The following is a 54,647-nucleotide window of genomic DNA, read 5'->3' on the forward strand; positions in this document are numbered from 1 at the left end:
GCTGGAGGAGGTGCTGGCTGGACGCGGCCGCAACGGCGACGGCATCCCGAGCCCCTGAGCCGCGGAGGCTTCCCCGCAACCGAACCTGGCTCTAGAGTGCGATTCTAGAACTAGAGTGGGGAGGCCCATGAAACCGGCACCGAAGCCAACGCCCGAGACCCAGCCGTTCTGGGACGGCACGGCCGCGGGAGAGCTCAGGATCCAGCGCTGCCAGACGTGCGCGCGGCACTACTTCTACCCCCGGCCGAGCTGCCCCCACTGCGGCGGCGGCGACGTGGAGTGGGTGCGCGCGACGGGCCGCGCGACCCTGTACTCGTACGTGATCAACCATCGCCCCGCGCCCGGCTTCGAGGCCGGCGGGCCCTACGCCATCGCCGTCGTGGAGCTGGAGGAGGGCGTGCGGATGATGACCAACATCGTCGGCGTGCCCAACACCCCCGAGGACCTGCCGCTGGACATGGAGCTGCGGGTGGTGTTCGAGCGGCGCGGCGACGTGCACGTGCCGCTCTTCGAGCCCGCGGAGGGCGGCCGATGAACATCGTGATCGCCGGGGCGGCCGAGACCGACGAGATCGGCCGCCTGCCGGACCGCTCCACCTTCCAGCTCCACCTGGAGGCCGCGCGCAACGCCCTCGCCGACGCGGGCATGACGAAACACGACATCGACGGCATCGCCACGGTCGGCACGCCCGGCCCGATCCAGGTCGCGCACGCCCTCGGCATCACGCCCTCCTGGCTCGACGGCACGGGCGTGGGCGGGTCGTCGTTTTTGTTCCACGTGCGCCACGCCGCCGCCGCCATCAGGGCCGGGCTGTGCCGTACCGTGCTGATCACGCACGGCGAGTCGGGACGGTCGCGGGTCGGCGCCGGCCGGTGGGGGCTGGGCGCGGACTCGCTGCTCGGGCAGTTCGAGCTGCCGTACGGGGTGGTCGGGCCGCCGACGTCGTTCACCGTCACGGCGCTGCGCTACATGAAGGAGACCGGCCTCACCCACGAGCAACTGGCCGAGGTGGCGGTCGCGCAGCGCCGCTGGGCGGCCCGGAACCCGAGGGCCATGTACCGCGAGCTCGTCACGGTCGCGGACGTGCTCGCGTCGAAGCTCGTTGCCTACCCCTTCCACCTGCTGGAATGCTGCCTGGTGACGGACGGCGGCGGCGCGCTGGTGGTCACCTCCGAGGAGCTGTCGCGCCGCTCGCCGGTGTACCTGCTCGGCTCCGGCGAGGCCATGGACGCGCCGATGGTCTCGCAGATGGAGGACTTCACCACCTCCAAGGGCTTCCGCCTGTCCGGCCGGGCCGCCTTCGCCGAGGCCGGGATCGCCCACGACGACGTCGACCACCTGATGGTGTACGACGCCTTCGCCCACGTGCCCCTCTACGGCCTGGAGGACCTGGGCTTCGTCGGCCGGGGCGAGGCCGGGGCGTTCGTCGCCGAGGGGCACACCTCGCCCGGCGGCCGGCTGCCGATGAACACCAACGGCGGCGGCCTGTCCTACACGCACACCGGCATGTACGGCATGTTCGCCATCCAGGAGTCGGTGCGGCAGCTCAGGGGCGAGGCCGCGGCCCAGGTGCCGGACGCGGAGGTGAGCGTGGTGCTGGGCAACGGCGGCATGTTCGCCTCCGCCGCGACCCTCGTCCTGGCCTCCCGGTTGCCCTAGGTTCCGCGCACGGCCCTCCGGGCAGGCGAGCCCGGACGGGCCGATGGAACGGGATGGAACGGAATGGAACGCCTCTCCATCGGAAGCGGAAGATCCTGAGAAGAGGAGACGGCGATGCCGAAGTTCATGGACGTGCACAGTGGTTTCGTCGGCGTCACCGAGGAGCAGTTGCGCGAGGCCCACGAGCGGGACCTGGCGGTCGAGGGGGCCGAGGGCGTGCACTTCGAGCGGGCCTGGCTCGACCCGGACTCGGGCAAGGTGTTCTGCCTGTCGTCGGGGCCGTCGAAGGAGGCGGTGATGCGGGTGCACGAGAAGGCCGGCCACCCCACGACGGAGATCTACGAGCTGCCCATCGAGGTCGAGTAGCGACGACTCGGCCACCGGACCGGTGACGGCCGCCCGCGCTGCTGCGGACGCGGGCGGCCGCCACCGAGACGCCCCGAGCCACGAGGTCCAGGCGGGCGGGGGCGCGCGAAGCCGTACGGGCGGGCGGGGGCGTCAAGGGTTGCCAGGCGGGCGCGTCGGGCGCCCGGCCGCGCGTGCGGGCCGTACTAGATTCGTCGGGTGAGCACGGGGGCCGCGCGCGGGGTGGGGCGGTTCGTCAACGGCGAGTCGGTCTACGGGACCATCCTGACGGCCGGCGTCGTCTCCGGGCTCTCGCACTGGATCGCCGACCCGGCCGAGCTGCTGGCCACCGCGATCGGCACGGTCATCCGGCTCGGGCGCCCTGGGGGCCGTGATGATCCTGCTGAAGAGCCTTGGGCCTTGAGCGCGGCGCCCGAGCCGCCGGGGCAGGTCAGGAGGGCGGCGGGCGCCAGGTGATGAGGGCGTCCAGGGCCTCGACGCGGGAGCCGGTGACCAGGAGCGGGTTGATCTCCAGGGACTCCAGGTCGTCGCCCAGGCTCTCGGCGAACGCGGCGATCCCGGCCACCACGTCGGCCACCGCTTCCAGGTCGGCGGGCTCGGTGCCTCTGGCGCCGTCCAGCAGGGCCGCGCCGCGCAGCTCGGACAGGGCCCGGCGTACCTCGGCGGCGTCCACCGGCAGCACGCGCAGGGCCGCGTCCCGCAGCACCTCCACCCAGACGCCGCCGAGCCCGACCGCCAGGGTGAGCCCCCAGGCCGGGTCGCGCACCACGCCCGCCAGCAGCTCGATCCCGCCGCCGCGCTGCGGCTGGACCAGGACGCCCGCGTCGGGGGCGTGCGCCCGCGCCGCGGCCACCACCTCCCGGTACGCCTGCCGCACCTCCTCAGGTCCGGACAGCCCGAGCCGCACCCCGCCGATGTCGCTCTTGTGCCCGAGCCCTTCGGCGGCGGCCTTGAGCACCACCGGGTAGCCGAACCGCTCGGCCGCGGCCACCGCCGCCGCCTCGTCCGCCGCGGTCTCCGACGGCACGACGGGCAGCCCCGCGGCGGCCAGCAGGGCGGCGGCCCGGTGCTCGGCCCACACGCCGTGCGCGCCCTCCGGCGCGCCCCTGGATGCGCCGGCGACCGTCCGCCCGGCCGGGCCGCCGCCGGTCAGGGCCCTGCGGTGGGCCTCCGACCAGCGCACCGCCGCGCCGAGCGCGGTCAGGCCGTGCTCGATCCCGCCCATGACGTACGGGAACCCGGTCTCCCGCTGCACCCGCCGGCCGAACTCCGTGACGTCGGTCAGCACGTTGCTCACCACCACGACCGGAACCGGCGACTCGGCGATGCGCCGCGCGCTGGCCTCGTACATGGCCAGGACGGGCGCGGGGTCCGCGGGCGCGATCCTGGGCGGTTCGGACAGCAGCATGACCAGGTCGATGCCGGGGTCGGCGGTCACCGTCTCCAGGGCCCGGCCGAGCAGGGTGCGGTCGACGAGGACGTAGCCGGTGACGTCGAGCGGGTTCTGCACCGTGCCGAACGACGGCACGATCCCGGCCAGGCGCTCGACCGTCGCCGCGGAGAAGGGCGGCAGCTCCAGCCCCTCGTCCTCGGCCCGGTCCGCGATGATCTCCGACGCGCCGCCGGACGGGGTGACCACGCCCACCCGGCGGCCGGGCAGCGGGCCGGTGGCGGCCAGCAGCCCTGAGGTGATGATGAGGTCCTCCAGCGAGCGCACCCTGATCACGCCGAGCTGGCGCATCGCGGCGTCGATGACGTCGTCGTCGCCCACGAGCGCGCCCGTGTGGGCCTGCGCGGTGTGCGAGGCGAGGCGGCTGCGGCCGATCTTCAGCGCCACGATCGGCTTGCCCGCCGCCAGGGCCCGGCGGGCGACCCGGGAGAACTCGGCCGGGTTCCTGATCGTCTCCAGGAACAGGGCGATGACCCGGGTCGCCGGGTCGTCCACCAGGTAGTCGACGACGTCGGTGACCGTGACGACCGACTCGTTGCCCATCGAGGTCAGCAGGCTGATGCCGACGTTGCGGGCCTGGGCGAAGCCGAGCACCGAGCTGGCCAGCGCGCCGCTCTGCAGCACCACGCCGACCGACCCGCGCAGCAGCGGCTCGGGGATGGGCAGCCCGTACGGGGTCACGTCGGCGGCGGCGTTGATGTAGCCGTTGCCGTTCGGCCCGAGGATCGTCAGGCCGTTCTCGCGGGCGAACCCGGCGATCTCCGCCTCCATCCGCGCGCCCTCCGCGCCGGCCTCCCCGAACCCCGCCGTGAGGACGACGTAACAGCCGATGCCCAGCTTGGCGCCCTCCTTGAGCACGCCGAGCACGGCGGCCGTCGGCACCATGACGTAGGCCAGGTCGACGGGGGAGGGGATCTCGGTCAGGCTGCGGAAGGCCGGCGACCCGTGCACCACCCCGCCCCTGGGATTGACCAGGTGGACGGGCCCGGAGAAGCCGTGGGTGCGCAGGTTCAGCAGCGTGCTGACCGACCAGCCCGACTTGTCCGTGGCCCCCACCAGGGCGATCGAGCGCGGGTTGAACAGTGCCTCGACCGACATGGGCTACTCTCCGATCAGGCCGAGCCTGGCGTGGCCCTTGATGAGGTTGCGGGCGATCGTGCGGCGCTGGATCTCGTCGGTGCCCTCGAAGATGCGCAGCAGGCGCAGCTCCCGGTACCACCGCTCGACCGGCAGCTCCTTGGTGTATCCCATGCCGCCGTGGATCTGCAGCACCCGGTCCACGACCTGGTTGGCCATCACGGCGCCGTTGAGCTTGGCGATGGAGGAGGCGTGCCGGGCGTCCATGCCCTGCTGCACCTGCCAGGCGGCATGGAGGGTGAGCCACTTGGCCGCCTCGATCTCCACCTGGGAGTCGGCGATCATCCACTGGATGGCCTGGTACTCCGAGATGGTCTGTCCCATCGACTTGCGGATCTTGGCGTAGTCGATGGCCATCTGGAGCATGCGCTCGGCGGAGCCGATGGCACGGGCCGGGATCATGTACCGTCCTTGCCCGATCCACTGCATGGCAAGCTCGAAGCCCTTGCCGAGCTCGCCCAGGATGTTCTCCTCGGGCACCCGCACGTCCTGGAACACCAGCGCCGCCGGCCCCCACTCGCCCATGGTCGGGATGGGCTCGGACGTCCAGCCCATGTCCCGGTCGACCAGGAAGCACGTCACGCCGTGGCCCTCGGCCACCGCGAACACCATGACGAAGTCGGCCTCGCTGCCGCCGGTGATGAACGTCTTCTCGCCGTTGATCACCCACTCGGCGCCGTCGCGGGTGGCGCGGGTGCGGATGTTGCGGGCGTCGGAGCCGGCGCCCGGCTCGGTGATCGCGAAGCAGGACCGCCGCTCGCCCTCGATGGTGGGGACGAGGTAGCGCTGCTTCTGCTCGTCGGTGCCGGCGTAGAGGATGTTGTCGGCGCTGCCGCCGAAGGAGAAGGGCACGAACGTGCGGCCCATCTCCATGGCGATGATCGCGGACATGATCGGGCCGAGCGCCGCGCCGCCGTACTCCTCGGGGGTGTTGATGCCCCAGAAGCCCGACTTCCTGGCCTTGGCGCGCAGGTCGCGCACGACCTCGGGGTCGAGCCCCGGCCGCCCTTCGCGCTCGTTGCGCAGGACCTCCGGCTCCAGCGGCATGATCTCTTTCTCGATGAAGGCACGCACGGTGTCGCGGATCTGCCGTTCCTCCGGGCTGAGCGAGAAGTCCACGGCCGCCTCCTGAATTTCTAGAATCATTCTCTAGTACGTGATTCTAACCCGTGCGCGGCACTGGTCAAGAATCAGATTCTAGAATTCGGCGGGATAGAATGCCTGGCATGGCACGCAAGTCCTCGTGGGAGTGGAGCCGTACGGCTCAGACGCGCAAGAGCATGTTGCAGGCGGCCCGTGAGGTCTTCAGCGAGCACGGCTTCGCCGACGCCAACGTCTCGGAGGTCGTGGCCCGCGCCGGCTCCAGCGTCGGCAGCCTCTACCACCACTTCGGCGGCAAGACCGAGCTGTTCCTCGCCCTCTACGAGGACCACCAGGCGGCCCACGAGCAGGCGTCGGCCGCCAGCGTCGCCAAGGCCAAGAAGGAGGGCGTCAGCGACCCCGTCGAGCTGCTGATCGCCGGGGCCCGCGCCTACCTCGACGGCGCCTGGGACCGGCGCGACCTGGTCAGGCTCTTCATCGACGGCGACGGCCCGCCCGGCTTCGAGCTGATCCGCCGCACCCGCGGGCGCGAGTGGGTGCGCCAGAACGCCGTCCTGCTCGGCGCCGGGGGAGACCCCCTCGACCGGTTCACGGTCGCGGTGCTGACCAGCATCATCGGCGAGGCCGCCCGCGAGGTGGCCACCTCCGACACCGAGGAGGAGGCCAGGGAGATCATCGAGGCGGCGATGAAGCTCATCCACCGCCTCGATCCCCTCAGGGGGCTCAGCGACGACTGATCGTCGCCCGGCCGCGGTCGATCACCACCGTCCCGTCGTCCTTGGCGGTGCGGAACAGCACGTCCTCGCCGTCGGCCCAGATGGAGACGGTCAGCGGCTCGCCGGGGAACACCGGGCTGCTGAACCGGCCCGACATCGCCCTGAAGCGCGACGGGTCCGACCCGGCGAGCGTGTGCAGCAGCGCCCGCCCGGTCACTCCGTACGTGCACAACCCGTGCAGGATCGGCCGGTCGAACCCGGCCCTGGCGGCGAACTCCGGATCGCTGTGCAGCGGGTTGCGGTCGCCGGACAGCCGGTAGAGCAGCGCCTGGTCCGGCCGGGTCGGGTAGGTCACCTCGTGGTCGGGCGCCCGGTCCGGCGCCGCCCACTCGTCGCGGGGCCCCCGGTCGCCGCCGAAGCCGCCCTCGCCACGGATGAACACCGAGCTGCGCGAGGCGATCACCAGCTCGCCGGTCTCCAGGTCCACGGCCCTGGCCTCGGTGGTCACCAGCGCGCCCGAGCCCTTGTCGTAGATGCCGGTCACCTTCGACGTCGTCCGCACGCCGCCCGCGGGCGGCAGCTCGCGGTGCAGCTCGAAGCCCTGCTCGGCGTGGACCAGCAGGGCCGGGTCGAAGTCGCCCAGCCGCCGCCCCGGCGCCTGCGCCGCCAGCACCGCGAACGTCGGCAGCACCCGCTGCCCCTTCTCGGTGGCGAACTCCAGCTCCTCCAGGCCCGAGCCGACGCCGAGCGCGTACAGCATGGTGTCCTCGGCGGTCCAGGTGCGCTCGTGGGCCGGGCCCTCGACGCCGATCAGCGAGTGGTCGAGCGGCATGTCAGTCCTCCCGTCCGGGGACGCGGCCGTTGGTCAGGGCGTTGGGGGCGGCCTTGTCCACCAGGGCGGGGATGACCGCGCCCAGCTCGGCCGGGTCCCAGCGGCCGCCCTTGTCCACCCCGGGGCCGGCGTGCCAGCCCTCGGCCACGCTGATCATGCCGCCGCGCACGTTGAACACCCGCCCGGTCACGCCGCGCGCCTCGGCGCTGGCCAGCCAGACCACCAGCGGCGCGATGTCGTCGGGGTCGGCGCCGGTGGCCCCGGCCGGGATCAGGTTCTCCGTCATGCGGGTGAGCGCGGCGGGGGCGATGGCGTTGACGGTCACGCCGTAGCGCTCCAGCTCCCTGGCGGCGATCACGGTCAGCCCGGCGATGCCCGCCTTGGCCGCGCCGTAGTTGCCCTGGCCCGGGTTGCCGTAGATGCCGGAGGACGACGTCGTGTTGATGATCCGGGCGTCCGGCCGCTCGCCGGACTTGGCCCTGGCCCGCCAGTAGGCGGCGGCGTGCCGCAGGGGCGCGAACGTGCCGCGCAGGTGCACCCTGATCACCGCGTCCCACTCCTCGGCGGTCATGTTGACCAGCATGCGGTCGCGCAGGATCCCGGCGTTGTTGACCAGCACGTGCAGGTCGCCGAAATGCTCGACGGCCGATCTGATCAGGCGCTCGGCGCCGTCGAAGTCGGAGACGTCCTCGCCGTTGACGATCGCCTGGCCGCCCATGGCCTCGATCTCGGCCACCACCTCGGCGGCGGCCCCGGACGAGCCGGTGCCGTCCACCTCCGCGCCCAGGTCGTTGACCACCACCTTCGCGCCCTGCCTGGCGAACTCCAGGGCGTGCCCGCGCCCGATGCCCCTGGCCGCACCCGTGACGATCACCACGCGACCTTCGACGATCCCGCTCATCCGACACCTCGATCCTTGACCGGCCGACGATTTGAACTGGATTCTAGTATCAAAATCTAGAAAGGACAGGCCCTTGGTGACGACGACCACCGCTCCCGTCGGCCACGCCTGGCGCACGCTGTCGGTCGTGAGCCTGGCCAGCGTGCTGATCGGGCTGGGCGGCAGCGCGATCAACGTGGCGCTGCCCGAGATCGCCCGGCACACCGGGGCCGACGCCACGGCCGCGGGCTGGATCCTGCTGGGCTTCCAGTTGACCACGACCGTCCTCATGGTGGTATTCGGCCGCTTAGCCGACATGTTCGGCAGGCGCAGGATGTACCTGATCGGGCTGGCCGTCTACACCGGGGCCGCCCTGCTCGCCGGGCTGGCGCCCGGCGCGTGGGTGATCGTGGCCATGCGGGTCGTGCAGGCGGCCGGCGCCGCGATGCTGCTCACCAACAGCGCCGCCCTGGTCAGCGACGCCTTCCCGCGCGAGCGGCTGGGCGAGGGCATGGGCGTCTACGTGGCCTCCTTCTCCATCGCCGGGCTGATCGGCCCGACGCTCGGCGGCCTGCTCGCCTCGAACCTGGGCTGGCGCTGGGTGTTCTGGTTCAACGTGCCCATCGGGGTGATCTGCCTGGTGTGGGGCGCGCTCACGCTGCGGCGGGTCGAACCGGCCGGCCGCGAGCGCGGGCTCGACCTGCCGGGCAGCGTGCTCGTGCTGGTCACGCTGGGCGGGCTGCTGCTGGCGCTGTCGGAGTTCGGCCGGCTGGGGTGGGGGCATCCGGTGGTGGCCGCCGGGCTCGCCGCGTTCGCCGTGGGCCTGCCGCTGTTCGCGGCCAGGGAGCGGCGGGCCGCCCATCCCGTGGTGGACCTGCGGCTGTTCCGCGACCGGGCCTTCGCCTTCGGCACGCTCGCCTCCTTCCTCAACGCCGTCGCGCGGATGGGCATGGTGTTCCTCGTCGCGCTCTACTTCCAGGCCGTACGGGGGGACGATCCCGTACAGGCCGGGCTGAAGGTGCTGCCGCTGGCGGTGGCGGCCATGGTCGCGTCGGTGACGTCGGGCTTCCTCCAGCGGCTGACCAGCGCGCGCACCCTCGCCGCGGCCGGGGCCGCCACCACGACCTGCGGCCTGCTGGCGCTGCTCGGCACGATGTCGGCGAGCACGCCTTACCTGGCGGTGGCCGCCGGGCTGGTGCTCATCGGCCTCGGCTCGGGCGTCTTCCTGCCCTCCAACACCACCGCCATCCTGGACGGCCTGCCCTCAGAACGCCTCGGCATCGTCAACGCCATGCGCCTCATGCTCCAGAACACCGGCAACGTGGTCGGCACCGGCCTGGTGCTGTCGATCATCACCGCGCCGCTGCCCGCCGCGCTGCACCGGCGGGTCTTCGCCGGGACCCTGTCGCAGCTCTCCGGCGACGCGGTCGGCCTGCTCGTGACCGGTTACCGCTGGGCGCTCACCTGCATGGCCGCGATCTCGGTGCTGACCGTGCTGGCCTGCCTGGCCCGCCGCAAGGCCCGGTGACCGGCGGGCCGGACGGTACGGGTACCGTGGCGGACGTGGCAGAACCCTCCCCGGCGCACCGGCACGTCTTCCTCCGCATGGTCAGATTCGCCGACATCGACTCCCAAGGGCATGTGAACAACGTGCGCTTCCTCGACTACCTGGAGGACGCCCGCTTCGGCATGTTCGCGATCGATCCGGTCAGGGCGGGCGAGGCGCCCTTCGGAGGGCTCGTGGTCACCCGCCACGAGATCGATTACCGCCGCCCGCTGGGCCTGCGTCCCGAGCCGGTCAGGGTCGAGACCTGGGTCACCCAGATCAGGCCGGTCCGCTTCACCCTGGCCTACGAGATCCGCGACGACGACGAGGTCTACGCGACCGCCACCTCGGTGATCGTGGCCTACGACGTCGAGCGGGCCGCGCCGCGCCGGCTCGGTGAGGACGAGCTCGTCCTGCTCAAGCGCTACTCGGCCGAGGGCTGACCGCCCTGGAACCGCAGCCGCCCTCCGGGACGGGCAGGAAGCGCTGGCTGATGCTCGCGCTGGGCGTCAACGCGCATGCGAGCGTCACCTTAGGACTGTTCGGCCTGCCTCTCGTCATGCCGGAAATTGAGCGACATTTCGGTGTTCCGCTGGCAGTGGCCGGAGTCATTGGAAATGCCCCGGGAATCGGCGTTCTGGTGGCGCTCGTCGCCTGGGGCGCGCTGGCCGACCGGCACGGCGAGCGCCTGGTGCTCGGCATCGGCGTGAGCCTGGCGGCCGTGCTGCTCGCCGCCGTCGCCTTCGCCGGGCCCGCCTGGGCCGTGATCGCGCTGCTCGCGCTGGCGGGGGCGGCCGGCTCGGCGGCCATGGTCGGCGGCGGCCGGATCGTCCTGCGCTGGTTCCAGCCGCCCGAGCGCGGGGTCGCCATGGGCCTGCGCCAGGTGTCCTACACCCTCGGCATGGCCGTCGCGGCGTTCGTGCTGCCGCCGGTCGCGCGGGCGCACGGGCTGCCCGGCGTGCTGCTCGTCTGCTCCGCCGTGAGCCTGCTGGCCGCCGTCCTGGCCGCGCTGTTCCTGGCCGAGCCGCCGCGCTCGATCGCCGGGGGGAGCGCGGGGCCGGCGCGGTCGCCGTACCGGCAGCCGGCGCTGTGGCGGGTGCACGCGACCAGCGGGCTGCACGCGGTGCCGCAGATCGTGGTCAGCACGTACGGCGTCACCTGCCTGGTCGGCCTGTACGGCTGGGACGCCGTGGCCGCCGGCCAGCTCTTCGGCCTGTCGGCCGTCGCCGGGGCCGTGGTCCGCGTGGCCGTCGGCCGCTGGTCGGACCGGGTCGGCCTGCGGATGCGTCCCCTGCTGCTGCTCACCTGCGCCTGCCTGGCCGTGCTCGCCCTGCTGGTCGTGGGCACGGCGACGGACAGCCTGCTCGGCCCGGTGGCGCTGGCCACGGCCTCGGTGCTCACCGTGTCCGGCAACGGGCTGGCCTACCTGCGGGCGGGCGAGCTGGCCGGCCCCGCCTGGGCGGGCAAGGTGCTCGGCACCCACAACACCGTCCAGAACGTCGTCGCCCTCGGGGTGACGCCGCTGGCCGGGGCGCTGATCACCGGGACGGGGTACTGGGCGGCGTACGCGGCCGGCCTGGCCTGCGCGCTGGTGTCGCTGCCCGTCATCCCCGTCCGCGGCGAGCAGCGGGCCGGCCCTCGGTCATGAGGCCCTGCGCAGCCACACGGCGGTGTCCGGCGGCAGCGTCCCGGCCTCGACCGGGCCGCTGGACAGCAGCATCGCGTCGTGCGGCGGCAGCCGTACGGCCTCCATCCCGCAGTTGATCGCGCAGATCAGCGGGCCCCTGGAGAAGAAAAGCGCTCCCTCGGGGGAGTCCAGCCACTCCAGGGTGTAGGGAATCACACCCGCCAGCTCGCGGCGGCAGGCCAGGGCCCGGCGGTAGAACTCCAGCGTCGAGTCCGCGTCGCCCTCCTGCTTCTCGGCCGTCAGCTCGGCGAAGGCGGCCGGCTGCGGCAGCCAGGGCCGCACGCCGGGCGGCGAGAACCCGTAGGAGGGCGACTCCGCCGACCAGGGCAGCGGCACCCGGCAGCCGTCGCGACCCGGCAGCTTGCCCTCCGACTGGAAGAACACCGGGTCCTGCCTGGCCTCGGCCGGCAGGTCGGTCACCTCCGGCAGGCCCAGCTCCTCGCCCTGGTAGAGGTAGGCGGAGCCGGGCAGCGCCAGCATCGTGAGCAGCGCCGCCCTGGCCCGCGCCAGGCCCGTGCCGGGATCGGCGGTCTCGTAGCGGGTGCGATGGCGTACGACGTCGTGGTTGGACAGCACCCAGGTGGCGTACGGGACCGAGGCCAGGGTGTCTTCGATCACCTTCCTGAACGCGGTCGGCGACCACGGCGCCTGCAGCCAGGCGAAGTTGAAGCTCTGGTGCAGCTCGTCGGGGCGCACGTAGAGGGCCAGGTCCTCGGCGCTGTCGGTCCAGACCTCGCCGACGGCCATCCGCTGGCCGGGGTAGCTGTCCAGCACCTTGCGCCAGTCGCGGTAGACGCCGTGCACCTCCGGCTGCCCCCAGACCGGCGAGACCGACGTGAACGACTGGTCGCCGACGTCGGGCAGCCCCTCGGCCTTGTACAGGCCCATCGCGACGTCGATGCGGAACCCGTCCACGCCCTTGTCCAGCCAGAAGCGCAGGACGTCGAGGAACTCCGCGTGCACCTCGGGGTTGCGCCAGTTGAAGTCGGGCTGGCCGGGGGCGAACAGGTGCAGGTACCACTGCCCGTCGGGGACCTGGGTCCAGGCCGGCCCGCCGAACGTGGACTGCCAGTTGTTGGTCGTGTCGCGGAAGACGTACCGGTCGCGCTTCTCGCCCCGCAGCGCGGCCTGGAACCAGGGGTGCTCGGCGGAGCTGTGGTTGGGGACGATGTCCACCAGCACCTTCAGCCCGTGCTCGTGGGCCTCGGCCACCAGCGCGTCGAAGTCGGCCAGCGTGCCGAACAGCGGGTCGACGCCGCGGTAGTCCGCCACGTCGTAACCGCCGTCGGCCATCGGAGAGGGGTAGAACGGCGTCAGCCAGATGGCGTCGACCCCCAGCCTCCTCAGGTACGGGATCCGCTCCCGCACCCCGGCCAGGTCGCCGACGCCGTCTCCGGAGGCGTCGGCGAAGCTGCGAACGTAGATCTCGTAGACGACGGCATCACGCCACCAGGGGATATCCATGTGGGCGTCATGCCCGTTATGTCGGCGAGTTCACCAAGCTGTGGGCCGCATAGACCAGATAGTCCCAGAGCCGGGTCGCCTGATCCTCGGGCAGGCCGAGCGAGTCGACCGCGTCACGCATGTGCCGCAGCCAGGCGTCGCGCTCGGCCTCCCCGATCACGAACGGCACGTGCCGCATGCGCAGCCGGGGATGGCCACGCTCCCGGCTGTAGGTGTTGGGGCCGCCCCAGTACTGGATCAGGAATCCGCGCAGCCGGTCCTCGGCGCCCGTCAGGTCGGGCTCGGGGTAGAGCGGCCGCAGCAGGGGGTCTTCCGCGACACCTTCGTAGAAACGGTGGACGAGGCGGCGGAAGGTCTCCTCGCCGCCTACGGCGTCGTAGAAGGAGGTCTCTGTCACGTTCTCACCTTATGCAATGGCGACCATGGGGATTCCGGCGGAGTCCAGGGCGGCCTTCACCCTGAGCCGGATCTCCCGGGCGACCTCGGCCTGGCGGGAGGGCAGCGTCTTGGCGGTGATGCGGAACACCAGCGCGCTGTCGGAGAGCTGCTCCACGCCGTACACCTGGGGCTCCTCCACGATCACGCTCTCGCGGAACTCGGGGTCGGCCCAGATCTCCTCGGCCACGATCTCCAGCGCCGCCCGCACGGCGGTGATGTCGGCGTCGTAGGCCACCGGTACGTCGAAGTAGGCCCGCGACCAGCCCTGCGACTCGTTGCCGACGCGGGTGATCGTGCCGTTGCGCACGTACCAGACGCGGCCGTCGGCGTCGCGCAGCCGGGTGACCCGCAGGGTGACCGCCTCGACGGTGCCGACGGCGGCGCCCGCGTCGATCACGTCGCCCACGCCGTACTGGTCCTCCAGCAGCATGAACATGCCGGCGATGAAGTCCTTGACCAGCTCCTGCGCGCCGAAGCCGATCGCCACGCCCAGGATGCCGACGCTGGTCAGCAGCGGGGCGATGGGGATCGTCAGCCGGTCGAGCACGGTCAGGATGGCGGTGCCGAGGACGACGATGGAGGCGATGTGCTTGAGCACCGACCCCATGGTCTCGGCCCGCTGCTTGCGGCGCTCGTGCAGCAGCGCGTCGATGCCGTCGGTGGCCGCGTTGCGGCGGAACCTGTTGGTGAGCGAGCCGCCGGTGGCTGCCCGGTTCACCACCTTGGTGATCAGTCGGTGCGAGATGTTCCGCACGACGAACCCGAACACCAGGATCAGCACGATGGTGATCAAGCTGGCCAGCAACGGCGCCCATGACACGTTGCCCAGCCAGTCGACCAGGGGACCACAGATCACCGTGTCACCTTGACAGGCTTGCGCCATCTGCGAGCTCACTTTGTCCAAGTCCTGCACGAGCGACGAATCTGCCGGCGTGGGTGTAGGCGATGGCCCTGATGTCACCAACAGGAACACTGGGTGGATTCCCCCTCAGGAAGCGGTTCGGTCAGCGGCAAATCAGTCCAATTGGATCTAAAAATACCGCTGACCGAACCGGCCGCCGTCACATCACGCCGGGGAAGACGGGGTCGCCAGGTCTCTGGGCCGCGGAGGGAGAGACCGGACGCTCCGATGACGGTCGGCTCGGACGGGCCACACACCCGGAAGCATGGCCCGTACCGGTTCCAAGGGGGGAGGTGATCCCCCCGGCACCCGGCGGGCGCACCCGCCGGGCTGATCTGCGCGCACGGGCGTCGCGCCCGCGCGAAGGGCCGGAACCGGCGGGACGATCAGGGGCCCGGGGATCCGGACGCCCTCCGCACCGATCGTCCCGCCGGCCCCGCGGGGCCGCCGTGGGGGCGGTGACCCGTGGTGGCTGCGCTCCACCCGGATCACCGCGTCGTCACTCTCCCACCGCGGCGAGCACGCGTGCGACCTTGGTCGCGGCACCGGCCGGGTCGTCGGCCGTGTGCATGGGTTCGCCCCAGGACCAGCAGTACCACCAGTCGGGAAGGTCCGAGGCGTTCGCCGGCCGGCAGGTGACGTTCTCGGACAGGCTCGTCGCCTTCGGGTTGATGACGCGTACGAACTGCCGGCCGCTCTGGGTCTGGACCACTCGTGCGAGCAGACCGCGAGCGCCGAGTTCGGATACGAGGCGCTGCAGATGTCCGATCTTGTCGTCCGTCACCTTCTCGTCCTCCTTGGGAATCGTTGCTGGTGGGCCAAACATGGCTCAAGTCAACAGCACACGCAACGCCGTCCTGCTGATCACAGGGAGTGGCTATTCCCTCATGGGTTGTAAGAAACAGTCCCTCGGAGGACGATCCTTAACCGTAGGCTTGATGAGCACGTTTCCAAACGGTCCTCACTGCCTCATAGTCATCTCTAGGCGAAGAGCTACCTGAGGGCTACGCTGAGTCACCAGTCTTGACGGGTCGAGACATCGGGAGAGGGGCCGGGATGTCCGGCAGGCAGCACAGGGAAACGGAGATCGCCCGGCGGATCAGGGCCAAGGGCCTTGCCACCGGGCGCACCTCCGCCCAGATAGCTGAAGAGATCCACGAGGCGTGCTCGCCGCAGTTCAGCACGACCCGCATCAAAGCGCACCGCCTGTCCTACGGCATCGCGCTCGCGGACGTGATCGAGCAGGTGCGCGCGTTGTTCGAGCGCGACGCCAAGGCGCCGCCGGGCATCGGCGAGACGTTGCTGTCGGCGTACGAGAGCGGGCTCAAGCGGCCGGGCCCCGAATACCTCCACTACCTGTGCTCGGTCTACCGGGTCGAGCCCATCGAGCTCGGCTTCGACGGGCCCTGCATCTGCGGCCACGGCCACCGGATGCCCGGCGTGCTCGGCGAGCCCGCCAACCGCGTGCCCGGGTCGGCGTCGCTCCCGCGCGACCTGGTGATCCATCCGATGACCGTCGAGGCCGACGCCCAGGAGGACGAGAACATCCTCCGGCGCACGTTGTTAAACCTGCTCGACACCGACGTGTCGTTCAAGCAGCAGTTCGACGGGCCGGTGCTGGGGGCGTGCGAGGGCATCCGGCGGCGGATGGACGAGACGCTGGTCTCGGCCACCGTGTCGGGCGGCATGCTCGACCAGTGGGAGGAGGCGACGCTGGCCTTCGGCCGCCAGTACACCACGACGCCCCCGCTGCGGTTGCTGTGCGACGTGCTGCTGGAGCTGAGCGCGGTCCGCACGGCGTTGTCCCGGCGCCAGCCGATCGACCTCCAGGACCGGCTGTGCCGCATGGCCGCGCAGCTCGCCGGCCTGAGCGGCATGGTGATGATCAACCTGGGCGACCACCGGCTGGCCCGGTCGTTCTTCCGCACCGGCCGCATCGCCGCCGACGAGACCGGCGACCGCGCGCTGCGGGCCTGGATCACGGCCAGGGAGTCGCTCGTCCCCCTCTACTACGGCGACGCCCGCGAGGCGCTCAACCTGGCCAAGAAGAGCCGCGACCTGGCGGGCGCCGTGCCGTGCGTGGCCCAGGCCATGGCGCCGGTCGTCGAGGCGCGGGCGCTGGCCATGCTCTCGGGCACCGACAGCAAGAAGGAGGTCGTCGACCAGGCCAAGCGCGCGCTGGCCCGGGCCAGGAGCGCCTTCGCGCACATGAAGAGCGAGGAGCAGGAGGACATGGCCTTCGGCTACACCGAGAAGCAGCTCTACTTCTACCAGGGCGATGTGCTCACCAAGCTCGGCCAGACCATCGAGGCCGAGGTGGTACTCGACCAGGCCCTCGGCCAGTACGAGGACCACGTCCTCGACCAGACCCTGATCAGGCTCGACCAGGCCCAGTGCCGCCTCCTGGAGGGTGACATCGACGAAGCCCTGCACATTGGGACGAACGCCTTGCGCAATCTGGGGGATGAATACCTTACGGACCTCATCATCCGCCCAGCGCTCGCGCTGGAGCAGGCGATCATGAAGAAGGACGACAAACATCAGATGCTGGCTGAATTCAGCGCCCAGCTGCGGCGTCGGAAATTGGCCCAGAAGGAAGGGAGCGGTGGATGACGTTGAAGATCCGGCGGTACCGCTGGTCCGATCTCGACACCATCCTCGCGCTGCACCGGATCTGCCTGGCCGAGGTGGGTCTCCAACCCGGCGACGGCGTCTACTACGACGACGACTTCCCCCGCATCCAGGAGATCTACCTGGCCTGCGGAGGTGACTTCATCGTCGGCGAGACCGGCTCGCGGGTGGTCGCCATGGGCGGCCTGAAGCCCGTCGACCGGGAGACCGCCGAGGTGTGCAGACTCCGGGTCCATCCCGACTTCCAGCGGCGCGGCTACGGCGGCGCCATGCTCTCGGCCCTCGAAGACCGCGCCCTGGAGCTCGGCTTCAGCAGCCTGCGCGGCGACACCACGCTCAACCAGGGCGCGGCCCTGGCGCTGTACGCCCGTCAGGGCTGGCGTGAGCTGTCGCGCCGCCAGGTGGGCGACCTCGTCGTCATCTACGGCGAGAAACGGCTGGCGCCCGCGCCGGCCATGGAGCTCTAGCTCCGACGACGACGCCGCGGTCCGACGCTTCCGGATCCGGCGGTCTCCCGCCCCATCCCCTCCTGGGGCCCTGGCTGGTTCTCCCTTTCCGCCCCCGCGGCGCTCCTGCGACCTCTACGCTCAGGCGTGACCACACCGCCTCGCGATGATCGCGGAGAGTGACGATCTCCGGGGCGAGGCGTCGGCCCGTTCGCACGGTACGCGCACGCGTCCGTACACAGTGCGAATGTGGAGAGCTCGGCCGTACCAGGCAGTAACCGCAGGAAAGAGCAGTTTTCGCCGCCGCCGGTATGGATGTTTCGGGCCTGGAGTGAGGGTCTTAACTCCAAGTGGAACAGTAACCTCACCGGCTTCGCCGCGTGCTCTGGTGAATGCATTTAGTAGTGGCATGCTCTGCTCCATGGCAGGCGTGCCCGCTCCCCGACCCCTCCTGGGAGCCGTGCTTCTGTTGTTCGTCAGCGCCGCTTGGGGGTCGGCGTTCCCGCTGATGAAGGATCTCATTCTCCGGTTACCGGTCGAGGACCTGCTGGCCGAGCGGTATCTCATCGCCGCGGTGACGCTGGTCGTCATCCGGCCGCGCTCGCTGCGGCGGCTGCCGCGCCGGACGTGGGTCAACGGGCTCGTGCTGGGGCTGCTGTTCGGCGTCGGGCAGACCGCCCAGGCGTTCGCGCTGCACAGCCTGCCCTCGGCGGTGTCGGGGTTCGCCGTCGGGTGCAGCGTGGTGATCACTCCGGTCCTGGCCCTGGTGATGTTCAGGAGCCGGGCGCCGCGGCGGGTGTGGGCCGGGGTGGTGCTCGCCATGGCGGGGATGACCGTGTTCACGCTGCTGCGCGGGGTCGAGGACCACGAGGTCTCGCTGCTCGCGCTCGGCGTCACGCTCACGGCCGCGGCGCTCTACTCGGCCCACACGCTCATGCTCGCCGAGCTGTCCAAGAAGGGCGAACGCTTCCACGCGTACGCGCTGACCACGATCCAGCTCTTCACGATCGGCATCCTCACCGGGGGCTTCGCGCTGCGCGGCGGGATCACGCTGCCGTCCAGCCTGCCCGACTGGGCGATCCTGGCGCACCTGGCCGTGGTGTCGTGCGCGCTGGGGTTCCTGGCCCGCTCGTACGGGCAGAAGCACGTGCCGGCCGTGCCCAGCGCGATCATGATGTCCTCTCAGCCCCTCTGGGTGGCCGCCATCGCGGTGATCTGGTTCCACGAGCAGGTGGGCTGGAGCATGGTGATGGGCGGCGGGCTGATGGCCGCGGCGATGCTGCTCGCCCTGCCCGAGCGGGCGGCCGGGGGAAAAGAGAGCCGGCCTGGCAGGAGCGACCTGCTGGAGGTCTCCCGCCGCGCCGCGTCGGTGCTGGCCGACCTGCGGATCAAGCGTGAGGACCGGCTGCGGTTCGAGCCGGGGCCGGCGCCGTTCATCGCCAAGAGCGCGTGCAAGGACGTCGAGGCGTGCCCGTGGAACGCCCACGCGCTCAAGGGCGGCGGGGAGCCGAGCCTGGAGCGCCTGATCGAGCGGGCGACCGCGATCGTGCGCGCCAAGAAGCTGCCGGGGCCCGGCTGCTGCCAGTCCGTCACGCTGGTCGGGCGGTGCCTGTGCACGTTGATGGAGGAATCGGAACAGGCGCGGGTCGCGGCGGTCGATCATTGGTTTCGGTCTCAATAGGCTGCGGGACGCGCACAAATGCCAGGTAGTTCTTATTCGCTAAACCGCCACTTACTCACCATAAATCTTGATATCCGGTTGGGTGTCCGAATAATGGATAGTCACACCCATCGGAGAGGCACGTCATGAAGCGCATCGTCGTCCGTAAGCCAGGCACCGCGAGGCTCGCAGGGACCGCAGGCGTCATCCACAAGGGGTGACCGAGCGCAGGTCCCACCTCAGCGTCCAGGGCGGCCCGCCCGCCCGATGGGGGGCCGTGCGGCTGCTGATGCCGGTCATCGACGCGCATCGCCGGCCGCGCGGCCCCTACACCGTGGGCGCCGCGCTGCTGCGGCGCCTGGTGCCGGACGCCCCGCGCGAGCTGCTCGCGGCCTACGACATCGAGATCCGGGCGGTCGCGCCCGAGCTGGCCGGGCAGGTGCCCGTCCGGCGGACGACCATCGACGCCGGGCTGCCGGACGAGGAGCGCATCCTGGTGCCGGCGCCCCGCCGTACGCTGAGGCTGGCCAACGGGATCGCCGAGTTCGTCCGGGCGGCCGTGCGGCCGGGCGCGACGCTCGCAGTGTGCAACGGCGCGCACGCCGACCCCACCGACACCGAGCTGCTCGACGTCCTGACCAGGCGGGTCCCGGCCGGCACGCTGGCCGTCGCGGTCTACGCCGAGGGCCCCGAGCCGCCGCCCGACGAGCGTGGCGCCGACGAGCTGTGGCTGCTGGTGGACCGTTGCATGCGCGAGGGCTTCCTGCACGCCGCGGCCGAGCTGGGGGAGCTCGGCCTGGCCCGGACCGAACCGGGGCAGGCCCCCTGGTGGCGCTTCGCCCAGCGCACCGCCACCGCGCTCGGCGGGCTCGGCCGCGTCCAGGAGGCGCGGACGCTGTGGGACCGGGCCCGCGCGGCCAGCCAGGACCCGGTCGTGCACGCCGCCGCCGCGTACGGGACGGCCATGCTCGACGCCCGCCACCCCGACCCGGCGCAGCGCGACCTGGGCAGGGCCCGCCGCTGGCTCAACGCGGCCATCGCCATCTCCAGCCTGCTGCCCGACCCCTTCGAACGGGCCTTCAAACTCGGCTTCGACCGCAACGGCCTGGCCCTGGTCGAGCTGCGGCACGGACGGCTGGAAGCCGCGCTGTCGCTGGTGGAGTCGGCCGTCGAGCTGGCCGTCGAGCTGGGCGACCGGCACCCGCTGCACCGGATGGTGCTGCTGACCAACCGCGCCCAGCTCCTCGGCGCGCTCGGCCACGCCAAGGAGGCCCTGGAGGACTACACCGCCGCCATCGCCCTGGACCCCGGCTTCCCCGACACCTACCTGGAACGCGGCAACCTGCTGTTCCGGCTGGGGGAGTCCGAGGAGGCGCTGGCCGACTACGAACGGGCCATGCGGGCCGGGCCGCCGCTGCCGGAGGCGTACTACAACCGGGCGGAGCTGCGTACCGTGCGGGGTGACGTGGAGGGGGCGCTCGCCGATCTCGGCACGGTGATCGAGCTGGACCCCGGCTACCTCGACGCCTACGTCAACCGCGCCGGGCTGCTGGCGGCGGCGGAGCGGGACGAGGAGGCCAGGGCCGACGTCACGGCCGGGCTCGCCCGCGCGCCGCGGAACCCGCACCTGCTCACCGTGCTCGGCCAGCTGGAGACGGCGGCGGGCCGCTTCGACGAGGCCGCGGCGGCCCTCGACCTGGCCCTGGAGCACGCCCCCGAGCTGGCCGCCGCCTGGGGCAACCGGGGCGTGCTGCGCTACGCCACGGGCGACGCCGAAGGCGCGCTGGCCGACCTGACCCGGGCCGTCGAGCTGGACCGGCAGCCCGACCTGTACGCCAACCGCGCCGTCGCCCTGCGCGCCCTGGGCAGGACCGCCGAGGCGGAGGCCGACGAGCTCCGCGCGGCCGCCTCCTCCTGACAGCCGTCTCCTGCTGACGGCGGCCTCCTGCTGACAGTGGCCTCCTGCTGACAGTGGCCTCCTGCTGACGGCGGCCTCCTCCTGGCAGTGGGACGATTACTGCATGACGGGGCGTATAGGGCGAGCCGCGGGGGTGTGCGGGGCACTGGGGGTGTTGTGGTGGGCCACCGCCCGGCTGACCTGGGCGGGCGTCGGCTGCGCCGACTGGGACTGCCTGGCCGCGGCACTCGGCGCCCTCCTGGCGATCAGCCTGGTCATGCTCGCCGGAGCCGCGTACGTGCTGGAGCGCGTGGACGTGCGGCCCGCGCGGCGCGCCGCCCTGGTGGCCGCCGGGGCGGCGGTGGCGTTCTGGGCGGCCGGGAAGCTCCTGCCGTCGCTGCCGTACACCGCCGCGCAGGCCGTGGGCGCCGCGGTCGTGTTCGCCGGGGCGGGGGCCGTCGCGGCGTTCGTGACCGGGCCGGGGCTCGCGTTGCGGTGGCGGGTGCTGATCGCGCTGGCGCTGGCCGGCGTGCCGTGCGGGGTGTTCGCCGTGCTCTGGTTCGGGCTCGGCGGCTGACCGCGGGGCACAGCTCAGGCGGGGAACACCTGGACGTGGTCGGGGGCGACCCGCAGGCGCACCTCGTCTCCTGGCGACAGGCCGGCGGCGGCCCTGGACGGCACGTCGGCGAAGATCACCGAGGGGCCCGCCTGGGCGTACACGCGGGTGGTGGCGCCCAGGAACACCGTCACGTCGACGACCGCCCGCGCGCCGGGGCCGTCCGGGGCCACCTCGACGTCCTCGGGGCGGAACATGCACAGGACGCGCGGCGCGGGCGCCTCGACGTCGAACGCGCCGCCCGCGGTGACCCGGCCGCCCACCGCGTCGAGTTCGAGGGTGTTGCGATTGCCGACGAAGCCGGCGGCGAAGCGGGTGGAGGGCGCGGTGTAGATCTCCGCGGGCGGCCCGCACTGCTCGATGTCGCCGGCGTTCATCACCGCGACCCGGTCGGAGATGGCCAGGGCCTCGGCCTGGTCGTGGGTGACGAAGACGGTGGTGATGCCGACCTGGTGCTGGATGCGGCGCACCTCGTCGCGCAGGCGGTGGCGTACCTGGGCGTCCAGGGCGGACAGGGGCTCGTCCAGCAGCAGCACCTCGGGGCGGGGGGAGAGCGCGCGGGCCAGCGCGACGCGCTGCTGCTGGCCGCCGGAGAGCTGGTTCGGCAGGCGGTCGGCGAGGTGGTCGAGGCCGACGAGGTCGAGCATCTCGGCCACGCGCTCCCTGACCTCCTCCTTCGGGCGCTTCCTGACGGTCAGGGGGAAGGCGACGTTGCCGCCCACGGTGAGGTTCGGGAACAGCGCGTAGGACTGGAAGACCATGCCGATGGGCCGCTTGCGCACCGGCACGCCGGCCATGTCGGCGCCGCCGATCGTCAGCCGCCCGCCGTCGAACCCGGTCAGGCCCGCGATGCAGCGCAGCAGCGTGGTCTTGCCGCAGCCCGACGGGCCGAGCAGGGCCAGCAGCTCACCCTGCTCGACGCTGACGCTCACGCCGTTCAGCGCGGTGTGCCCGGCGTAGCGCTTGGTGATGCGGTCGAGTACGACGTGGCTCATGAAGTGGTGCCCTTCTGGACCGGAGCGGTGGCCATGGACGCGCTCACCCGTCCGCGGCCGAGCCAGACGACCAGTGCGGACAGCGCGAACAGCAGGCCGAAGGTGAAGATGGTGACGACGGCCAGCGCGTTGGGGTCGCCGAGCGTCCGGGAGACGAACTGGCGGGCCGACCAGAGCGGCAGCGTCTCGTAGCTGACGCCGGTGAGGATCTTGGCGAGCGCGAACTCGTTCATGGCGGTCGCGATGACCAGCAGCGCGCCGGAGACGACGCCGCCACGGATCGCCGGGAGGATCACGCTGACCAGCGTGCGGGCGGGCCCGGCGCCGCACGTGGCGGCGGCCTCGCTGAGCTGGACGGCCCCCGCCGCCAGCAGCGAGCTCTCCACCGCCCGGTACATGAACGGGAACGAGATCGCCGCGGTGGCCGCGGCCAGCAGCCAGAACGTGCCGAACAGCTCGGGCGCGACCGACTTGGTGACGAGCTGGAGCCCCGCCCCGACGACCACCCACGGGACGGCGAACGGGATCACCGCGATCGTCTGGACGATCGACCCGATGCGCGGGTTGTGCACGACCGACCAGTACGCGGCCGGCACCACCAGCACGATCTCGATCACCACGACGACCGCCGAGAGCGCGAGCGAGCGGCCGAGCGCGGCCATGACGTCCGGCTCGGCGAACACGCCGGCCCAGTGGGCCAGGGTGTAGCCGTCGGGCAGCGGCGTGTCGGTCCAGCGGGTGGCCACCGAGTACAGCAGGGCGGCCAGCAGCGGCAGCCCGAAGTAGACCGCCAGCAGGCCGAGGAAGAGGCGCCGTCTCACAGCCACCTCGCAGCGCGCCTGAGCGAGAGCCGGTAGAGCAGCGTCGCCCCGATGGCCAGGATCATCAGCAGCACCGACAGCACGGCGGCCCGGCCGAGGCCGAACACCGAGGACTCCAGCGTGCTGCCGATCTGCAGGGTGATGAGCTTGGTCGCGCTGGGGGAGGAGCCGATGGCGTACGCGACGGCGTAGACGCCGATCGTCCAGGTGAAGACCAGCAGCCAGCCCGCGATGACGAACGGCGCGAGCACCGGCAGGCCGACGTACCGCCAGAACTGCCATCGGGTGGCGTGGCAGACCGCGGCGGCCTCCTGCCAGTCGTCCTTGAGCACGCTGAGCGCGGGCAGCGTGAGCAGCACGAACATCGGGACGTTGAAGTAGAGGTAGACGACGTTCATGCCGTTGAAGGAGCCGAGCGAGGGGAACGGGTTGTCCTCGATCCCGAACAGGCCCTTGAGCACGAGCGTCAGCATGCCGGTCGAGCCGATCAGCGCGACGAAGCCGAAGGCCAGGCCGATGCCGGCGAAGTTCGACGCGACGTTCATCAGCGACAGCCAGAAGGCCCGGCCGCCGAGGCGCATCCGGGTGATCAGCCAGGCGGCGGGCGCGCCGAGCGCGGTGGCCAGCGTGGCCTGGGTCAGGCCGAGCGCGAGCGAGCCGCCGATCGCCTGGCGGTCCACCGGGTTCCGCGCCACCTTGACGATGTGGTCGAGGCCGTAGCCGCCGCCCGGCAGCGCGAAGGTGTCGTGCAGCAGCCGCAGCGCCGGCAGCACCAGCGTGGCCAGCGTGAACGCCAGCAGCGGCAGGGCCGGGCCCCAGGCGGTGAACAGCCTGCCCGGGGCCCTGCGGCGCGCGGCGGCCGGGGGAGCCGCCACGGACTCCGTGATGTGGGACGTCACGCGAGGACCTTCGCCTCCCAGTCGGCGACGATCTGCTCGGGATTGACCTTCGTGATCTCGATCTCCTTGACCGGCGCGTACGACTCCTCGGGCAGCCAGTTGGCCTTGGCGTCGGCCGGGAGCCGCAGGTCGCCGTTGAGCGCGCGGACGGGCCGGGCGCCGAACTTGGCGAACAGCGTCTGGGCCTCGTCGGAGAGCACGTAGTCGAGCAGGCCCTTGAGGAAGTCGCCCTTGGCCGTGTTGTACTTGTTGATCATCATTCCGGACGGCGACCAGACCGAGCCGTCGGAGGGGATGATCACCTCCACGTTGACGCTCTTGGCCTTCAGCGCCGCCTTCTGGGCCAGGCCGTTGAAGTCGTAGTTGATCTGGATGGGGGCCTCGCCCTTCTCCAGGGTCTCCTCGCTCATCTTGACGTCGCTGAGGTTGCCGGCGTCCTTGAGCTTCTTGAAGTAGGTGTAGGCGGGGGTCAGGTCGTCCACCGAGCCGCCGTTCGCCACCGCGGCGGCGACGACCATGGCCTGGCCGGTGCCGGAGGAGGCCGGGTTCTTGATGGCGATCTGGCCCTTGTACTCGGGCTTGAGCAGGTCCTGCCAGCTCTTGGGCGGGTTGCTCACCTTGTCGGTGTTGACCACGAACGCGGGCGCGCCCACGAACGTGGCGACCCAGCCGCCCTTGCCCTTCTGCCAGTCCTTCAGCTTGCCCGCCGACGGCGGCAGGTACGCCGGCACCACGCCCTTGGCCTCGGCCACCGGCCCCCACATGAGGCCGATGTCGCTGGCCGTGCCGATCGGGTTGTCCTTCTCGGCGTCGAACTTGACGATCTCCTCCGAGGAGGACATGTCGGTGTCCTTGTGGGCGCAGGTGCCCTGGTACTTGGCGCAGAACGTCTTGACGACCTCGCCGTAGTTGGCCCAGTCGGGGGCCAGGCCGTAGGTCGGCAGGTCCTTGCCCTGGGCGGCGATCTTGCTGGTGTCCGGGGCGGCGGACCAGTCGTATTCACCGGCGCCGGCCGAACTGCCGCACGCGGTGAGGGCGAAAAGGGATGAGGCGGCAATTACCGCCCATGTGCGATGCTTCATATGGACCCTCGGTTAATTCCGGGTGAATTCGACAAGTGCCGTGAGCAGGTCTTTTCCCCGGCATGTCTAGTGCAGCGGAACGGTCCGGCCAATGCGTGATTTGCCTATCGCCGCTATAGGCGGAGCCATATAACGGCTGCCTATCGGGGGCATCGGTCTAATCCCCCTTGTCCGGAACATCCCAGGCCGTGAGGCTTTGCCGTATCAGAAGTTGACCGGAAAGGAACCCGATGGCGACGATCCCGAGTCGCTACCTGCTCAACCACATCGGCGGCGAATGGCGTGCCCCCGAGAGCGGGCAGACCCGGCCGAACATCAACCCCGGCGACCTCTCCGACCACATCGGGGACTTCGCCGAGTCCGGTGGCGCGGACGTCGAGCTGGCCGTGGAGGCCGCCGCGGCGGCGATGCCGGAGTGGAAGGGACTCGGGCCGATCAAGCGCGCCGAGTACCTGCGCGCCGCCGAGCGCCTGATCGAGGAGCGGGCCGAGGACTTCGCCCAGGCGATCACGCGTGAGCAGGGCAAACTCATCAAGGAGGCGCGCGGCGAGGTCCGGCGGGCCCTGGCCATCCTCGACTTCACCGCGGGCGAGGGGCGCAGGCTGAAGGGCGAGACGCTGCCCGCCGAGGAGCCGCGCACGTTCTCCTACACCTTCCGCGCGCCCATCGGCGTGGTCGGCCTGGTGACGCCGTGGAACTTCCCGCTCGCCATCCCCATGTGGAAGGTCGCCCCGGCGCTGCTGGCCGGGTGCGGTGCGGTGCTCAAGCCGTCGCCGTTCACGCCGCTGACCTCCGCGCTGCTGGTGGAGGCGTTCGTGGACGCGGGCGTCCCGGCCGGGGTGCTCAACCTCGTGCAGGGCGACATCGCGGCGGGCGAGGCGCTGGTGACGCATCCCCGCGTGGCCGGGATCAGCTTCACCGGCTCGCTGCCCGTCGGCCTGGCCATCCACCAGGCCGGCGCGCCGCGGCTGCTGCGCACCCAGCTCGAACTGGGCGGCAAGAACGCGGTCCTGGTGCTCGCGGACGCCGACCTGGACAAGGCGGTCAAGGCCACCGTGTTCGGCGCGTTCGGGCAGTCGGGGCAGCGGTGCAGCGCCACCTCGCGGGTGATCGTCGACCGGGCCGTCAAGGAGGAGTTCCTGTCGCGGCTGGTCGCCGAGGTGGCCCGGCTCAAGGTCGGGCCGGGCCTGTCGGAGGAGGCCACGATCGGCCCGGTCGTGAACGAGACCCGCATGCGCGCCTGCCTGGACGCGGTCAAGGCCGCGCAGGAGGCCGGGGCGAAGGTCGCCGTCGGCGGCGAGCGGCACACCGAGGGCGTGCCCGAGGGCTGCTACGTGCAGCCGACCGTGCTGCGCGACGTGCCCTGGGACAGCGAGATCGCCCAGGAGGAGATCTTCGGCCCGGTGTTGTCCGTGGTGGACTGCGACGGCTTCGACGACGCCATGCGCATCTCCAACTCGGTCAGGTACGGCATGAGCGGCACGATCTTCACCCAGGACCCGGCGACCATCTTCGAGGCCCTGGACCGCTTCGAGGCGGGCATGCTGCACGTCAACCGGCCCGGCGTCGGCGCGTACGCGCACCTGCCGCACATGGGCGCCAAGCTGTCGCAGTTCGGCCCGCCCGAGTGCTCGCCGCAGGTCTGGGACTTCTACACCGAGTGGCGGTCGGCGTGCATAAGTTACTGACGGCCGCCGAGGCCGTCGCCCGGCACGTCCCCGCCGGGGCCGTCGTCGGGATGGGCGGCCAGAACATCAACCGGTGCCCGATGGCGCTGGTGCACGAGGTGATCAGGCAGGGGATCGGCGGGCTGACCGTGGTCGGCTGCAACCTGTCGCTGCCGCTCGACATGCTGGTGGCCGCGGGCCTGGTGGTCCGCACCGAGCAGGGCACCGGCAACCTGGAACGTTACGGCACGCTGTTCGCCTGGCGCCGGGCCGTCGAGCGCGGCGAGGTCGGCGTCGGCGACCACTCGCACCTGGCGATGGCCACCCGCTTCGCGGCGGGCGCCGTCGGGGTGCCCTTCCTGCCGACGCGCAGCCTGCTCGGCACCGACCTGCTGGCCGACCTGGTCTCGGACGGGGTGGCGGTGGAGTCGGCCGATCCGTGGACGGGCCGGCCGGTCGTGCTGCTGCGGGCGATGACGCCGGACGTGGCGATCATCCACGCGAACCGCGCCGACCTGGCCGGGAACGTGGTGATCGAGGGGGTGACCTCCCACGAGGTGGACATGGTCAGGGCCGCCCGCGCCACGATCGTCTCGGCCGAGGAGGTGCTGCCCGCCGGGGCGTTCGCCGACCGGCCCGAGCGGGTCACCATCCCGGAGGCGTACGTGACGGCGGTCGTCCACCAGCCCTTCGGCGCCTTCCCGACCTCCGTCTACCGCGCGTACGACTTCGCCGAGCCGGAGATCAAGGAGTACCAGGCGCTGGGCCGGGCCGGGGACGCCGAGCTGCGCGAGTGGATCGGGGCCAACCTGGGCGCGTCCTTCGACGACTACCTCAGGGCCCGCGACCCGGCGGGCACGCTCAGGGCCGGGCTGACCGAGCAGATGGGGAGGCTGGTGTGAGCGCGTCCGCGGAGTGGGCCGCCCTGCCGCGGGAGTTGCTGGTCGTCGAGGGCGCCCGGCAGATCCGCGACGGCGACCTGGTGATCGTCGGCACCGGCCTGCCGCTGCTGGCCGCCACGCTCGCCCAGCGCACCCACGCGCCGGAGGCCAAGCTCGTCATCGAGTCGGGGGTGATGTTCCCGAAGGTCGTGCCGACGCCGGTGTCCGTGGTCGATCCGCGGCTGATGCGCGGCGCCGCGCGGCACGGGTCGCTGTTCGAGGCGCTGGGCGGGCTGGTGCAGCGCGGCCTGGTCCGTACGGGGTTCCTCGGCGGAGCCCAGGTGGACGAGTACGCCAACATCAACTCCACCTGGGTCCCGAGGCCGGACGGCTCGCGGGTGCGGCTGCCCGGCAGCGGCGGCGCCAACGACATCGCCAGCCACTGCCGGCAGGTGGTGATCCTGACCGACCACGAGAAGCGGCGCTTTCCCGCCCGCTGTGACTACGTCACCAGCCCGGGGTTCCTGGGCGGGCCGGGGGAGCGGGCCAAGGCCGGGCTCGGGCCGTTGCGCGTCAAGGTCGTCACCGACCTGTGCGTGATGGAGGCCGAGGACTCGGCGCTGACCGTGACGGCGCTCATGCCGGGGGCGAGCGTCACGGACGTACTCAACAACACCGGCTTTACCCCGAAATTTCGGGATTCATTGGAAATTGTGGTGCCGCCGGACCCCGAGGACCTCCGCCTGTTGCGCGAGGAGATCGACCCGGCGTGCGTGTACTTCCCTGAAAGGAAAGCCCGTTGACCGACAAGAAGCCGTTCGCCTGGGAGACGGCGATCGCCTGGAAGAACAAGGACCGGATCGTCGTGCGCGGGTACGACGTGAACGAGCTGACCGGCAACATCTCCTTCGCCGAGCACTTCCACCTGGTGCTGCGCGGCGAGCTGCCGACCCCCGAGGTGGGCCGGATGACCGAGGCGATCCTGGTGAACATGGCCGAGCACGCCATGTCGCCCTCCTCGGCCACCGTGCGCTTCGCCACCTCCGGCGGCGCCGAGCTGAACGCGGCCGTCGCGGCGGGCGTCGCCGGCATCGGCCGGCTGCACGGCACCGCCGACCGGCCCGCCGAGATGTTCCTCGCGGTCGGCGAGCGGGCCGAGCGCGACGGGCTGAGCGACGCGGAGGCCGCCGCCAAGGTCGTCGCCGAGATGCGCGAACGCCGCGAGCGCATGCCCGGGTTCCACCACGCCCAGCACATCCGCGACCCGCGTACCGCCCGCCTGCTGGAGCTCTCGGACGAGCTGGGCGTCACCGGCCGGTACGTCGGCATCGCCCGCGCGATGGAGGAGGCCACCGAGGGCGTCTTCGGCCGCCGCATCTGGCTCAACGGCCCCGGCTCGATGGGCTGTGTCGGCCTCGACATGGGGTACGAGCCGCTGCAGCTCAAGGCCATGTTCATCGTGTGCAGGTCGTTGTCGCTGTGCGCGCACTCGATCGAGGAGATGACCAGGGAGAAGGGCTGGCGGGCCTCGGCCAACTCCGACATGGTCCAGCCGCTGGACCTGTCGATGCAGGGGCCGGACCACTACGACGGCCCGGCCGACCGCACCCTGGCCTGAGGCTAACCGGCCCGGCCGCCGCCGCGCCTCCGCGCCGCCCCTTGACACCCGCGTCCTCACTGGAGGACCGTGGGTGCCTCAAGGTGTTCCGTATACGGAACGAGGCATGGAGGTGCGGTCATGCGGCCCAATTCCCGGTTCGCGCAGGTGCAGCCGTTCGACATCGACAAGGTGGCCGCGGCCGCCGGCGCGGACGCCGACGTCCTGCGCCTGGAGAACCTCGACACCGACGTCCCGCCCCCGCCGTCCGCCGTGGCCGCGACCAGGCGGTCGCTGGAGGAGGGGACGGGCAACAGCTGGCTGCCGTTCACCGGGCTGCCGGTGTTGTGCCAGGCCGTCGCCGCCGAGCTGCGGGCGCGTACCGGGCTCGACTACGACCCCCTGCGGCAGGTGTGCATCACCTCCGGCGGGACGTCGGCGGTGATGCCCGTGCTGCTGGCCACGACCGAGCCGGGCGAGCCGGTGCTGCTCACCGACCCCACCTACGCCGGCCTGCTGCAGCGGGTGCGGCTGTCGGGCGCGCGCCCGCACCTGGTGCCGCTGCTGGTGCAGGACGGGCGCTGGCGGCTCGACCGCGAGGCGCTCGCCCGGGTGCCCGCCGCGGCGGCGCTGCTGCTGATGAGCCCGTCGATGCCGTCGGGCGTGGTCTTCGACCGGGAGGACTGGGAGGCCGTCGCGCGGGTGTGCGAGCGTACCGGCGCCTACCTGATCTACGACGCCGCCATGGAGCGCATCGTCTTCGACGGCCACCCGCGGATCAACCCCTGCCAGGTGGACGGCCTGGCCGAGCGCACGATCATCATCGGGTCGATGTCCAAGGAGTACCGGATGATCGGCTGGCGGATCGGCTGGGTCGCCGGCCCGGCCGACATCATGTCCCGGATCATGGTCGCGACCATCTACAACACCACCGTGGCCAGCGGATACCACCAGTACGGCGCCGCCGCCGCGCTCACCGACCCGGCGGGCGCGGGGGTGGCGGAGGCGGCGGCCGAGTACCAGGCCCGCCACGACACCGTGCTCGCCCAGCTCGACCGGCTGCCGGTGGTCCGGGCGGGCGGCGGCTGGTCCGTCCTGGTGGACGCCGCGGCCATGGGGCTGACCGCCGAGGACCTGTCGGCCCGCCTGCTGGACCGCGGGCGCGTGGCGGCCACCCCCATGACGGCCTGGGGCGAGAGCGTGGCCCCCCGGTACGTCCGGCTGGTCTACAGCGCCGAGCCGGTCGGCCGCCTGTCGGAGCTGCGCGCCCGCTTCGAGGCGGCGCTGTCCTGACCCGGGGTCAGCGGAGGAGCCGGTCGCGCAGGAAGGACTCGAACGTGCGCAGGCCGGGGTGGCGGGCCCGGAGGGCGGCGACGTCGGCCTGGTAGCCGCTTTCCAGGAACCACTCGTACATGCGCTCCCCGCCGGGCGGGGTCTGCTCGAACCGGGTGGGCGTGCCGGTGACCCGCTGGTAGACCTCGGCGATCTCGGCGCCGGTGAGCTCCTCGCTCGCGATCTCCAGCGCCCGGCCCGCGTACTCCGCCGGACGCTCGAACGCCTCCGCCGCGAAGTGGGCGATGTCGTCGGGCGCGACGAGCTGCATGCGCCGGAACGGCAGCGCGATGACCCGCTCGTCCCCGGCGGGCTCGGCGTAGTACAGCAGGTTCGTCATGAAGAACGTCGGGCGCAGCACCGTCGCCCGCAGGCCCAGCCCGGCGACGTGCCGCTCGATCGCCCACTTGCTCGCGAAGTGCTCGATGCCGGTGTCGCGTTCGGCTCCGCCGACCGAGCTGTAGACCAGGTGTGCCAGGCCCAGCCCGGCGGCCAGGTCGGCGACCGCGACGCCCTGGCGCACCTCGCGGGCCAGCTCCTCCGCCGTCACGGCCAGGGCCTGCACGCTGAACACGCCGTGCACGCCGGTCATGGCCGTCCGGAGCGAGGCGGGGTCGTCCAGGTCGCCCGTGGCCAGGGTGGCGCCGAGCGCGGCCAGGGCCCGGGCGGCGTCCGAGGCCGGGTCCCTGACCAGGGCGCGGACCGTCCAGCCGCGGGCCAGCAGGGTCCGGGCCACCGCGCCGCCCTGGTTCCCGGTGGCGCCGGTGACCAGGATCGTCCTGGCCCGCGCGGGCAGCAGCAGCGTCTTCCCGGTGACCGCGCGGGCCTCGACGGCGGCGTGCGCCTCGGCCGCCGCCTCCAGGGGCAGCACGTTGCCGACCGTGGGCCGCAGGCGGCCGGCGGCGGCCAGCTCCAGGGCCTCGCGGGCCAGCTCGCGCGGGTCGGCCGCGGGCCAGGCGACGGCGGTCACGCGGGGGGAGGGGGCGGTCATGGGGCCGCCGGCCATGCCGTACGCGCTGAGCCGGCCGCCGTCCTTCAGCAGGTCCTGCGCCCGGGCGCCGATCTCGCCGCCCACGCCGTCGAAGACGACGTCCAGGCCGCCGGTCGCGGCGCGCACCTCGTCGGCCCAGCCCGGGGCGGTGTAGTCGACCGTCAGCTCGGCGCCGAGGCCGGCGGCCAGCTCGCGCTTGGCGGCGCTGCCGGCCGCGCCGACCACGCGCGCCCCCGCGGCGCGGGCGAGCTGCACCAGCAGGCTGCCCACCCCGCCGCCGGCCGCCTCCACCAGCACCCACTCGCCGGGCCGCGGCGCGGCGGCGCGGATCAGCCCCACGGCGGTGCGCCCGTCGGCCAGCAACGCCACGGCCTCGCGCGGCGACAGCCCGGCGGGCACCGGGATCAGGTCCTCGGCGGCGGCCACCGCCAGCTCGGCGTAGCCGCCGTACCCGCCGAGCGTGGTGACCACCAGGGAGCCCGTCAGCGCCGCGTCCACGCCCTCGCCCACCGCCAGGACGGTGCCCGCCACCCCGTTGCCCAGGACCGCGGGGAGCTCGGCCGCGCGCGGCCCCCGTCCGGCGCGCACCTGCGTCTCCACGAACGTGACGCCCGCGACCGCCACCTCGACCAGCACCTGACCCGGCCCCGGGACGGGGTCGGGCACCTCCTCCACGACGAGCGATCCCGGCCCGCCGATCTCCCGCAGAACCACCGCACGCATGACAGACCTCCTTTATCGGAGCGCTTCACTCCGGAAAGAACCGTATATCGGAGCGCAACGCTCCGCAATATCCTGTACGGCATGGCAGGACGCGGCAGGCAGGCCGAGGCGGCGCGGAACGATCTGCGGCTGCTCCAGGCGGCCCACGAGGTGTTCACGACCCAGGGGTTCGACGCGCCGGTCTCGGCCATCGCCAGGCAGGCGGGCGTCGGCATGGGCAGCCTCTACCGGCGCTACCGCACCAAGGAGGAGCTGCTCCAGCGGCTGTGCCTGATCTCCATGGAACGCGTGGTCGGCCATCTTGAATCGGCCCTGGCCGAGCCCGACCCGTGGACCGGGCTGGAGTCGTACGTGCGCGCCTGCGTCGCCGGCCGCTCCGGCGCGCTGGCCCCGGTGGCGGGCACGATCGAGGTCACCGACGAGATGTGGCGCACCTCCCGCCGGGCCACCGAGCTGGCCGGCGCCCTCGTCGCCAGGGCCCGCGAGGCCGGCGCGCTGCGGCCCGACGTGACCACGCTCGACGTCTCGCTGCTCATCGAGCAGTTCAGCAGGCCCGCGCCCGGCCCGCCGAGCGAGGAGCACCAGCGGGTCAAGGAACGCCTGCTGGCCATCGCGCTCGACGGCCTGCGCGCCCCCGGCGCGACCCCGCTGCCCGGCGAGCCACCGAGCGCGGAGTGGTACGAAGGGCGCTGGCGGACCGCCCCGTAGGTCTACGGTGGGACGGTGGCCTTCAATGACCTGCTGAAAGACCTCCAAGACAGCGCCGGAGCACAGGCCGCGGGCATCAGGCGCGGCTACGGCGGCCCGCCCGCCCGGACGCTGAGCGTGCGCTCAGGCCCGGCCCGGTTGCGCTGCGCCTCGCTGCTCAAGCCGCTCTACGCCTGGGTGGCCGCCGACCACATCGACGACGCCGACCGCTGGCGCCGCCACGCCGAGCCCGCCGTCGTCGTCTCCTCCAACGCCGACACGCTCAGCCTCTGGCTGTCCATCGGCCCCCGCGTGCTGCTGGACGACCTCTACCGGCGCACCGGCGTACGGTGGGCCCAGCCGGGCGGCGACCCGTCGCGCTTCGGCTCGGTGGAGGTCTCGGCCGAGGAGGTCGCCGCCGCCTACACCGTGTTCGCGCAGGCCGCGGCGGCGGGCGACCCGGTGGCGGCCACCGTCCTGGCCTGGATGCGGCAGGTGGCGGGCGAGCAGACGTTCGGCGCCCGTGAGGCGCTCGGCTCGCCCGAGGCCGGGATCAAGTGCGGCTGGTACGGCGCCCCCGACGAGACCTGCCTGCGCACCCACGCCGTCGCCGTCCTGCCGCGCGGCGGCACCCGGGCCACCGTGGTCGTGGCGATGACCGCGCTGCCCTACACCGGCGAGCGCGACCGCGAGTCCTACCACGCCCGCATCGCCCAGGGCCTGCCGGTCGAGTCCGTGCACGAGGGCCTGGCCGGGCCGCTGCTGCGGGGGCTGATGTCCACCACGCTGGCCGAGCTGGGGCACCGGCCCCGCTAGAGTCGGGGATCATGCGGATCACAGTGCTGGGCGGGTGCGGGGCGTGGCCGGCGGCGGGCCAGGCGTGCAGCGGTTACCTGGTCGAGCACGACGGTTTCCGCCTGTTCGTCGATCCCGGCTACGCCACGCTGCCGCGGCTGCTCGAAACCACGCCGGCCGAGCGGGTCGACGCCGTCCTGGTCAGCCACGGCCACCCTGACCACTGCTCCGACCTCAACCCGCTGCTGCGCGCCCGCGCCCTGGGCGACGCCCCGCCGGCCGCGCTGCCCGTGCACGCGCCGCCCGGCGCGCTCGACGCCGTGCTCGCGCTCGACCGGCGCGGCATGCTGGCCGGCAGCTTCGAGCTGCACGACCTGGAGCCGGGCAAACCGCGCGAGATCGGTCCCTTCCGGCTCGACGCCTTCTCGCTGCCGCACCACGTGCCCAACGCCGGGCTGCGCCTGAGCGCGGGCGGCCGGGTGATCGCCTACACCGGCGACACCGGCCCGTCCGCCGACCTCGTCACGCTGGCCGCCGACGCCGACCTGCTGGTGGCCGAGGCGACCTATCCCGAGCAGGTGCCCGGCGAGGACGCCCCCTACCTGTCCAGCGCCCTCGACGCGGGCCGCACCGCCGCGGCGGCCGGGGCCGCCCGGCTGCTGCTCACCCACCTGTGGCCCGGCACCCGGCCCGAGCCGGCGCTGGCGGCGGCGGCCAGGTCCTACGCGGGCGACCTCGCGGTGGCCACGGCGGGCCGCACGATCGAGGTGTAGCAGCGGGTTCAGCGTCGCGCGGCGGCGGTTCAGCGTCGCGCGGCGGCGCGCAGGGCGGCCACGACGGCGGCCAGCTCCGGCGGTTCGACGCCGGGCGGCAGCTCCTCGGCCCAGGTGTGACCGCGGTAGACGCCGAGCTCCTCCTCGGTGAGGGCGGCGGGGGTCACCCGCGGGCGCGCCTCGTCGAAGGTGGCCAGGAAGAACGGCTCGGTCTTCACGTAGCGCACGCCCAGCCAGGAGAAGTCGCGCTGGACGTCCACCCGGTGCTCGCCGACGGCCGAGCCGGGCAGCCCGGTCTCCTCGGCCAGCTCGCGCCGGGCGGCCTCCAGCGGCGTCTCGCCCGGGTCGAGGCCGCCGCCCGGCGGTTCCCACACGTCGGCGCCGCTGACCGGGTCGTACCAGTGCATGAGCAGGACGCGCCCGTCGCGGTCGAGGCAGACGACGCGGGCGGCGGGACGCTGGCTACTGCCCATTTGGGCCCCCTTTTCCCTCTATGGCGTCCATCGGAAAGACGCTATTCACGCACCCGCCCGACGCTGGAGATCCTTCAGCCGGATCACCCCAGCACTCAGCGAGGAGTACGTCCATGCAACGATGGCGCATCCTGCCCGCTCTCGTGGCCGCGGCCGTGTCGGTCCCCGCGCCGGCGGCCCTGGCGCATCAGGCGGCCGATCCCGCGCCCGCGCCCGAGGGCAAGGTCCTCAACGGCGCGACCGCCCTGGCCGCGCCCGTGCCCGTGCCCGACGTCCCGAACGGCGTCAGCAGCGACAAGGTCCTGGTCATCGGCCTCGACGGCCTGCGCCACGACCGCATCGCCCCCGCCGACGCCCCCAACCTCGACGCCCTGATCAGCGGCGGCACGTTCGGCACGAGCCTGCTCTACACCAGCCCGATGGCCGCCACCTCCAGCGGCCCCGGCTGGTCCACGATCGCCACCGGCGTCTGGCCCGACCTGCACGGCGTCAAGGACAACACCTTCGCCGGCAAGCACTACGACCGCTACCCCGACTTCCTGACCAGGCTGGAGAACACCGCCGCCGGCTACTCCACCTACGCCGCCCTGGACTGGAAGCCGCTCGCCGACCAGGGCACGTTCGGCCCCCGGATCGACGCCCGGGTGGTCCTGGACGGCGACGCCGACGGCTACCCGGCCGAGGACGAGCGCCTCACCCAGGTCAGCGAGACCGTCCTGCGCACGAAGAACCCGGACGCCGCCTTCGTCTACCTGGGCGCGATCGACATCGCCGGGCACGACAGCGGCGCCGGCTCGGCCGCCTACCTGGCCGCCGTCCACGACGCCGACGCCCGGATCGGCCGGCTGCTGGCCGCGGTCAGGGCCAGGCCGACGTACGCGGGGGAGCGCTGGACGGTGATCGTGGCCACCGACCACGGGCACACCGACGCGGGCGGGCACGGCGGGTCCTCGATCGAGGAGCGCCGCACGTTCGTCCTGGCCAGCGGGCCGGGCATCGCCGCCGGGGCGCGGCCGGCCGACACGCGCCTGGTGGACGTGACGGCCGCGGTCTTCACCGGCCTGGGGCTGGCCGTGCCGGGCGGGATCGACGGCCGGCGGGTCGATGTCAGGACCGGCGACCCGTTCGAGGGCGTCGCGCTGTCCGGCAGGACCGACGAGACCGGCATCCCGGCCGGCGTGCTCGGCTACTCGCACACGCCGCCCGTGGGCTGGTCGGTGGACGCGTCCAGGATGCCGTCGGGCGGCGTTCAGGAGTGGCGCGGCTGGGCGTTCACCACCGACGAGTTCTGGTCGCGGGCGGCCCGTGACCAGCAGCGGGAGCTGAACGTCCGGTCCAGGGGCACCTTCGCGGTGGCCGACTCCGACGAATGGGACGACAAGTCGCACGGCGCCGGGACGTTCGACTCGACGCTCGTCTCGCCCGCCTACACCGTGACCGGCCGGACGTCCGTCACCCTCGCCTACGCCACCCACTACCGCGTGGACGGCGCGCAGAAGGCGCAGGTGCTCGTGTCGTTCGACGGCGGCGCGGACACGCTGGTGAAGAACTACACGGCCGACGCGGTCGCCAGGAACGAGTCGCTGCAGGTGACCGTGCCGGCCGGGGCCAGGTCGATGAGGGTCAAGTTCCACTACTTCGACGCGACCAACAACTGGTACTGGGCGGTGGACGACCTGCGCGTCTCCTGACCGCGCGGGCGGGGGCCCCGCCTGCGGGCGGGGTTCCCGGTCAGGGGTTGCGGGCGGCGATGGAGGCGTTGAGCGCGGTGGCGAAGGCCGTCCAGCCGACGTAGGGCAGCAGGGCCAGCCCGGCGCGGCGGTCGGCGCGCAGGAAGCGGCGCAGCAGCACGACGTTGGCCGCGTCGAGCGCGACGATGTCGGCCAGCGCCAGGCGCGGTGAGCGGGCGCGGAAGAACAGCGGGGTCCAGGCGGCGTTGAGCGCCAGGTTGGCGCCCAGGGCGCGGGCCAGGCCGGCCCGGTCGTCGCCGCTGGTCAGGGCGCGCGCGCCGGCGTAGGCGATGAGGGCGTAGACCGGCGTCCAGACCAGGCCGAACGCCTGCGCGGGCGGCTGCCAGCGGGGCTTGCGCAGCCGGCGGTACCAGGCCGAGCCGGAGGAGGTGGCCAGGCCGCCGAGCGTGGCCGTGGCGGTGACCGCGGCCGTGGTGGCGAGGAGGTTACGGGCGAACGGGCGCATCTGCATGGCCCCGCCCCTACCCGGCAGGGCCGTCGCATGCCCTAAACGCCCTCCGGCTCCTCGACGACGAGAGCGAGCAGGCCGGGGAAGCGTTCGTCGAACTCCGCGCGGCGCAGCCGGTTGAGCCGGCGCGCGCCTTCGTCGCGCTGCTCCAGCAGGCCGACCTGGCGCAGCACCCCGAAGTGGTGGCTGAGCGTGGACTTGGCCACCCGCAGGTGGGCGAACGTGCCGCAGGCGCGCGCCCAGTCGGGCTCCCCGGCCAGCTCGCGGACGATGCGGCGGCGGACCGGGTCGCCGAGCGCGTCGAGGGCGGCCTGCAGCGACACCTCCACGGGCGAGGTGTGGGTCAGGCCGCGCGCCCTGTTCGATGGCGGTCGAACATTGGTGTAGTGTTCCATCTCGATCGAACATTCTAGTCGAGGGAGCGGCCATGGAGACCGGGCACTTCGGAGTGTGGCATCCGCTGTTCGGCAAGGCCCCCGCCGAGCAGGCGCGGCGCGCGGCGGCCCGGATCGAGGAGCTGGGCTACGGCTCCGTGTGGATCAACGAGGGCCGGCAGAGCAAGGAGCCGCTCACCACCGCGGCCGTCCTGCTGGCCGCCACCACCCGGGTCGCGGTCGCGACCGGCATCGCCAGCATCTGGGGCCGCGACGCCACGGGCATGACGGCGGGCGCCAAGACGCTGGCCGACGCCTTCCCGGGCCGCTTCGTGCTGGGCATCGGGGTCAGCCACGGCCCGCTGGTCGGCAGCCGCGGCCACGCCTACGACAAGCCGCTGAGCGCCATGCGCGCCTACCTCGACGGCATGGACGCCGCCGAGGAGGGCCTGCCCGAGGCGCGGGCGCCCCGGCTGCTGGCGGCGCTGCGGCCCCGGATGCTGGAGCTGTCCAGAGACCGGGCCGACGGCGCCCACACCTACTTCGTGCCGCCCGAGCACACCGAGCAGGCCCGCCGCGTCCTCGGGGCGAGCCGGCTGCTGGTGCCCGAGCAGGCCGTGGTGCTGGAGACCGACCCGGCAAGGGCCCGCGAGATCGCCCGCGCCCACCTGGCCTACTACCTGACGCTGCCCAACTATCTGGGCAACCTGCGCGCCCTGGGCTTCACCGACGACGACCTCGCGGGCGGCGGCAGCGACCGGCTGGCCGACGCCATCGTGGCCTGGGGCGACGAAGGGCAGGTCGCCGCGCGGCTGCGGGCCCACCTCGACGCCGGGGCCGACCACGTGGCCGTCCAGCCGCTGTCGGCCGGCGCGCCCGACCTCGACGACGCCCTGAGCCAGCTCCAGCGCCTGGCCCCGGCGCTCGGCCTGTGATCGGCGCGGGCGGGCCCGGCGGGTCGGTTTGACTTAGAGCGCACTCCACTTCGTAACGTCGGTCCCATGACAACGCCTCAGCACAGGATCGGTTCGGGTTTCGGCGCGAGAAGCACCGCGGACGAGGTGCTCAAGGGCATCGACCTCACCGGCAGGGTCGCGCTCGTCACCGGCGGCTACTCCGGCCTCGGCCTGCAGACCACGCGGGCGCTCAGCGGGGCCGGAGCCCAGGTCGTCGTCCCGGCCCGGCGTCGCGGCGCGGCCGAGGAGGCCCTGGCCGGCCTCGACAACGTCGAGGTGGGCGAGCTCGACCTGGGCGACCTCGACAGCGTGCGGCGCTTCGCCGAGGAGTTCCTGGCCTCCGGCCGCGACCTGCACCTCGTGATCGACAACGCCGGCATCATGGCCTGCCCCGAGACGCGGGTCGGCCCCGGCTGGGAGGCCCAGTTCGCCACCAACCACCTCGGCCACTACGCGCTGGTCAACCGCCTGTGGCCGGCCGTCGAGCGCGGCGGCGGCCGGGTCGTGGCCGTCTCCTCCGCCGGCCACCGGCGCTCCGGCATGCGCTGGGACGACGTGATGTTCGAACGCGGCTACGACAAGTGGCAGGCCTACGGCCAGGCCAAGACGGCCAACGTGCTGTTCGCCGTGCACCTCGACGCTCTGGCCAAGGACGCCGGGGTGCGGGCGTTCGCGGTGCACCCCGGCGGCATCCTGACCCCGCTCCAGCGCCACCTGAGCAAGCAGGAGATGGTCGAGGCGGGCTGGATCGACGAGCAGGGCAACCTGCTCAACCCCGGCTTCAAGACCCCTGAGCAGGGCGCGGCCACCCAGGTGTGGGCGGCCACCTCGCCGCAGCTCGACGGCATGGGCGGCGTCTACTGCGAGGACTGCGACATCGCCGAGCGGGCCGACGGCTCCGGCGGCGGGGTCCACCCTTATGCCATCGACCCGGAGCAGGCCGCCCGCCTGTGGCGGTTGTCGGCCGAGCTGACCGGCGTCGACGCCTTCGCCGGACGGACGGCCTGAGGCCGGGCAGCGCCCCCAGGGCCGGCCTGACCGGTCAGCGTTTCATGGCGCCGTCGGCGATGGCGTCCGCCGCCTCGCCGATGGCCATGCCCACGATCTCCAGGCGGCGCACCAGCTCGCGCTGTTTGAGCGCGTCCGAGGTGACCTCGGCGGAGAAGATCCTGGAGATCTCGTACTGGTACATGCGCCGGATCGCGCCGCCGGCCTTCTTGGCCTCCAGGGCGTCCTGGACCACCGCCGAGGGCCGGGCGGCCAGGCCGCGCACGGCGCTCTCCAGGGCGTCGATGCCCACGATGACCTGGTCGAGCAGCGGCGTGAAGCGGATCTGGTCGGGCACCCGGTACAGGTGCGACTCGCGCACGAAGTCCCGCAGCGAGTCCAGCACGTCGTCGATCGAGCGCGACAGGCGGAACAGGTCCTCGGGGTCGATGGGCGTGACCAGCGCGGTCTTGAGCTCCTCGACCAGGCGGGCGCGCTCCTCGTCGCCGAGGTGCTCGATCGCGCGCATCCGCTCGTGCGCGCCGGTCCTGCCGACCTCGCCGCCGATCATGGCCATCGCCAGCCACGCGCCCTGCTTGGTGGCCTTGAGCTGGCCGAGCAGGGCGCCGGTGAGCGCGCCGTCCATGCGGCCGGTCATGAGGTCCCGGATCCGGCGCCATCGCTTCACCACGTCCCCCTCAGCCCCTTCAGGACGAACGCCGCCGTCGCGGCCAGCAGCGCGCTCAGCGGGAGCGTCAGCAGCCAGGCCACGACGATCTTGACGGCGGCGTACCAGCGGACCCGGCCGCCGCCCTGCGCGACCCCGGCGCCGACCAGCCCGCCGGCCACGGCCTGGGTCATGCTCACGGGCATACCCAGCGCGGCGCAGGCGAGCACGGCGGTGCCCGCGGCCAGTTCGGCGGCGACGCCGTGCGCGGGCCGGGAGACGATGATCTCGCGGCTCAGCGTACGGCCCGCCCTGGGCAGCCCGTAGAGCGCGCCGAGCCCGAACAGCACCGCCACCAGCGCGGTGCAGGCCAGGGGCGCGCCCTGGAAGCCGAGCGCGATCATGAAGACGGCCAGCATCTTCTGCCCGTCGTTGGCCGCGTAGGCGAGCGTCTGGAGCAGGAACCCGGCCCAGTGCCAGCGGGCCAGGCCGGGCGCGTCGGTCACCCGGACGAGCAGCCGGATGAGCAGCCACGACAGCAGCGCTCCCACGAACGGCGCGGCCAGCCCGAAGGCCAGCACGAGCGCCACCGAGCCGCCCGACACCGGCAGCCCCCACCCCAGCCCGGCCCCGGTGAGCCCGCCCACCACGGCCAGCGTGAGGCTGGTCGGCCGGCCCTTCGCGCTGAGCGTGAACACCACCGCCAGCGCGCAGAGCACGGCCACCGTCGTCGCGGCCTGGCCGCCGGGGGCGTGGAAGCCCGCCAGCCGGTTCACGAACGTCAGCGCCACCTGGTGGGTGACCAGCGGGACCACCGTGACGAGCAGCACCAGCGAGAGGATGCCGACGGCCGGCCTGATCACCGGCAGCTTGAGCCCGGTCGCCAGCAGCGCCCCGCCGTCGTTGATCCCGGACACGACGGCGAACAGCCCCGCGACCCCGATCAGTACGACGGTCTCCAACGGCACGTGTCCCATCCCATTCGGCGCTGCTCGGCACGGACAAGCCCGATTCCCTTATGGCCCTCATAGGTGAATGGCGGCTGTCCCATGCGGCGCCACCCCGGATAGCGTCCGTAATGCCCGATAACTACCCAAGATCGAGTGGATTGATGGACGAAGAACTCATTCTGTTGAATCCCGGGCCCGCATGTACGTCGAAGCGCGTCAAGGACGCCCTGCTTCGCGGCGACCTCTGCCACCGCGAGCCCGAGTTCACGGAGTTGCTGTTCAGGATCCGCGAGGCCCTGCCCCGGTGCCTGAACCTCGGCGGCACGCACGAGGCGCTGCTGGTCACCGGGTCGGGAACCGCGGCCATGGAGATGGCGGTCATCAGCTCCGTCCGCGCTGGACGCGGCGTGCTCGTCGTGAACAACGGCGTCTACGGCGACCGGATGATCAAGATCGCGAAGGCGCACGGCATCCCGTTCCACGAGGTCAGGAGCGACTGGACGGTCCCGGCCGACCCCGAGGCCGTCCGGGCGGCGCTGGCCGGCCGCGACGACGTGGACGCCGTGGTCTGCGTGCACCACGAGACCACGACCGGCCTGATCAACCCGATCAAGGAGATCGGCGAGGTCGTGGCCGAGCACGGCGCGCTGTTCGTGATCGACGCGATCAGCGGCACCGCGATCGAGGACCAGGACCTGGCGCAGGTCAGGGCGGACGTCGTCTGCGGCACCGCCAACAAGGGCCTGCACGGGCTGCCCGGCATGTCGTTCATCCTGTGCAGCGAGGCCGCCGTCGAGCGGATCCAGGAGGCGCCGGCGCGCAGCCTCTACCTCAACGCCGCCAGCTACCTGGCCGGTCAGCGCAAGGGTGACGTGCCGTTCACCCCGGCCGTTCAGGTCTGCTACTCCCTCGACGAGGCGATCAAGGAGTACGAGGAGGCGGGCGGCTTTGCGGCGCGGACCCGGCTGTACCGCGAGCGGGCGGCCCTCGTCCGCGGCCAGTTCGAGCGTCTGGGCCTGGAAATCCTCGTTGATGAACAATTCAGGTCAAACACCGTAACAATGCTTCATCTCCCCGAAAACGTAACTTATGCCGCGCTTCATGATGAGCTCAAAAGGCGCGGTTACGTTATCTACGCCGGTCAGGGGCAACTTTCCGCGGACTTCTTCAGGATCTGCACGATGGGCGAGATCCCCTGGCACCGGCTGGAACAGCTCGAGGACGCGCTCCGAGAGTCGATCGAGGCAGCTAGGGGTTAACGACGACATGCAGCTCAACCTGCACCGGCTCTGGATCTTCATGACGGTCGTGGAGTGCGGCGGCTTCTCGGCCGCGGCGCAGAAGCTCTACCTCAGCCAGCCGTCCGTGTCACACCAGGTCAGGCAGCTTGAGCAGGCGCTGCGCGCCACGCTGATCGACCGCAGCGGCGCCCGCATCAGGCTCACCCCCGAGGGCGAGGTGATGCTGGAGTACGCCAGGCGGGTGTTCCTGCTGGCCGACGAGGCCGTGGCCGCCATCCGGCAGGTCTCCGGGCTGCAGACCGGCAAGCTGGTCGCGGGAGGCACCACCACCGTCGGCACGTACCTCCTGCCGCCGTTGCTGGCCGCCTTCCGCGACCGTCATCCGGGCATCGAGCTCGGCATCCAGGTCGGCAACGGCCAGCGGGTCGAGCGCGGCCTGGTGGACGGCGAGATCGGCGTCGCGGTGCTGGCCGGCGAGCCCGGCGCGGCGCAGCTCGTCAGCGAGCCGATCCTGGAGGACCGGCTCGTCGTCATCACCCAGCCGGGCCACCGGCTGTCCAGCAAGGGCCGCGCCGAGCCCGCCGACCTCACGGGCGAGTTCTTCCTCATCCGCGAGCCCGGCTCCTCCACCCGCGAGCTCCAGGAACAGGCGCTGGAGACGTGGGGGCTCGAAGAGGCCGGCCGCAGCGAGATCTGGGGCCCGGAGACGATCAAACAGGCGGTCGCCGCGGGGCTCGGCGTCTCGCTGGTGTCCGAGCACTGCGTCGAGCAGGAGCTCGCCGACGGGCGGCTGGCGGCCCTGGAGGTGCTGCCCGCGCCCAAGCCCCGCCCCATCGTGCTGGCCCACCGCCGCGACCGGCTGCTGGGGCCCGCCGAGCAGGCGTTCATCGCCATGCTGCGCAACGTCCGCAGCTGGCCGGGGATCAATCGCTTGAGGAGCATCTCTTGACATCCCTGCCCTCCCGGGCACAGGTCGTGATCATCGGCGGCGGCATCGCGGGCTGCAGCGTGGCCTACCACCTGGCCGAGCTGGGCTGGACCGACGTCGTGCTGCTCGAACAGGGGCAGCTCTCCTGCGGCACCACCTGGCACGCCGCCGGGCTCGTCGGCCAGCTCCGCAGCACCGAGAGCATGACCAGGCTGATCAAGTACAGCACCGATCTGTACGCCCGCCTGGAGGCCGAGACCGGCTTCGGCACCGGCTGGCGGCAGTGCGGCAGCGTCAGCGTGGCCCGCACCCCCGAACGCATGACCCAGTTGCGGCGCAGCGCCGCCGCCGCCCGGAACTACGGCATCCAGGCCGAGGTCGTCAGCGCGCGCGAGGCGGGCGAGCTGTGGCCGGTCATGCGCACCGACGACCTGGTGGGCGGCGTCTGGCTGCCCGGCGACGGCAAGGCCAATCCCTCGGACCTGACGCAGGCGCTGGCCAGGGGCGCGCAGCGGCACGGCGTCCAGGTGATCGAGCGGGTCCGCGTCACCGGCGTCAGCGTGCGCGACGGCGTCGTGCGCGGCGTGCAGACCTCCGAGGGCCACATCGAGACCGAGGTGCTGGTCAACTGCGCCGGGCAGTGGGCCAAGGAGGTCGGCAGGATGGCCGGCGCGACCGTCCCGCTGCACTCGGCCGAGCACTACTACGTGGTGACCGAACGCATCCCCGGCGTACGCCCCGACCTGCCCGTGCTGCGCGACCCCGACGGCTACGCCTACCTCAAGGAGGAGGTCGGCGGCCTGGTCGTGGGCGGTTTCGAGCCGGACGCCAAGCCCTGGGGCATGGACGGCATCCCCCACCCCTTCGAGTTCCAGCTCCTGGAGGAGGACTGGGACCAGTTCGCGATCATCATGGAGAACGCCATCCGGCGCGTCCCGGCGCTGGAGAGCGCCGGGGTCAGGATGTTCTACAACGGGCCGGAGAGCTTCACGCCCGACAACATGTTCCTGCTGGGCGAGACGCCCGAGGTGCGCGGCCTGTTCGTCGGCGCCGGGTTCAACTCGGCCGGCATCGCCTCGGCGGGCGGCGCGGGCCGGGCGCTGGCCGAGTGGATCGTGCACGGCGAGCCGACCGGCGACCTGTGGCCCGCCGACATCCGGCGCTTCGCCCGCTGGGCCGGCAACGACACCTGGCTGCGCGACCGGGTCACCGAGACGCTGGGGCTGCACTACGCGATGCCCTGGCCGGACCGCGAGCTCAGGACCGCCCGGCCGCTGCGCCGCTCGCCGGTGCACCACCTGCTGGCGCAGGCCGGCGCGTGCTTCGGGTCGAAGATGGGCTGGGAGCGGGTCAACTACTTCGGGCCCGCCACGCCGTCCACGTTCGGGCGGCCGGAGTGGCAGCCGTACGTGGACGCCGAGGTGGCGGCCTGCCGGAACGCCGCGGCGCTGTTCGACCAGACGGCCTTCTCCAAGTTCGTCCTCAAGGGCCCCGAGGCCATGGAGGCGTTGCAGTGGCTGTGCACCGCCGACGTGGACGTCGAGCCCGGCCGGGTCGTCTACACCGGCCTGCTCAACGACCGGGGCGGCTACGAGTCGGACCTGACGGTGACGCGCGTGGCCCGCGACGAGTACCTGATCGTGACCGGCTCGGCCCAGACCACCAGGGACTTCGACCACATCTCCAAGGGCCTCGGCGACCGGCGGGCGGCCCTGGTGGACGTCACCGGCGCGTACGCGGTCTTCGGCGTGATGGGCCCCTCGTCCAGGACGATCCTGCAGTCGGTGTCCAAGTCCGACTTCTCCGCCTTCGACTTCGGCACGTCCCGCTGGGTCGACCTCGGCCACGCCACCGTGCGCGCCACCCGCGTCACGTACGTCGGCGAGCTGGGCTGGGAGTTGTACGTGCCCGCCGAGTTCGCCGTCACCGTGCACGAGACGCTCATGGGCGCCGGCGGCCTGACCCAGGCCGGTCACTACGCCATCGAGGCCATGCGCATCGAGAAGGGCTACCGCGCCTGGGGCCGCGAGCTGGGCCCCGAGATCACCCCCGCCGCCGCCGGACTGCGTTTCACCTGCAAGAAGAGCGGCGGTTACCGGGGAGCGCGGCACGCCCTGGAGACGCCGTCGCGCAGGGTAGTCTCGATCGTGCTGGACGACCCCGCCGCACACCTGTGGGGCGGCGAGTCCCTGCTGTCCGACGGCGTCCCGGTGGGCTACGTCACCTCGGCGGCCCACAGCCCCACGCTCGGCAGGTCCGTGGCGCTGGGCTTCGTCACCGAGGTCTCGCAGGAAGGCGGCGTCACGCTGGAGAAGGTGGAGGTCGACGTGGCCGGCGACCTGTACTCTGCCCAGATCAGCCTCAAGGCGCCCTACGATCCCACGTCCGCGAGAGTGAAGGCATGAGCAGCCACGCCGAGTACATCCTGACCCTGTCCTGCCCCGACCGCCCGGGCGTGGTGGCCGCCGTCTCCGGCCTGCTGGCGGCGCACGGGTGCAACATCATCGAGAGCCAGCAGTTCGGCGACCGGGTCGCCCAGCGGTTCTTCATGCGCGTGCAGTTCTCCGGCCCGCTCGGCGAGGACGAGCTGGGCGCCGCCTTCGCCGCCCTGGCCCCCGACTTCGCCATGGAGTTCAGGCTGCGCGACGTGGCCAGGAAGCCGCGCGTGCTGATCATGGTCAGCCGGTTCGACCACTGCCTCAACGACCTGCTTTACCGGGTCAGGTCCAAGACGCTCGGCATCGAGGTCGTCGCGGTCGCCTCCAACCACCCCGACCTGCGCCCGCTCACCCAGTCGTACGGCATCGACTACCACCACCTGCCGATCACGCCCGAGACCAAGCCGAGGCAGGAGGCCGAGGTGCTGGCCCTGGTCGAGCACTACCAGGTCGACCTGGTGGTGCTGGCCCGCTACATGCAGGTGCTGTCGGAGGACCTGTGCGAGAAGCTGGCCGGGCGGGCGATCAACATCCACCACTCGTTCCTGCCGTCGTTCAAGGGCGCCAAGCCCTACCACCAGGCCCACAACCGGGGCGTCAAGCTCATCGGCGCCACCGCCCACTACGTGACCTCCGACCTCGACGAGGGGCCGATCATCGAGCAGGAGGTCGCCCGCGTCAACCACAGCCACTCGCCCGACGACCTCGTGCGCATCGGGCGCGACGTGGAGTGCGTGGCGCTGGCCCGCGCGGTCCAGTGGCACGCCGAGCAGCGCGTCCTGCTCGACGGCCACAAGACCGTCGTCTTCCCCCGCTGACCCCTGCCTGCGGCTTTACGGGCGGTACGTCCCGAAGAACCAGGAGTTGCCTTCGGGGTCCTGGCAGGCGTATTCGCGCGAGCCGTACGGCTGGTCGGTGAGCTCCATGGTGATCACGGCGCCCGCGGCCCTGGCGTGATCGTGGTGGGCGTCGACGTCGTCGACCGCGATGTAGACGCCGGGGCCGCCCGGCCTCCCCCGGCCGATCATGATCAGGTCGTCCTCGACGAACAGCTCGGCGTGCACGACGACCCCGGACTCGTCCTTCGACGACTCGTGCACCCGGAACCCGAACGCCCCGGTCAGGAAGTCGAGCGCCGCCTGCGGGTTCTCGTAGCGGGCCAGTGCGTAGACAGTGCGTTTCATGGCTCCAGCATGTCCGGCGGCCCGCCCGCGGGTCTTGGACGAATCTGACCAGGCGTGGTGCCGCCGAGCGCCCGGAACTCCCGGTTGAGATGGGCCTGGTCGTAGAAGCCGCACTCGGCCGCGACCGCGGCGATCGGCCTGCCGGAGCGCACCAGCCGCGCCGCCCGGCCGAACCTGATCACCCGGGCCGCCGTCTTGGGGGCCAGCCCGACCTGGTCGTGGAAGCGGGCCACCAGATGCCGGTGGCTCCAGCCCAGCGACGCGGCCAGCGACGACACGGCCAGCCGCCCGCCCGACTCCAGCAGCCGCGCCCATGCCCACGGCAGCTCGGGGCCCACCTGCGGCCCGGCCAGGATACGCGCGGTCAGCAGCCGGTCGGTCAGGGCCAGCCGCGCCCGCCACGACGGCGTCGCGGCCAGCCGGTCGAGCAGTTCCCCGGCCCACGGCCCGAGCACGGACTCCACCGGGACCACCCGGCTGGTCAGGTGGCGCATCGGCAGCCCGTACAGCCGCCGCGCCCCGAACGGCGTGAGCACCACCTCCACGCCCTCGCACGGCCCCTCGACGCGGGTGAGCGCGAACCGGTCGGCGAGCCCGCCCGCGAACGCCCTGACCCGCTCCCCGTACGCCTCCATCGGCGCGCCGACGCCCAGGATGAGCACCGCCCCGGGAAGGGCGGCCTCGGCGCGCGTGACGGGCGCGGGATAGTGCTCGCTGTAGGCGCAGAGCCGAGTGACGTACGGCCGCAGCGCAGCGCTGGGGACGGCCTCGACGATGGCCGGCCCCAGGCTGCTCATGCCCCCGACACTACAGACCGGTGTGCCGGGCCAGGAAGGTCAGCGTGTCGGCCGACAGGTCGACCGTCCGGCTCACCGAGCGGGCGCCGTGGCCCACCTCGGCCTCGTTGCGCAGCAGCACCGGCCGCCCGGCCGCCGAGGCGTGCTGCAACGCCGCGCACATCTTCCAGGCGTGCAGCGGGTGCACCCGCGTGTCGGACTGGAAGACGGTGAACAACGTCGCCGGGTAGGCCACCGACTCCTCGACCCGGTGGTAGGGCGAATACCCCCACAACCAGCCGAACTGCTCGGGGTCGTCGGCGCTGCCGTACTCGACGTTCCAGGTGGCGCCGAGGCCGAACTTCTCGTACCTGATCATGTCGAGCAGCGGCGCCGAGCAGACCACGGCCGCGTACAGGTCGGGACGCTGCGTCAGCGCGGCGCCCACCAGCAGGCCGCCGTTGGAGCCGCCGGAGATGCCGAGCTGTTCGCGGGTGGTGACGCCGGTCTCGATGAGGTGCTCGGCCGCGGCGTGGAAGTCGTCGAACACGTTCTGCTTGTTGGCCAGCATGCCCGCGCGGTGCCAGTCCTCGCCCTCCTCGCCGCCGCCGCGCAGGTTGGCGATGGCGTAGACGCCGCCCGCCTCGACCCAGGCCAGGATGGAGGCCGAGTAGCCGGGGGTCATGGACAGGCCGAAGCCGCCGTAGCCGTACAGGATCGTCGGACGCGGGCCGGGCCGCTCGTCGGCGGGGGAGATGATCAGCATCCGGACGTCGGTGCCGTCCTTCGACCGGTACACCACCTGCGACGTGCGCACCGGCGGCACCTCGACCGCGCCCGGCGAGGCGGCCCACAGCGTGGTCTCGCCCGTGCGGGCGTCGTAGCGCTGGATCGTCGGCGGCGTGGTGTTGTCGGTGTAGCCGAACCACGCCTCGAAGCCGCCCTCGGGACGCTCGGAGATGCCGCCGATCGTGCCCAGCCCCGGCGTCGGCACCGAGCCGACGCGCTCGCCGGTCGCCAGGTCGTGGACGGTGATCTCGCTGATCGCGTGGCGGGTCCAGCCCACCAGCATGACCGGGCGCTCCAGGTCGTCGAGGATCGCGAAGTCGGACAGCACCGCCTCGGGGTCCTCGGGGATCAGGTCACGCCAGGTCTCGTAGCCGGGGTCGGCCGGGTCGGTCACGCACACCCGGCCGCGGGAGGCGTCCCTGTCGGTGTGGACGTAGAGCCGGCCGTCGCGGCCGAACACCAGGGCGGTCTGCGCGTCGACGCCCTCCTGCACCACCTTCAGGTCGGGGGAGTCGGCGGGCGAGGCGGTCAGGTCGGCCACCCACAGGTCGTTGCGCGGCGCGGTGCCCTCGTGCGCCGACACCTGGAGCCAGCGGCCGTCGCGCGAGACGGAGACGCCGTAGTAGTTGGTCATCTTCAGCCCCTGGCCGAAGATCATCACGTCGTCCTCGGTCGAGGTGCCGACGCGGTGGAGGTAGACGCGGCGGTGGAACTGCGCCTCGTTCTCCGGCACCTCGGTGCGCGGCAGCCTGCGCACGTAGTAGAACGCCTCGCCGCCGGGCAGCCAGGCGATGGGGGAGTAGCGGCAGCGGTCGATCGGGCCCTCGACGCGCATCCCGGTGGCGACGTCCATGATGTAGAGGACCGACTCCTCGTCGCCGCCCACCGAGATCTGGTAGGCCAGCAGCCGCCCTTCCTTGTCGGGCTGCACGGCGTCGAGCGTGGTGAGACCGGACGGGTCGATCTCCATCGGGTCGATCAGGGCCCGCTCGGTGCCGTCGGCCTCGACCACGTAGTAGACCGCGTGCTCCTGGTCGGGCGTGCGGCGGGAGAAGAACCGGCGCTCCCCGCGCCAGGCCGGAGCCCCCACCGAGCCGGACCGCAGCAGCTCGGCGATGCGGTCCTTGAACCGCTGCTCGCCACGGCTGGCGTTGAACAGCTCGGCCTGCGCGAGCAGCCACTCCTTGGTGTCCGGGCTGTCAGGGTCCTCCAACCACCGGTACGGGTCGGGGACGGGCGTTTCATGCAGGATGTCGACGACGTCTTCGCGGCGTGCCGTCGGATAAGGCTCTCGCGTCATGCCAGGAACCCTACTGCCAAGGTGGGGGCGTAAAGCGCTGGTGAAGCGGGCATAAAACGTAACGTGTGTCCCTCTGGTCATTCCGGCTTGAAGATTATGGGGTGGCGGGGACGCTACGGCTAACGCCAGACTTGGTGACAGGACGGTGCCGTGGTGACCATCCGCTGGACCGTCCGGCGGAGGTCCATGTGACGGAAGCACCAGTGCCCCAGGAGGGGCCGACAGGCGGGACATGCCACGGCATGTCCCCTTTGATACGCGCGCGGCAGGGAGAGGCCCGATGACGCGCCAGGTCCTGCTGCTCAACGCCACCTACGAGCCGCTCACCACGCTCTCGCTCCACCGGGCCATCGTGCTCGTGCTGCGGGAGAAGGCCGACGTCGTGCACCGCGACGGGCGGGGCGCCCAGCTCCGCTCGGCGAGCTGCACCCTCGACGTGCCCTCGGTGATCAGGCTCCGCAGATACGTCCGCATCCCCTACCGGTCCAGAATCCCGCTGACCAGGGCCGCCCTCATGCGGCGCGACGACTACCGCTGCGCCTACTGCGGGCAGCGGGCCGAGACCATCGACCACGTCATCCCGAGATCGCGCGGCGGCACCCACACGTGGGAGAACTGCGTCGCCTCGTGCACGACCTGCAACCACCGCAAGGCCGACAAATACCTGGAGGAGCTGGGATGGACGCTGCGCGTGCTCCCGGCGGTGCCGAGGGGCGCCCACTGGCGGCTCATCGGCGCCTCGCTCGTCGGCGATCCTCAATGGGCGCCCTACCTGGAGGCGGCGGCCTAGCAATCCCTTTTGAAGCCGGAGGCCACCGCCTGTCACCATGACGGGTATGTGGACCTTCACCTCCGATCCGGAGGGATTCGCCGCGGTCGCCGAGCCGTTCCTGCTCGGCGACCCGGTCGGCAACACGGTTCCGCTGACCGTCCTCGCCAACCTGCGCGCCGGCCATCCCGCCGCCGACGCCTTCTTCGCCTGGTGGACCGCCGGGGGCCAGGTGCGCGCCGCCGCCTTCCGCACGCCGCCCGCCCCCCTGAGCCTCACGCGCATGCCCCCCGAGGCCGTCGCCCCGCTGGTCGAGGCGCTCGGCGGCGACCTGCCCATGGTCGTGGGGCCGGTCGAGGTGACGGCCGAGGTCGTCCGGCTGCTCGGCGAGCCCGACCGGACGGTGTCCGAGCGGCTCTACCGGCTCGGCGCGCTCGCCGTCCCGTCCGTGCCCGGCCGCGGCCGGCTCGCCGGCCCTCACGACTTCCCGCTGATGGTGAGCTGGTACCAGGCGTTCGGGGCCGAGGTCGGGCTCGGCGAGGCGCACGACGTCGCCGAGCGGGTCGCCCAGCGGGTGGCCGGGCGCGAGCTGTTCGTGTGGGAGGCCGAGGGCGTGCCGGTCTCGGTGGCAGGGCTCGGCCGGGCGGCCGGTGGCGTGTGCCGCGTCGGACCGGTCTACACGCCGCCGTCGTGCCGCAGGAGGGGCTACGGGGCCGCGGTCACCGCGTACGCCAGCGAGGTGGCGCTGGCCGAGCGGTGCGAGCAGGTCGTCCTCTTCACCGACCTGGACAACCCGACCAGTAACGCGATCTACCGGTCGATCGGCTACCAGCCCGTCTCCGACCATGCGCACCTGACCTACGCCGGCTCCCGCTCACCGGCCACAGCGGGTTAGGCTTACCGCATGCCGCGTTACGACTTCCGCTGCCGCGCCTGCGGCTCCACGTTCGAGGTCTCCCGTCCCATGTCGGCCTCAGACGAGCCGGCGACCTGCCCGGAGGGCCACGGCGACACGGTCAAGCTGCTGTCCACCGTCTCCATGACCGGTGGCGCCGCCGCTCCCCGCCCGGCCGGCGGTGGCGGTGGCGGCTGCTGCGGCGGAGGCTGCTGCTCCTCGTGACCGGCGGGCCCGGGTGAACGCCTCCACGGCGAGCCGGGCCGCCCCTTCCACGGTCGCCACGCCCGTCGCCATGTCCGGGCTGCGTTCCGACAAGACGGCGATGAGCAGTTCGTGCCCGTTCAGCACGATCCGGCCCACGCTGTTGACCGTCCACCGCCCGTCGTGCGCGGCCACCGGCAGCCAGCCGTTCTTGAGCGCCACCTCGCCGCCGGCGGCGCTGACGCCCCACGCCTGCGACCGGTCCACCGACGACATGAGCCCCAGCGCCCAGCGGCGGCTGGCGGCCGGCACCGGCCCGGCCGGGTCGGTGAGCCGCTCCAGCACCCGCACCTGGTCCGACGGGTGGCTGAGCGTCATGCCCCACGACAGGCCCGCGCCCGGCCTGGTGTCGCGTACCTCCAGCGCGCCCAGCACCCGGGTGAGCCCCTGCTGGCCGCCGACCGTCATGTACAGCTCGTGCGCGCTCTCGTTGTGGCTCTGGCGGATCATCCGGGAGGCGAGCCTGCGTTCGTACGCGCCGAGCCGCCGGTGCTCGCTCTGCCTGAGCAGCAGCAGGGCGAGCAGGATGTCCACCTTGGCCACGCTGGCCAGCACGAACGGCCTGCCCTCGGCGTAGGAGTACCGCACGCCCGTCGCGCGGTCGTACACCGACAGCGCCACCCGCCCCGGACGGCCGCGCAGCTGACGTTCCAGCGCCCGGTCGAGCGCCCGCCGCGTGGCCGGCGGCAGCAGGCGTTCCACGGCCACCGCCTGGCGGTGCGCCACGATCGGGAGCGGGGCCGGACGCCGGCCCGCCGCGCAGGCGGACACGACGGGCAGCAGGGCGGGCAGCAGGGCGGCGATGAGCGAGATCCCCCGGACGCGCATGTGCGCGAGCCTGTCACGCCCCGCACCAACGCCCGGGGGCCCGAGGGTCAAGCTTGCGGCAGGTTACGCCGCGGCGATCCGCTTGCAGGTCACGCCGCGGCGGTCCGCTTGCGGCTCATGCCGCGGCGGTCTGCTTGCGGCTCACGCCGCGGTGGTCCGCCGGCGGCGGCGCTGGAAGGGCAGGAACCGGTCGGCCAGGTGCGGCCGTGACGGGGTCAGGGTGGGCTCGACCGCGATGATGCGGTCGAACCGGAAGGCCCTGATGGCCCGCCGCATCCGGCACACGCCCACCAGGTACCAGTATTCGCGGTGGACCAGGCAGGTCACCGGCTCGACGTCGCGGGAGGTGACGGTCCCCGAGGCGTCGCGGTAGTGGAGGCGGATCATGAGGCGGCTGGTGATGGCGTCGGCGATGAGCCTGGCCCGGGAGGCGGTCTCCACGGGCAGCGGCTCGGTCAGGGTCGCGAGCGTGGTCGCGATGACGTCGTCGTCGAGCTCCAGGTGCTCGAGCGCGTGTTGCAGGCCGCGCCGCGCGGCGACGGCCTGCGGGCCCGCTCCGAGGTGAGCGAGGGAGAGGGCGATGGCGGCGATCTCGGCGGTCGTCAGCGGGCGAGTCTCGTCCTTCACGACTGTCGTCATACCCCAAGAATAGGGACGACCACCGACAATTTTCGAAAATCTGTGCGGTGGACCGGGGGTCCACCGCACCCTAACTATCGGGACAGCTGCGACAGATCACGCGAGGCGCCGGTCGAGGCCGACGTGGTCATCGCCGCGTACGCCTGCAGCGCCACGCTCACCGGACGGTTGCGGTCGCGCGGCCGGTAACCGCCCAGGTCGGCCAGCAGCCGCTCGCGCCGCGCGGCCAGCTCGGCCTCGGGCACCCGCAGCTCCATCGACCGGCCGGGGATGTCGATGTCGATGATGTCGCCGTCCTCGACCAGCGCGATGGCGCCGCCCTCGGCCGCCTCCGGCGAGGCGTGCCCGATCGACAGCCCGGACGTGCCGCCGGAGAAGCGGCCGTCGGTGACCAGCGCGCACGCCTTGCCCAGGCCCTTGCCCTTGAGGAAGGAGGTCGGGTAGAGCATCTCCTGCATGCCGGGGCCGCCCTTGGGGCCCTCGTAGCGGATGACCACCACGTCGCCCTCCTTGACCCGCCCGCCGAGGATGCCCTCGACGGCCTGCTCCTGCGACTCGAACACCACCGCGGGCCCGCTGAACCTCCAGATCGACTCGTCGACGCCCGCGGTCTTCACCACCGCGCCGTCGAGCGAGATGTTGCCGTAGAGCACGGCCAGGCCGCCGTCGGCGCTGTAGGCGTGCTCCAGGTCGCGGATGCACCCCTGCGCCCGGTCGAGGTCGAGGTCGTCCCAGCGGTTGTCCTGCGAGTACGCCTTCACCGTGCGCACGTTGCCCGGCGCCGCGTGCCACAGCTCGACGGCCTCGGGCAGCACGGTCGGCGACTTGACGTCCCAGGCGGCCAGCGTGTCGGCCAGCGTGCCCCCGTTGACCGTGGGCACGTCGCGGTGCAGCAGCCCGGCCCGGTCGAGCTCGCCCAGGATGGCCGGGATGCCGCCGGCGCGGTGGACGTCCTCGACGTGGTACTTGCTGGTGGCCGGGGCGACCTTGCACAGGCACGGCACCCGCAGCGAGATCTCGTTGATCTCCTTGAGGCCGAAGTCGACCTCGGCCTCGCGGGCCGCGGCCAGGATGTGCAGGATCGTGTTGGTCGAGCCGCCCATCGCCACGTCGAGGGCCATGGCGTTCTCGAACGCCGCGCGGCCGGCGACCGAGCGCGGCAGCACCGACTCGTCGCCGTCCTCGTAGTAGCGGCGGGTGATCTCGACGAGCTGGCGGCCGGCGTCCTCGAAGAGCTGCTTGCGCCGCTTGTGGGTGGCCAGGATCGTGCCGTTGCCGGGCAGGGCCAGGCCCATGGCCTCGGTCAGGCAGTTCATGGAG

The 54,647-nt window shown here is 72.5% G+C and carries 55 protein-coding genes (2 of these 55 running past the window's edge); 32 read left to right on the top strand and 23 right to left on the bottom strand.

Annotated elements, in window-relative coordinates; translation table 11 throughout:
• The 5 genes from ACIBQ8_RS31750 to ACIBQ8_RS31770 all read left to right on the top strand — a co-directional run.
• Positions 1-58 carry the final stretch of a VOC family protein gene (locus tag ACIBQ8_RS31750; RefSeq protein ID WP_397193706.1) on the top strand. It extends 455 nt beyond the left edge of the window, so only the last 58 of its 513 coding nucleotides appear in the window; its start codon lies off the left edge, out of view; its stop codon occupies positions 56-58.
• A 69-nt stretch (positions 59-127) separates the two neighbouring features.
• On the top strand, positions 128-535 hold the full coding sequence (locus ACIBQ8_RS31755; protein WP_397179344.1) for a Zn-ribbon domain-containing OB-fold protein: 408 nt from the start codon (positions 128-130) through the stop codon (positions 533-535).
• Positions 532-1,659: a thiolase C-terminal domain-containing protein gene (locus ACIBQ8_RS31760; protein WP_397193707.1), complete on the top strand. Its 1,128-nt coding sequence runs from the start codon at positions 532-534 to the stop codon at positions 1,657-1,659. The genes ACIBQ8_RS31755 and ACIBQ8_RS31760 overlap by 4 nt, the downstream gene beginning before the upstream one ends.
• Before the next feature lie 114 nt (positions 1,660-1,773).
• Positions 1,774-2,025 carry an SCO4226 family nickel-binding protein gene (locus ACIBQ8_RS31765; RefSeq protein ID WP_358294765.1) on the top strand — a complete coding sequence of 84 codons (252 nt, stop codon included), beginning with the start codon at positions 1,774-1,776 and terminating at the stop codon, positions 2,023-2,025.
• A 198-nt stretch (positions 2,026-2,223) separates the two neighbouring features.
• Positions 2,224-2,481, top strand: a complete 258-nt coding sequence (locus ACIBQ8_RS31770; RefSeq protein WP_397193708.1) for a hypothetical protein — start codon at positions 2,224-2,226, stop codon at positions 2,479-2,481.
• Here the strand turns inward: ACIBQ8_RS31770 and ACIBQ8_RS31775 are convergent.
• Together ACIBQ8_RS31775 and ACIBQ8_RS31780 are read right to left on the bottom strand one after the other, a co-directional pair.
• The gene (locus ACIBQ8_RS31775) at positions 2,456-4,573 is read right to left on the bottom strand and encodes an acetate--CoA ligase family protein (RefSeq protein ID WP_397193709.1); all 2,118 of its coding nucleotides are present in this window, start codon (positions 4,571-4,573) and stop codon (positions 2,456-2,458) included. The genes ACIBQ8_RS31770 and ACIBQ8_RS31775 overlap by 26 nt on opposite strands.
• Positions 4,574-4,576: 3 nt before the next feature.
• Entirely contained in the window at positions 4,577-5,758 is a 1,182-nt protein-coding gene (locus ACIBQ8_RS31780; RefSeq protein WP_358294759.1) for an acyl-CoA dehydrogenase family protein, read from the bottom strand.
• An 80-nt stretch (positions 5,759-5,838) separates the two neighbouring features.
• Here ACIBQ8_RS31780 and ACIBQ8_RS31785 point away from each other — a divergent pair, with 80 nt between their 5' ends.
• Positions 5,839-6,450, top strand: coding sequence for a TetR/AcrR family transcriptional regulator (locus tag ACIBQ8_RS31785; RefSeq protein ID WP_358294757.1), 612 nt, complete (start codon positions 5,839-5,841; stop codon positions 6,448-6,450).
• Here the strand turns inward: ACIBQ8_RS31785 and ACIBQ8_RS31790 are convergent.
• Positions 6,437-7,261: a MaoC/PaaZ C-terminal domain-containing protein gene (locus ACIBQ8_RS31790; protein WP_397193710.1), complete on the bottom strand. Its 825-nt coding sequence runs from the start codon at positions 7,259-7,261 to the stop codon at positions 6,437-6,439. The genes ACIBQ8_RS31785 and ACIBQ8_RS31790 overlap by 14 nt on opposite strands.
• 1 nt (position 7,262) lies before the next feature.
• Positions 7,263-8,162 (bottom strand): SDR family oxidoreductase, encoded by a 900-nt coding sequence (locus ACIBQ8_RS31795; protein ID WP_397179350.1) that lies wholly within the window; start codon positions 8,160-8,162, stop codon positions 7,263-7,265.
• Between the two features lie 76 nt (positions 8,163-8,238).
• On the opposite strand from ACIBQ8_RS31795, the gene ACIBQ8_RS31800 reads away from it, so the two are divergent.
• The 3 genes from ACIBQ8_RS31800 (at position 8,239) to ACIBQ8_RS31810 (ending at position 11,335) form a co-directional block, all read left to right on the top strand.
• Complete coding sequence (locus ACIBQ8_RS31800) at positions 8,239-9,669, top strand: MFS transporter (RefSeq protein WP_397193711.1); 1,431 nt, start codon at positions 8,239-8,241, stop codon at positions 9,667-9,669.
• A 77-nt stretch (positions 9,670-9,746) separates the two neighbouring features.
• A complete protein-coding gene (locus tag ACIBQ8_RS31805; RefSeq protein WP_397179418.1) occupies positions 9,747-10,130 on the top strand; it encodes an acyl-CoA thioesterase in 384 nt (127 codons plus the stop codon).
• 50 nt (positions 10,131-10,180) lie between these two features.
• Positions 10,181-11,335 (top strand): MFS transporter, encoded by a 1,155-nt coding sequence (locus ACIBQ8_RS31810; RefSeq protein ID WP_397193712.1) that lies wholly within the window; start codon positions 10,181-10,183, stop codon positions 11,333-11,335.
• Here the strand turns inward: ACIBQ8_RS31810 and ACIBQ8_RS31815 are convergent.
• The 4 genes from ACIBQ8_RS31815 to ACIBQ8_RS31830 form a co-directional block, all read right to left on the bottom strand.
• Positions 11,330-12,838, bottom strand: a complete 1,509-nt coding sequence (locus ACIBQ8_RS31815; protein ID WP_397193713.1) for a glycoside hydrolase family 13 protein — start codon at positions 12,836-12,838, stop codon at positions 11,330-11,332. The two genes, ACIBQ8_RS31810 and ACIBQ8_RS31815, sit on opposite strands and share 6 nt — an antisense overlap.
• A 16-nt stretch (positions 12,839-12,854) precedes the next feature.
• Positions 12,855-13,235: a globin gene (locus tag ACIBQ8_RS31820; RefSeq protein ID WP_397193714.1), complete on the bottom strand. Its 381-nt coding sequence runs from the start codon at positions 13,233-13,235 to the stop codon at positions 12,855-12,857.
• Between the two features lie 9 nt (positions 13,236-13,244).
• Positions 13,245-14,132, bottom strand: coding sequence for a mechanosensitive ion channel family protein (locus tag ACIBQ8_RS31825; protein ID WP_387679000.1), 888 nt, complete (start codon positions 14,130-14,132; stop codon positions 13,245-13,247).
• 544 nt (positions 14,133-14,676) lie between these two features.
• Positions 14,677-14,961 (bottom strand): hypothetical protein, encoded by a 285-nt coding sequence (locus ACIBQ8_RS31830; RefSeq protein ID WP_352360547.1) that lies wholly within the window; start codon positions 14,959-14,961, stop codon positions 14,677-14,679.
• Positions 14,962-15,233: 272 nt separating this feature from the next.
• Here ACIBQ8_RS31830 and ACIBQ8_RS31835 point away from each other — a divergent pair, with 272 nt between their 5' ends.
• The 5 genes from ACIBQ8_RS31835 (at position 15,234) to ACIBQ8_RS31855 (ending at position 21,388) form a co-directional block, all read left to right on the top strand.
• Positions 15,234-16,790, top strand: a complete 1,557-nt coding sequence (locus ACIBQ8_RS31835) for an XRE family transcriptional regulator (RefSeq protein ID WP_397179356.1) — start codon at positions 15,234-15,236, stop codon at positions 16,788-16,790.
• Entirely contained in the window at positions 16,787-17,275 is a 489-nt protein-coding gene (locus ACIBQ8_RS31840; RefSeq protein WP_397179357.1) for a GNAT family N-acetyltransferase, read from the top strand. Before ACIBQ8_RS31835 ends, ACIBQ8_RS31840 begins: the two co-directional genes overlap by 4 nt.
• Before the next feature lie 400 nt (positions 17,276-17,675).
• Positions 17,676-18,935, top strand: coding sequence for a DMT family transporter (locus ACIBQ8_RS31845; protein WP_397179358.1), 1,260 nt, complete (start codon positions 17,676-17,678; stop codon positions 18,933-18,935).
• A 196-nt stretch (positions 18,936-19,131) separates the two neighbouring features.
• A complete protein-coding gene (locus tag ACIBQ8_RS31850; RefSeq protein WP_397193715.1) occupies positions 19,132-20,832 on the top strand; it encodes a tetratricopeptide repeat protein in 1,701 nt (566 codons plus the stop codon).
• A 103-nt stretch (positions 20,833-20,935) separates the two neighbouring features.
• Entirely contained in the window at positions 20,936-21,388 is a 453-nt protein-coding gene (locus ACIBQ8_RS31855; RefSeq protein ID WP_397193716.1) for a hypothetical protein, read from the top strand.
• A 14-nt stretch (positions 21,389-21,402) separates the two neighbouring features.
• Here ACIBQ8_RS31855 and ACIBQ8_RS31860 read toward each other — a convergent pair whose 3' ends face one another.
• The 4 genes from ACIBQ8_RS31860 to ACIBQ8_RS31875 are packed head-to-tail and all read right to left on the bottom strand — an operon-like array spanning position 21,403 to position 25,224.
• On the bottom strand, positions 21,403-22,422 hold the full coding sequence (locus ACIBQ8_RS31860; RefSeq protein WP_397193717.1) for an ABC transporter ATP-binding protein: 1,020 nt from the start codon (positions 22,420-22,422) through the stop codon (positions 21,403-21,405).
• Positions 22,419-23,243 (bottom strand): ABC transporter permease, encoded by an 825-nt coding sequence (locus ACIBQ8_RS31865; protein ID WP_397193718.1) that lies wholly within the window; start codon positions 23,241-23,243, stop codon positions 22,419-22,421. The genes ACIBQ8_RS31860 and ACIBQ8_RS31865 overlap by 4 nt, the downstream gene beginning before the upstream one ends.
• Positions 23,240-24,142, bottom strand: coding sequence for an ABC transporter permease (locus ACIBQ8_RS31870; RefSeq protein ID WP_397179363.1), 903 nt, complete (start codon positions 24,140-24,142; stop codon positions 23,240-23,242). The genes ACIBQ8_RS31865 and ACIBQ8_RS31870 overlap by 4 nt, the downstream gene beginning before the upstream one ends.
• Entirely contained in the window at positions 24,139-25,224 is a 1,086-nt protein-coding gene (locus tag ACIBQ8_RS31875) for an extracellular solute-binding protein (protein WP_397179364.1), read from the bottom strand. The genes ACIBQ8_RS31870 and ACIBQ8_RS31875 overlap by 4 nt, the downstream gene beginning before the upstream one ends.
• A gap of 230 nt (positions 25,225-25,454) precedes the next feature.
• Between ACIBQ8_RS31875 and ACIBQ8_RS31880 the strand changes: the two genes are divergently transcribed.
• The 5 genes from ACIBQ8_RS31880 (at position 25,455) to ACIBQ8_RS31900 (ending at position 30,662) form a co-directional block, all read left to right on the top strand.
• Positions 25,455-26,912 carry an aldehyde dehydrogenase family protein gene (locus ACIBQ8_RS31880; RefSeq protein WP_397179365.1) on the top strand — a complete coding sequence of 486 codons (1,458 nt, stop codon included), beginning with the start codon at positions 25,455-25,457 and terminating at the stop codon, positions 26,910-26,912.
• A complete protein-coding gene (locus ACIBQ8_RS31885; protein ID WP_397179366.1) occupies positions 26,897-27,793 on the top strand; it encodes a CoA transferase subunit A in 897 nt (298 codons plus the stop codon). The genes ACIBQ8_RS31880 and ACIBQ8_RS31885 overlap by 16 nt, the downstream gene beginning before the upstream one ends.
• Positions 27,790-28,575 (top strand): CoA-transferase subunit beta, encoded by a 786-nt coding sequence (locus tag ACIBQ8_RS31890; protein ID WP_397193719.1) that lies wholly within the window; start codon positions 27,790-27,792, stop codon positions 28,573-28,575. Before ACIBQ8_RS31885 ends, ACIBQ8_RS31890 begins: the two co-directional genes overlap by 4 nt.
• A complete protein-coding gene (locus ACIBQ8_RS31895; RefSeq protein WP_397193720.1) occupies positions 28,572-29,390 on the top strand; it encodes a citrate/2-methylcitrate synthase in 819 nt (272 codons plus the stop codon). The genes ACIBQ8_RS31890 and ACIBQ8_RS31895 overlap by 4 nt, the downstream gene beginning before the upstream one ends.
• Before the next feature lie 120 nt (positions 29,391-29,510).
• The gene (locus ACIBQ8_RS31900) at positions 29,511-30,662 is read left to right on the top strand and encodes a pyridoxal phosphate-dependent aminotransferase (RefSeq protein ID WP_397193721.1); all 1,152 of its coding nucleotides are present in this window, start codon (positions 29,511-29,513) and stop codon (positions 30,660-30,662) included.
• A gap of 7 nt (positions 30,663-30,669) precedes the next feature.
• On the opposite strand, the gene ACIBQ8_RS31905 is transcribed toward ACIBQ8_RS31900, so the two are convergent.
• Complete coding sequence (locus tag ACIBQ8_RS31905) at positions 30,670-32,415, bottom strand: NmrA family NAD(P)-binding protein (RefSeq protein WP_397193722.1); 1,746 nt, start codon at positions 32,413-32,415, stop codon at positions 30,670-30,672.
• Positions 32,416-32,496: 81 nt separating this feature from the next.
• Here ACIBQ8_RS31905 and ACIBQ8_RS31910 point away from each other — a divergent pair, with 81 nt between their 5' ends.
• The 3 genes from ACIBQ8_RS31910 to ACIBQ8_RS31920 are packed head-to-tail and all read left to right on the top strand — an operon-like array spanning position 32,497 to position 34,670.
• Positions 32,497-33,123 (top strand): TetR/AcrR family transcriptional regulator, encoded by a 627-nt coding sequence (locus tag ACIBQ8_RS31910; protein WP_397179371.1) that lies wholly within the window; start codon positions 32,497-32,499, stop codon positions 33,121-33,123.
• Between the two features lie 15 nt (positions 33,124-33,138).
• Positions 33,139-33,918, top strand: coding sequence for a hypothetical protein (locus tag ACIBQ8_RS31915; protein ID WP_397179372.1), 780 nt, complete (start codon positions 33,139-33,141; stop codon positions 33,916-33,918).
• An 11-nt stretch (positions 33,919-33,929) separates the two neighbouring features.
• Positions 33,930-34,670 carry an MBL fold metallo-hydrolase gene (locus ACIBQ8_RS31920; RefSeq protein ID WP_397179373.1) on the top strand — a complete coding sequence of 247 codons (741 nt, stop codon included), beginning with the start codon at positions 33,930-33,932 and terminating at the stop codon, positions 34,668-34,670.
• A gap of 29 nt (positions 34,671-34,699) precedes the next feature.
• Here ACIBQ8_RS31920 and ACIBQ8_RS31925 read toward each other — a convergent pair whose 3' ends face one another.
• Positions 34,700-35,143, bottom strand: a complete 444-nt coding sequence (locus ACIBQ8_RS31925; protein ID WP_397193723.1) for an NUDIX domain-containing protein — start codon at positions 35,141-35,143, stop codon at positions 34,700-34,702.
• Positions 35,144-35,256: 113 nt separating this feature from the next.
• Here ACIBQ8_RS31925 and ACIBQ8_RS31930 point away from each other — a divergent pair, with 113 nt between their 5' ends.
• Positions 35,257-36,834 carry an alkaline phosphatase family protein gene (locus ACIBQ8_RS31930; RefSeq protein WP_397193724.1) on the top strand — a complete coding sequence of 526 codons (1,578 nt, stop codon included), beginning with the start codon at positions 35,257-35,259 and terminating at the stop codon, positions 36,832-36,834.
• 40 nt (positions 36,835-36,874) lie between these two features.
• Here ACIBQ8_RS31930 and ACIBQ8_RS31935 read toward each other — a convergent pair whose 3' ends face one another.
• Entirely contained in the window at positions 36,875-37,345 is a 471-nt protein-coding gene (locus ACIBQ8_RS31935) for a TspO/MBR family protein (RefSeq protein ID WP_397179376.1), read from the bottom strand.
• A 35-nt stretch (positions 37,346-37,380) separates the two neighbouring features.
• Positions 37,381-37,671 carry an ArsR/SmtB family transcription factor gene (locus tag ACIBQ8_RS31940; protein ID WP_397193725.1) on the bottom strand — a complete coding sequence of 97 codons (291 nt, stop codon included), beginning with the start codon at positions 37,669-37,671 and terminating at the stop codon, positions 37,381-37,383.
• Positions 37,672-37,769: 98 nt separating this feature from the next.
• Between ACIBQ8_RS31940 and ACIBQ8_RS31945 the strand changes: the two genes are divergently transcribed.
• Together ACIBQ8_RS31945 and ACIBQ8_RS31950 are read left to right on the top strand one after the other, a co-directional pair.
• Positions 37,770-38,651 carry a TIGR03620 family F420-dependent LLM class oxidoreductase gene (locus ACIBQ8_RS31945; protein ID WP_397179378.1) on the top strand — a complete coding sequence of 294 codons (882 nt, stop codon included), beginning with the start codon at positions 37,770-37,772 and terminating at the stop codon, positions 38,649-38,651.
• Positions 38,652-38,717: 66 nt separating this feature from the next.
• Positions 38,718-39,680: an SDR family NAD(P)-dependent oxidoreductase gene (locus ACIBQ8_RS31950; RefSeq protein ID WP_397179379.1), complete on the top strand. Its 963-nt coding sequence runs from the start codon at positions 38,718-38,720 to the stop codon at positions 39,678-39,680.
• A 34-nt stretch (positions 39,681-39,714) separates the two neighbouring features.
• Here ACIBQ8_RS31950 and ACIBQ8_RS31955 read toward each other — a convergent pair whose 3' ends face one another.
• Together ACIBQ8_RS31955 and ACIBQ8_RS31960 are read right to left on the bottom strand one after the other, a co-directional pair.
• Positions 39,715-40,347 carry a DUF47 domain-containing protein gene (locus tag ACIBQ8_RS31955; RefSeq protein WP_397179380.1) on the bottom strand — a complete coding sequence of 211 codons (633 nt, stop codon included), beginning with the start codon at positions 40,345-40,347 and terminating at the stop codon, positions 39,715-39,717.
• On the bottom strand, positions 40,344-41,294 hold the full coding sequence (locus tag ACIBQ8_RS31960) for an inorganic phosphate transporter (RefSeq protein WP_397179381.1): 951 nt from the start codon (positions 41,292-41,294) through the stop codon (positions 40,344-40,346). The genes ACIBQ8_RS31955 and ACIBQ8_RS31960 overlap by 4 nt, the downstream gene beginning before the upstream one ends.
• Before the next feature lie 50 nt (positions 41,295-41,344).
• On the opposite strand from ACIBQ8_RS31960, the gene ACIBQ8_RS31965 reads away from it, so the two are divergent.
• Genes ACIBQ8_RS31965 through purU form a run of 4 tightly spaced genes read left to right on the top strand, consistent with a single transcriptional unit; the run spans position 41,345 to position 46,701 of the window.
• Positions 41,345-42,535 (top strand): pyridoxal-phosphate-dependent aminotransferase family protein, encoded by a 1,191-nt coding sequence (locus ACIBQ8_RS31965; RefSeq protein WP_397193726.1) that lies wholly within the window; start codon positions 41,345-41,347, stop codon positions 42,533-42,535.
• A 7-nt stretch (positions 42,536-42,542) separates the two neighbouring features.
• Positions 42,543-43,466, top strand: coding sequence for a LysR family transcriptional regulator (locus ACIBQ8_RS31970; protein ID WP_352360491.1), 924 nt, complete (start codon positions 42,543-42,545; stop codon positions 43,464-43,466).
• The gene (locus ACIBQ8_RS31975) at positions 43,463-45,850 is read left to right on the top strand and encodes an FAD-dependent oxidoreductase (RefSeq protein WP_397193727.1); all 2,388 of its coding nucleotides are present in this window, start codon (positions 43,463-43,465) and stop codon (positions 45,848-45,850) included. The genes ACIBQ8_RS31970 and ACIBQ8_RS31975 overlap by 4 nt, the downstream gene beginning before the upstream one ends.
• Positions 45,847-46,701, top strand: coding sequence for a formyltetrahydrofolate deformylase (purU, locus tag ACIBQ8_RS31980; RefSeq protein WP_352322831.1), 855 nt, complete (start codon positions 45,847-45,849; stop codon positions 46,699-46,701). The genes ACIBQ8_RS31975 and purU overlap by 4 nt, the downstream gene beginning before the upstream one ends.
• 15 nt (positions 46,702-46,716) lie before the next feature.
• On the opposite strand, the gene ACIBQ8_RS31985 is transcribed toward purU, so the two are convergent.
• From ACIBQ8_RS31985 to ACIBQ8_RS31995, 3 genes are read right to left on the bottom strand one after another with little or no spacing between them, the layout of a single operon-like run.
• Positions 46,717-47,067, bottom strand: a complete 351-nt coding sequence (locus ACIBQ8_RS31985; RefSeq protein ID WP_397179384.1) for a VOC family protein — start codon at positions 47,065-47,067, stop codon at positions 46,717-46,719.
• Entirely contained in the window at positions 47,064-47,864 is an 801-nt protein-coding gene (locus ACIBQ8_RS31990) for a helix-turn-helix domain-containing protein (protein ID WP_397193728.1), read from the bottom strand. Before ACIBQ8_RS31990 ends, ACIBQ8_RS31985 begins: the two co-directional genes overlap by 4 nt.
• 10 nt (positions 47,865-47,874) lie before the next feature.
• The gene (locus ACIBQ8_RS31995; RefSeq protein WP_397193729.1) at positions 47,875-49,932 is read right to left on the bottom strand and encodes a prolyl oligopeptidase family protein; all 2,058 of its coding nucleotides are present in this window, start codon (positions 49,930-49,932) and stop codon (positions 47,875-47,877) included.
• A 280-nt stretch (positions 49,933-50,212) separates the two neighbouring features.
• On the opposite strand from ACIBQ8_RS31995, the gene ACIBQ8_RS32000 reads away from it, so the two are divergent.
• From ACIBQ8_RS32000 to ACIBQ8_RS32010, 3 genes are read left to right on the top strand one after another with little or no spacing between them, the layout of a single operon-like run.
• Positions 50,213-50,722, top strand: coding sequence for an HNH endonuclease (locus ACIBQ8_RS32000; protein WP_352322827.1), 510 nt, complete (start codon positions 50,213-50,215; stop codon positions 50,720-50,722).
• 46 nt (positions 50,723-50,768) lie between these two features.
• On the top strand, positions 50,769-51,596 hold the full coding sequence (locus ACIBQ8_RS32005) for a GNAT family N-acetyltransferase (RefSeq protein ID WP_397193730.1): 828 nt from the start codon (positions 50,769-50,771) through the stop codon (positions 51,594-51,596).
• A gap of 9 nt (positions 51,597-51,605) precedes the next feature.
• On the top strand, positions 51,606-51,821 hold the full coding sequence (locus tag ACIBQ8_RS32010) for a zinc ribbon domain-containing protein (protein ID WP_352360476.1): 216 nt from the start codon (positions 51,606-51,608) through the stop codon (positions 51,819-51,821).
• A 1,008-nt stretch (positions 51,822-52,829) separates the two neighbouring features.
• Here the strand turns inward: ACIBQ8_RS32010 and ACIBQ8_RS32015 are convergent.
• On the bottom strand, positions 52,830-53,327 hold the full coding sequence (locus tag ACIBQ8_RS32015; RefSeq protein ID WP_352322824.1) for a WYL domain-containing protein: 498 nt from the start codon (positions 53,325-53,327) through the stop codon (positions 52,830-52,832).
• Positions 53,328-53,401: 74 nt separating this feature from the next.
• Positions 53,402-54,647 carry the 3' portion of a dihydroxy-acid dehydratase gene (ilvD, locus tag ACIBQ8_RS32020; RefSeq protein WP_397179389.1) on the bottom strand. The gene runs 593 nt beyond the window's last position, so 1,246 of the gene's 1,839 nt are visible here — the last part of the coding sequence; its start codon lies beyond the right edge, outside the window — the gene reads right to left on this strand; its stop codon occupies positions 53,402-53,404.

The organism is Nonomuraea sp. NPDC049646 (assembly GCF_044465525.1).
In the GTDB taxonomy this organism is placed as follows: Bacteria; Actinomycetota; Actinomycetes; order Streptosporangiales; family Streptosporangiaceae; genus Nonomuraea.

Bases quoted from the DNA above. Each gene is read 5' to 3' on its own strand.
- ACIBQ8_RS31780 (WP_358294759.1), bottom strand. From the start codon at position 5,758: ATGATTCTAGAAATTCAGGAGGCGGCCGTGGACTTCTCGCTCAGCCCG.
- ACIBQ8_RS31760 (WP_397193707.1), top strand. From the start codon at position 532: ATGAACATCGTGATCGCCGGGGCGGCCGAGACCGACGAGATCGGCCGC.
- ACIBQ8_RS31855 (WP_397193716.1), top strand. From the start codon at position 20,936: ATGACGGGGCGTATAGGGCGAGCCGCGGGGGTGTGCGGGGCACTGGGG.
- ACIBQ8_RS31920 (WP_397179373.1), top strand. From the start codon at position 33,930: ATGCGGATCACAGTGCTGGGCGGGTGCGGGGCGTGGCCGGCGGCGGGC.
- ACIBQ8_RS31835 (WP_397179356.1), top strand. From the start codon at position 15,234: ATGTCCGGCAGGCAGCACAGGGAAACGGAGATCGCCCGGCGGATCAGG.
- ACIBQ8_RS31925 (WP_397193723.1), bottom strand. From the start codon at position 35,143: ATGGGCAGTAGCCAGCGTCCCGCCGCCCGCGTCGTCTGCCTCGACCGC.
- ACIBQ8_RS31755 (WP_397179344.1), top strand. From the start codon at position 128: ATGAAACCGGCACCGAAGCCAACGCCCGAGACCCAGCCGTTCTGGGAC.
- ACIBQ8_RS31765 (WP_358294765.1), top strand. From the start codon at position 1,774: ATGCCGAAGTTCATGGACGTGCACAGTGGTTTCGTCGGCGTCACCGAG.
- ACIBQ8_RS31840 (WP_397179357.1), top strand. From the start codon at position 16,787: ATGACGTTGAAGATCCGGCGGTACCGCTGGTCCGATCTCGACACCATC.
- ACIBQ8_RS31965 (WP_397193726.1), top strand. From the start codon at position 41,345: ATGGCCCTCATAGGTGAATGGCGGCTGTCCCATGCGGCGCCACCCCGG.
- ACIBQ8_RS31845 (WP_397179358.1), top strand. From the start codon at position 17,676: ATGGCAGGCGTGCCCGCTCCCCGACCCCTCCTGGGAGCCGTGCTTCTG.
- ACIBQ8_RS32015 (WP_352322824.1), bottom strand. From the start codon at position 53,327: ATGACGACAGTCGTGAAGGACGAGACTCGCCCGCTGACGACCGCCGAG.
- ACIBQ8_RS31860 (WP_397193717.1), bottom strand. From the start codon at position 22,422: ATGAGCCACGTCGTACTCGACCGCATCACCAAGCGCTACGCCGGGCAC.
- ACIBQ8_RS31795 (WP_397179350.1), bottom strand. From the start codon at position 8,162: ATGAGCGGGATCGTCGAAGGTCGCGTGGTGATCGTCACGGGTGCGGCC.
- ACIBQ8_RS31805 (WP_397179418.1), top strand. From the start codon at position 9,747: ATGGTCAGATTCGCCGACATCGACTCCCAAGGGCATGTGAACAACGTG.
- ACIBQ8_RS31875 (WP_397179364.1), bottom strand. From the start codon at position 25,224: ATGAAGCATCGCACATGGGCGGTAATTGCCGCCTCATCCCTTTTCGCC.
- ACIBQ8_RS31970 (WP_352360491.1), top strand. From the start codon at position 42,543: ATGCAGCTCAACCTGCACCGGCTCTGGATCTTCATGACGGTCGTGGAG.
- ACIBQ8_RS31930 (WP_397193724.1), top strand. From the start codon at position 35,257: ATGCAACGATGGCGCATCCTGCCCGCTCTCGTGGCCGCGGCCGTGTCG.
- ACIBQ8_RS31935 (WP_397179376.1), bottom strand. From the start codon at position 37,345: ATGCAGATGCGCCCGTTCGCCCGTAACCTCCTCGCCACCACGGCCGCG.
- ACIBQ8_RS31810 (WP_397193712.1), top strand. From the start codon at position 10,181: ATGCTCGCGCTGGGCGTCAACGCGCATGCGAGCGTCACCTTAGGACTG.
- ACIBQ8_RS31990 (WP_397193728.1), bottom strand. From the start codon at position 47,864: ATGAGCAGCCTGGGGCCGGCCATCGTCGAGGCCGTCCCCAGCGCTGCG.
- ACIBQ8_RS31900 (WP_397193721.1), top strand. From the start codon at position 29,511: ATGCGGCCCAATTCCCGGTTCGCGCAGGTGCAGCCGTTCGACATCGAC.
- ACIBQ8_RS31905 (WP_397193722.1), bottom strand. From the start codon at position 32,415: ATGCGTGCGGTGGTTCTGCGGGAGATCGGCGGGCCGGGATCGCTCGTC.
- ACIBQ8_RS31995 (WP_397193729.1), bottom strand. From the start codon at position 49,932: ATGACGCGAGAGCCTTATCCGACGGCACGCCGCGAAGACGTCGTCGAC.
- ACIBQ8_RS31815 (WP_397193713.1), bottom strand. From the start codon at position 12,838: ATGGATATCCCCTGGTGGCGTGATGCCGTCGTCTACGAGATCTACGTT.
- ACIBQ8_RS31985 (WP_397179384.1), bottom strand. From the start codon at position 47,067: ATGAAACGCACTGTCTACGCACTGGCCCGCTACGAGAACCCGCAGGCG.
- ACIBQ8_RS31775 (WP_397193709.1), bottom strand. From the start codon at position 4,573: ATGTCGGTCGAGGCACTGTTCAACCCGCGCTCGATCGCCCTGGTGGGG.
- ACIBQ8_RS31950 (WP_397179379.1), top strand. From the start codon at position 38,718: ATGACAACGCCTCAGCACAGGATCGGTTCGGGTTTCGGCGCGAGAAGC.
- ACIBQ8_RS31880 (WP_397179365.1), top strand. From the start codon at position 25,455: ATGGCGACGATCCCGAGTCGCTACCTGCTCAACCACATCGGCGGCGAA.
- ACIBQ8_RS32010 (WP_352360476.1), top strand. From the start codon at position 51,606: ATGCCGCGTTACGACTTCCGCTGCCGCGCCTGCGGCTCCACGTTCGAG.
- purU (WP_352322831.1), top strand. From the start codon at position 45,847: ATGAGCAGCCACGCCGAGTACATCCTGACCCTGTCCTGCCCCGACCGC.
- ACIBQ8_RS32005 (WP_397193730.1), top strand. From the start codon at position 50,769: ATGTGGACCTTCACCTCCGATCCGGAGGGATTCGCCGCGGTCGCCGAG.
- ACIBQ8_RS31785 (WP_358294757.1), top strand. From the start codon at position 5,839: ATGGCACGCAAGTCCTCGTGGGAGTGGAGCCGTACGGCTCAGACGCGC.
- ACIBQ8_RS31790 (WP_397193710.1), bottom strand. From the start codon at position 7,261: ATGCCGCTCGACCACTCGCTGATCGGCGTCGAGGGCCCGGCCCACGAG.
- ACIBQ8_RS31910 (WP_397179371.1), top strand. From the start codon at position 32,497: ATGGCAGGACGCGGCAGGCAGGCCGAGGCGGCGCGGAACGATCTGCGG.
- ACIBQ8_RS31945 (WP_397179378.1), top strand. From the start codon at position 37,770: ATGGAGACCGGGCACTTCGGAGTGTGGCATCCGCTGTTCGGCAAGGCC.
- ACIBQ8_RS32000 (WP_352322827.1), top strand. From the start codon at position 50,213: ATGACGCGCCAGGTCCTGCTGCTCAACGCCACCTACGAGCCGCTCACC.